The following is a 57,236-nucleotide window of genomic DNA, read 5'->3' as shown; positions in this document are numbered from 1 at the left end:
CGTGCGCCGCCACGAGTCGATAGCGCCCGCCGACGATGGCGCCGGGCACATGAATCGGTTCGGTCGGCCGATCCGCGTCGAGATGTCCAGTCGTCAAGGGCCAACCTCCTGCGCCCGTCATAACCGGCTGCGCCGCGGCCTAAACCGCCGCACATCGATGAAACCGTCACGAATCGGGGTGGTTTGAACGAAAGAGTCGGCGGCAATGGCTTATTCATGCGAAACAAAATGAGTAAAGCCGTCGCCCCGGGCCTGTTCGCAGGCGTTGCCGCATCTGCGATCGCGCTCGCGCCGGCGGCGTTCGGTAGCACAGGAAGTTTCGTCACCCAGCCTCCGCCGCCGTGCGTCAACGCCGACGGTAGCGCGTGCTTCGTCGGCCCGAACGGTGTTGCGGGTCCTGACGGCGCAGCGGGCGGCATCCCCGGTGGTCCCGGCGGTGTCGCGGGACCTGACGGTGCCAGCGGCGTGATCCCGGGCGGTCCGGGCGGTGTCGCGGGTCCCGACGGCGCGGCGGGCGCCATCCCCGGCGGTCCGGCCGGTGAGGCAGGTCCCGACGGTGCCAGCGGCGTCATCCCCGGTGGCCCTGAGGGCACTGCCGGTCCCGGTGGCGTGAGCGGTTCGATCCCGGGCGGTCCCAGCGGTTCTGCCGGCCCCGACGGGGTCCAGGGCTGCATCCCCGGTGTCGGCTGCATCGGATAACACCTGACATGCACAGAGGCCGGGTCGTCATGACCCGGCCTCTGCTAGTTCACCAGCGGCTCGGCGATCAGGCGTGCGGTGCGCTGCGCGCGCTCCCGCGAGTACGAACAGCCCTCTCGTTGAATCGCGTACACCACTCCCCCGACGATGGCCTCCGCGGCGGACTCCGCCGTCGGCTCGTCGACACCCGCGGCCAGGAGTCGGTCGCGCACCGAGGCGTGCAGCGGATCGCCGAAACCCGCCCGTAGCCGCGCGGCGGTGTCCTCGTGCTCCAGTGACGCGACCGTGAGGATGCGCAGCATCGCGTTCCCTCTGCGACTGGTCAGCGTGGTCGCCAGTTTGTCGATCCACGTCACCACATCCGCGACGAGATCCCCGGTGTCGCGGACCGGCGCCAGGATCTCGTGCGCATCCTCGAGCAGCACGTCGGCGACCAGTGCGGGCCGGCTCGGCCACCAGCGGTAGATCGTCTGCTTGCCCACGCCGGCGCGCGCGGCGACGGCCTCGATGGACAGCCCGTCGAAGCCGCGTTCGAGCAGCAGCTCACGGGTCGCGGCGACGATCGCCACGCGGGACTTCTCGCTGCGCCGCCGCGGCGGCGCGGTCCCCCCGTCGGGCATTGCGGGCTGCGTCATCGCCCCGTAGTCTGCCACAGACGAGACGAACCGTCTCGTCTCGGACACGGGGAGATGCGTGGGGAAGAAGCTCGTCATCGGGGCCAGCGGCTTTCTGGGCTCCCACGTCACGCGCCAGTTGGTGGACCGGGGCGACGACGTGCGCGTACTGCTCCGCCGAACCAGTTCGACGCGCGGCATCGACGGCCTGCCCGTCGAACGCCACTACGGGGGCGTCTTCGACGACGCCGCGGTGCGCGCGGCGGTCGCCGACTGCGACGTCGTCTACTACTGCGTGGTCGACGCGCGGGCGTGGCTGACCGATCCCACGCCGCTCTGGCGGACCAATGTCGAAGGCCTGCAACGCGTTCTCGACATCGTCACCGACGCCGACCTGCAGCGCTTCGTGTTCACCAGTTCGATCGCGACCATCGGACGCACCCGCACCGGCCTGGCCACCGAGGAGACCGCGCACAACTGGCTCGACCAGGCGGGGGACTACGTGCGAACCCGCGTCGCCGCCGAGGACCTCGTGCTGCGGTACCACCGCGAGCGCGCACTGCCCGCGGTCGCGATGTGTGTGTCGAACACCTACGGGCCGGGGGACTGGTTACCCACACCGCACGGCGGGCTGGTCCGCGCCGCCGTGCGCGGCAAGCTGCCGTTCTACATCGACGGCGCCCGGGCCGAGGTCGTCGGTGTGCGAGATGCCGCCGCCGCGCTGATCCTCGCCGCCGAGCGTGGCCGCCCGGGGGAGCGCTACATCGTCTCCGAACGGTTCATGAGCGCCCGCGAGATCTATGAGACCGCCTGTGCAGCAGTCGGCGTCACGCCCCCGCAACGCGGGATGCCGATCGGTGTGATGGCCGCGGCGGCGGTGCCGAGTGCCTGGCTGGCCCGGCTTCGCCGCCGTGACACCCAACTCACGCCGTTGACCATCCGGCTCATGCACATCATGTCGCCGATGGACCATGCCAAGGCCGAACGCGAACTCGGGTGGCGGCCCGCCCCGACCACCCAAGCCCTGGCCGAGGCCGCGGAGTTCTTCCTCGCCCACCGCCGCCAACCCGTCGAGGACCACCGCTGATGCCCATCGCGCTGACACCCGAACAGCACGCCCTGTCCGAAGCCGTCGGCGACTTCGCCGCTCGCCACGCGCCGATCGACAAGACCCGCGAAGCGTTCGACGACCTCACCGCGGGTGCGGTGCCCGCCTGGTGGGACGAACTGGTGGCCAACGGGTTTCACGCCGTCCACCTGCCGGAGCGGGTCGGGGGACAGGGCGGCGACCTCGTCGACACCGCGTGCGTCATCGAATCCGCCGCCCAGGCACTGCTGCCCGGGCCACTGCTGTCCACCGTCGCCGCGGGCGCCGTCGCGCTGCTCGCCTACACCGCACCGGCGGTGGACAGCCTCCTGCGCGACCTCGCGGGCGGTGTCACCGCCGCGGTCATCCTGCCGAATGACGGTGCGGTGCAGGCCGTCGCCGTGTCGAACGGGTGGGAGGTCACCGGGACGACGCGGATCGGGCTGGGCACGGGTGCCGCGCGCCGGATCCTGACCGCCGCGCACACCGATGACGACGGGCTGCTGTGGTTCGTCGTCGACGCCGACGACGTGGTGACCGACTCGCAGCGGGGGACCGACCTGACCACCGATGCGACATCGGTGCGGTTCGACCGCGTCACCGTCGCGCCGGAGCGCCGGCTGCCCGGGATCGACCTCGAGGCCGCACGGTGCGCGGTCGCCGCCCTCACCGCCTGCGCGGCATCCGGAATCCTGCGGTGGTGCGTCGACGCCGTCACCGAACATCTGCGCACGCGTGAACAATTCGGCAAACCGATCGGCGCCTTCCAAGCGTTGCAGCACCGCGCGGCGGAGCTGCTCATCAGCAGCGAACTGGCCACCGCGGCGGCATGGGACGCCGTGCGCTCAGCCGGGGAAAGCGCCGAACAACACACCATCGCCGCCGCGACCGCGGTGCTGATGGCCGTCACGCCGGCGCCCGACCTCGTCCTCGACACCCTGACGATGTTCGGGGCGATCGGATTCACCTGGGAGCACGATCTGCACCTCTACTGGCGGCGCGCCACGGCGCTGGCGGCGTCACTCGGCCCGGCCACCAGATGGAGTCGACGCCTCGGTGAGCTGACCCGCACCACCGCCCGTGATGTCACCGTGCGCCTCGGCGATGCGGAGCCCGACTTCCGGGCCCGGGTGCGCGCCGCCCTCGACCACGCGGCCGGCCTGCCCAATGACGGGCCCCGCCCGCAGGGCGACTACGACCAGTTCGCCACCGGGCCGCAGCGCACCGCGCTCGCGGAGGCCGGGCTGGTGGCGCCGCACTATCCCGCCCCGTGGGGGCTGGACGCCACACCGCGGCAGCAGCTCATCATCGACGAGGAGTACGCGGCGCGATCGGAACTGGTACGGCCGTCGGTCGGCATCGCGGAGTGGATCGTGCCGTCGCTGATCAGCGCCGCGCGTCCCGAGGTGCGCGACCGCCTGGTGCCGCCGACCCTGCGCGGGGAGGTGGCGTGGTGCCAGCTGTTCAGCGAACCGTCCGCCGGCTCCGACCTGGCGTCGCTGGTCACCCGGGCCACCAGGGTCGACGGCGGCTGGACGATCAACGGCCACAAGATCTGGACGTCGTCGGCGCAGCAGGCGCACTACGGAGCGCTGCTGGCTCGCACCGATCCCGACGCCCGCAAGCACCGCGGCATCGGCTACTTCATCGTCGACATGAGCGCCGAAGGCATTGAGGTGCAACCGATCCGGCAGGCCACCGGCGACGCGCACTTCAACGAGGTGTTCCTCACCGACGTGTTCGTGCCCGATGAGATGCTGCTGGGCGAACCGACCGCGGGGTGGGGGTTGGCGATCGCCACCATGGCCCAGGAGCGCGTCGCGATCGGCAACTACGTGCACAACGACAGGGCCGGCGCGCTGCGTCATCTGGCCGACACCGCCGGTCCTGAACAGGACGCGGCGTTGCACGCGCTGGGGGACATCGACGCGTACTCGGGGGCGATCAAGGCGCTCGGGGTGCGGGAGATGCTGCGGCTGCTCGACGGGCAGCACGCCGGGCCTGCGTCGAGTATCGCCAAGGTCGCGACGGCGGCGATGCTGCGGCGGACGTTCGCCGCGACGCTCCGCTTGACCGGTGACACGGCGCTGCTGGCGGACACCGACCCGCCGGTGGTGCAGCCGTACCTGCACCTGCCCGCCGAACTCGTCGGCGGCGGCACCAGAGAGATCCAGCTGAACATCATCGCGCAGATGGTGCTCGGGCTACCCCGTGGATGACAGGAAGGCGCACATGGGTTTACGCGGTGAAGCCGCCATCGTCGGCTATGTCGAACTGCCCCCGGAACGGCTGAACAAGGCCACACCGGGACCGTTCCTGCTCGAGCAGTGGGCCGAGCTGAGCGCCGCCGCGCTGGCCGACGCCGGCCTGCCGGGGGAGTCGGTGAACGGCATCGTCACCTCCCACATCGGCGAATCCGAGATCTTCGTCCCGTCGACGGTGGCGGAGTACCTCGGAGTGGACGCGAACTTCGCCGAAATTCTCGACCTCGGCGGGGCGAGTGCGGCGGGGATGGTCTGGCGGGCCGCGGCGGCGATCGAACTCGGGCTGTGCGACGTGGTGCTGTGCGCGCTGCCCGCGCGCTACCTGACCCCGACGTCGGAGAAGAAGCCGGCCCCACTCGTCGACGCGATGTTCTTCGGTTCGTCGAGCAACCAGTTCGGTTCTCCGCAGGCGGAATTCGAGATCCCCTACGGCAACCTGGGGCAGAACGGCCCGTACGGGCAGGTGGCTCAGCGGTATGCGGCGGTGTACGGCTACGACGAGCGGGCGATGGCCAAGATCGTGGTGGACCAGCGGGTCAACGCCAACCACACCGAGGGTGCGATCTGGAAGGACAAACCGCTCACCATCGACGACGTGCTGGCCAGTCCGGTGATCGCCGACCCGTTGCACATGCTCGAGATCGTGATGCCGTGTGTCGGCGGTGCGGCGGTGGTGGTGGCCAGTGCAGACATGGCGCGTAAGGCCAAGCGAAGGCCGGTGTGGATCAAGGGCTTCGGTGAGCACGTGCCGTTCAAGACCCCCACCTACGCCAAAGACCTGCTGCAGACGCCGATCACCAAGGCCGCCGACACCGCGTTCGGGATGACGGGTCTGGAGCGCACCGACATGGACATGGTGTCGATCTACGACTGCTACACGATCACCGTGCTGCTCAGCCTCGAAGACGCCGGCTTCTGCGAGAAGGGCAAGGGCATGGCGTTCGTCAGCGACCACGACCTGACCTTCCGGGGTGACTTCCCACTCAACACCGCGGGCGGACAGCTGGGCTTCGGACAGGCCGGGCTTGCGGGCGGTATGCACCACGTCTGCGACGCCACCCGGCAGATCATGGGCCGCGCCGGTGCCGCCCAGGTGGCGGACTGCAACCGGGCGTTCGTCTCCGGCAACGGCGGCATCCTGTCCGAACAGACCACCCTCATCCTGGAAGGTGACTGACCCGATGACCACCTTCGAACGCCCCATGCCGGTCAAGACCCCGACGACCGCACCCTTCTGGGATGCGTTGGCCGAACACAAGATCCGCATCCAGTACTCGCCGTCGTCGGACGAGTACGTGTTCTACCCGCGGGTGCGTGCGCCCCGCACCCTGGCCGACGACCTGGAATGGCGCGAGATCTCCGGACTCGGCACGCTGTACTCGTACACGGTCGCGCGCAGGCCCGTCGGACCACATTTCACCGACGCGGTACCCCTGCTGACCGCGATCGTGGAATGGGATGAGGGCCCGCGGTTCTCGACCGAACTGGTCAACGTGGCACCCGAGGACATCCACGTCGGGATGCGGGTGCGACCGGTGTTCTGCGACTAACCCGACCACGACGTCACGATGCTGCGGTACGAACCGGACGTCTCATGAGTGACCGGCAGGACATCGTCGACGTCCTGGTCCGCTACGCCACCGGGATCGACCGGCGCGACTGGGCGCTGTTCCGGACCGTGTTCACCGCCGACTGCCGCCTCGACTACGGCGACATCGGCACCTTCGACGGCGTCGACGCGGTCACCGAGTTCATGGATCAGACGCACGCCATGGCCGGCCACACTCTGCACCGGCTGACGAACTTCGCCGTCGACCTCGACGGGGACACCGCCCGCGCCCGCGCGTACGTCGACGCGGTGATCTTCGCGCCGGACAACGCTTCCGGTGTCAACGCCGTCGGCTTCTACGACGACGAACTGGTCCGCACACCCGACGGCTGGCGCATCGCCACCCGCCGCTTCACCACTGTGCGAATCAGTAGCGTCTAGGGCGGGCCGAACCCGCTGTCCCGCAACAGCGTCTGACCTTCGTCACCGGCGACCGCAGCCACGAAGTCCCGCGCGCGGTCCGACGATCCCTCGAGGACCGCGATCGGGTAGGTGTTCACCGCACCGGCCGCCTCGGGGAAGTCGACCGCGGTCACGCGGTCGCCGGCACCGCGCGCATCGGTGACGTACACGAGCCCGGCATCGGCCTGACCGCTGGTCACCTTGTTGAGCACATCGGTCACCGACGACTCCTCGCTCACCGGCTGTAGCTCCACATCCGCAGCGCGTTCCACGGCGGTGGTGGCGGCCCCGCACGGCACCTGCGGCGCACACACCACCACGCTCATGCCGGACGCCGTCAGATCGCGCAGCGTGCGGACGCTTTTCGGGTTGCCGGGTGCGACGGCGATAGTCAGGGTGTTGGTGGCGAATTCGACGGGGTCACCGGCGAGGAGTCCGGCCTCGGCGGCCCGGCCCATGTTGCGGGCGTCGGCCGAGGCGAAGACGTCGGCGCGCGCGCCCTGGGTGAGCTGGGTGACCAGGTCCGAGGACCCCGCGAACGAGAACTCGACCGAGGTGCCCGGATGGTCACGCTCGAACTGCTCGCCGATCTCCGTGAACGGCGCACGCAGCGACGCCGCGGCGAACACGGTGATGGTGTCGTTCGAATTCTCTTCGGTCGCACAGCCACTGAGCGTGACTGTGAGCAGGACCGCGCCGGCGATCCGCTTCATGATGGGGCGGCCGGCGTCTCGACGATGACGGTGGTCGCCTTCACAACGGCGACGGCGATGCTGCCGGGTTCCAGCCCCAGCTCCCGCACCGCGTCGGTGCTCATCAGCGACACGACGGTGAACGGCCCGCACTGCATCTCCACCTGCGCCATGACCGTGTCGGTGACGACGTTGGTCACCAGCCCGGCGAACCGATTCCGCGCCGAGCTCGCGACACCGAGCGGATCCTTCGGCGCGGAGCCGGCGTGGCGGCGGGCGAACTCGGCGAGTGCCGCGCCGTCGACGACCTTGCGCCCGGAGGCGTCGGGGGTCGCGGTGAGGCTGCCGTCGTCGATCCACCGACGGACGGTGTCGTCGCTGACACCCAGTAACTCGGCCGCTTGGCGGACCCGGATGGACGGCATGGCCACACCCTAACAACCGCGTCCTCGGCTGTGTGGCGTCCATTGCACCGCGTTTGCGGAAGTCTAAGGGCAAGAATCGGCCCCTTCGGGACACGTTCACCCGGTTCCGTGGATAATTTGCTGACCTTGATGGTGGAATCTGACGCAATGAAACGCGCGGGGGTGACGTGGTGACCGGAGATCTGCGGTGACCGAACACCCGCACGCCGACGACGATCCCCGCCTCGGCGCCCTGCTCGAATGGCGGCAGGGACTCATCGACTCCGGTGCCGTGTCCGCGCGCAGCTTCAAAGAGGCCCACCTGCGGCTCGTGCTGCGCTCCGGACGCACCGACGTCGATGAGATCCGCGCCATGCTGCCCGGCTCGGTGTCCGAACACGCCGACGACATGGCGCGCGTCCTCGCACAACTGCCCACACCGTCCGGCGATGCCGAGGAAACCCCCGGGGGCAGGCACCGTGGCGACGACACCGTCGAACCCGACGACGCGCCGTTCCGACCCGTCAACGAAAACCATTCCGAGTCAGACGAATTCGCGCCGTACACCGGTGGGATACCGGGCGCGCCGAGCCACAGCGTCTCACTGCACCGGCGCCGTGACACCGGCGCGCTCGAACTGCGCTGGCCGCCCGTCGACGCGGCCGAGGCCGTCGTGTACCGAGTGGTCAGCGGGGAGGACGCGCCGCCCCGGTCACCGGAGACCGGTGACCTGCTCGACGTGACCAACGCGACGTCGGCCACCGACGACCGGCCGCCGGTGGCCGCGGTGCGCCACTTCCAGGTGTGGGCGAACGCCGGATCAACCCATGCCGAAGCGCTGGCGGCCCAACCCGTCCTGCACGCGGGCGGCGTGCTGATCAGCCGCATCGCCGACCTCACGGTGCAGGAGGACTCCGGGCGGGTGATCGGCCGCTACACCGTGCCGCCCGGCATCGGCGCGGTCTACGTGTACCGGATCCCGGCCGGCGAAGCGCATCGCGACGGGCCGGAATACCGCATCCTGGCGGGACAGGACAACCTCGCGGGATTCGTCGACATCGACGTCGAACGCGGCCACCGCTACGTCTACCGCGTGCGGTGTGCCGCGCCCGTCGCTGGGGTGCTGCGACTGTCCGAGGCGGCCCAGGCCGACGTGAACGTATCGGCCGTGCTCGCGCCCGTCACCGACCTCGAGATCACCGGCAGCACCGCCGATGCCACCGTGCTCGACCTCGCCTGGACCACGCCGCCCGGCGGGCGCGTCGTCGTCTACCGAACCCCGACCGGGCCGAGCGCCGGCGCCGAGGCCGACGAGCTGCCTGAGGATGCGCTCGACCAGGTGGGTCTGCCACCGGAACTCCGTCTGGCGCAACCGATCACCGAGACCCGCGACGACGACGGGCGAATCCGCACCGCCATGCCCGCCGTCGCGTGGCCCGACCAGTGGAGCCGTGCGTACTTCACCCCTGTCACGCTCATCGGCGGGCGGGCGATGCTGGGCCGGACCTTCTCCACCGTGCGCACCGGGGTGATCCGCGACATCGAACTCGCCGAGTACTGCAACAAACAGGTGCTCACATTCGACTGGCCCGACGGCGCCGCAGAGGTCATCGTGTACCTCGCACCCCGGGGGCACGATCCGCGCGACGGGCTGAGCGGTCACAGCTTCGAGATCACGCTCGAGGAGTACGAGAAGTACGGCGGCCTGCAGCTGTCGAATCAGCTTCCCCTGGAAGGCTGTTCGCTACATCTCGCGCCGATCGCGTTCACCGGCGGCAGGCGCGTCATGGGTGCGATCGCCAGCATCGACTACCAGGGGCTGCTGCGGCTGCAGTACGCGGTGCGGGTGGGACGCGACAACGACGGCCGCCCGTTCAGCGCGACGCTGGCGGTGCGCTCCGAGTACGACCTGCCCGGCTCGCCGGCGTTCGTCCTGGTCAACAATCCGCACCGGATCCCGTTGAGCGTGCACGACGGTGACCTCGTCGACGTGGCGCCCCTCGACGAGCAGGGCAGGCTGGCCGCCCCGCCCGCCAAGGAACTGCGGTGGTCGCAGCTCACCACCACCGGCGGCAGCGAAGTGTGGGCGGCCAACGTCCGCAACCGGCAGGGCTGGATCCGGTTGTTCGTGAGCACCTCGTCGCCGGCCAGCCTGCGGCTGATCGCCTTGCTCGACCCGCCGGTCGAACATCTGCGGTTGACCCCGGCGGCGCCATGACCATGCGGTACGGGCAGCTGACCTACACCTCGTTCGACACCGGCGAACACACCGGTGGCTGGCAGGTGAAGGAGACCTCCGCGGATCTGACCGCCGAGGAGGTGCAGGCCCTGACCGCGGGGGTGCGCACGGTGTTCCGGCCCGCGCGGCCGCTGCCGGCGTACCCGACGGCCGAACAACTCGCACTGGGGCCGCGCCGGCTGTCGTACGGACGGCTGGACCGTCAGCGTGCGGGGTTCTGGCACACCGTGCCTGCCGGATCCGACAGCACCGGGCGTCCCGGGAACGTGTTCGCCCACGCACTTCTGGACCGCGCCGCGGGGGACCGGTCCCATCGGCCCATCCAATGGTGGCGTTCCGACGGGTGGCTGTGCCCGTACGGTCCGGTGGCGGTGGCCGGGGCGGCGCTGCCCGGCGAACCGCCCGCGCCGGGGACGTCGGTGACCAAGGACAGCGTGGTGCAGTTCGCGCTCGATCCCGGCTCGTGGCGGTTGGCGACCCTCTTCGGGTTGCTCGACGCGGTCGCCGCCGCCCTCGACGGTGGGCCCCCGGTGGTGCTCGGCGTCGAATCGGAGGATCACGCTGCGCAGTGGATCGGGTTGGTCAGCTTCCTCATGTCCCCGGGAACCGCTGCACGCCTGCACTTCTCGACCTTCGACCGGGCCGATCAGCTCGCACTCGCGCGCCAGAGCGTCCAGCACCTGACCGCGGTACCCCTGGAGGACCTCGAGGACGTGCCTGACGACGTCGTCGCGCTCAGCGAGCACGCCTCGCTGTCGCTGGGGGAGCTCGACCACGAACCGCACCGCACGGCGGCCGGCCAGACCATCACGGTCACCGCATGGTCGGCGATGGCGCAGGTCGTGCTCCTCGACACGGCGTCGGCGCGGTCCGTCCTCGACGACATCGACGACTACGCGGCCCAGGTCGCCGATGCGGGTCTGCACCCCGCCTGGCCGCTGGCGATGGCGGTGGCGCATCGCGACGAGTTCGCGGACGCGCTCACCGAGGCGCATGCGGTGATCGCCGCGCATTCACCGCGCGCGGCGGCCGATTCGGTGGTCGCGCGCACGATCGCCGACATCATGCGCGACGTGTTGGGGACCAGTACCGCCGACGCGTGGAAAGCCGTGCAGGACATGCCGTCCGGTCCGGCCGCCGAGCTGGCCACGGTGACGTATTTGAGCCGCGCGGTCGGCGACGCCGAATGGTTGGACCGGCCCGGCCTGCTCCCCGCACCGGAGCGGGAGTTCGAGCGGCACTCCCCGCCGCGCGAACTGCGCGAGGCCACTGAATCCGCCTTGGCCACCGCCCGCGCCGACGGCCCCTACCGGGTGGCGCGGGTGGCCGACCTGCTGCTGCGTTCGGGATTCGACGACGAGCGGGTGACGGCGGCGCTGCGTGTGGAGGTGGCGCCTCGACTGACCGAGCTCCTCGAGGAGCTGCGTGGAAACATCTGCGCCTCAACACGACTGACCCTCGCCGCGGTTCTGCTGCGCGACGGTGGTGAGACGCCTGAGGTGGGCGGCGAGGTGTTGGACTGGCTCGCCGACGGGTTCACCGCCCCCGCCCCGCAGGATCTGCGCGAGGCCGAGCCGTGGGATCCGGTGTGGACGCGGGCGGCGCTGCGCGGGGTCCATGCGGTGCAGCGCGGCGCCAGTGACCACGCCGACCGGTGGGCGAGCCTGTGGTGGTTGCGGATCACCGGTTCACCGCGGTTCGCCGAGGTCGCCGGCGATTCGGTGTGGCACCCCGACGAACTGCTCGCCGCAGCAGGCGATTCCGCACTGCCCGGCGGCGCCACCGTACGGACGTTGCTGGGCGCGGTGTCCTCGCAGGCACTCGACCGGTTGGCGCAGTCCGTGCTGAGCACCAACAACGACGACGTCGCGGTGGCCTGCGCGGCGGTGCGGATCTTCGACGCGCGGGCCTGGATCGAGGGCGGTTACGCCGCCACCCACCAGGCCGCGTACACACCGCTGTGGGAGAAGGCGCTGGACACCGTCGACGCTTCCGAGGTACATCACGACTTCGCCGTCCGGCTGGTGACGTTCGCCGCCGTGGCCCTCGCCGCCGGTCAGCCGTACCCGCCGTCGACGGACATCCTGGCCGCCGACAGCCAGGTGGCCAACGATGCATTCGGTCAACTGGCCGCACTGCTCGACGGTTACCTGCTGAACGCGATGTCGGTGTTGGCGGTCGCGGCCCTGCACTTCTCACGCAACGGCGATGATCCGGTGGCGGTCACGGACGGCGTCGAGGAGGTGGTCTGGCAGGCGGCGCGGCACGTCGTGGCCACGCGGCGGCCGGAAGCGTTGGACGCCAACATGATCGCCGCCACGATCGCACAGCTCACCGGTGAGCCACCCGACAGCGCCGTCCGGCGCCACCGCAGGTCGGTCCTCCGTCTGCTGGCCCTGCGACCCGATGCGCACACCGCCCCGATCGCCCGCACCCGTTGGAGCCGTTGACATGTCGAAATGCCCGCGGTGCTTCTCCGTACTGGACGGGAGCCAGTATCTGTGGACGCTGCCGCCGCAGGCCGGAGGCACCCGATACCGCGACGACCTCGCGTCGTCGTATCTCGGCGCGCCCGCCGATTCCGGACCGCTCTACACCTGGACGCGCCCGCCCGGGTACACCGGTCCGCCGCCGCCGCTGTCGGAGGCCAGCCAGGCGTTGGCCGGCCCGGCCGTGGAGATCTGCCCCGTCTGCCACTTCATGCTGCCCGACGACTGGCGCAGCGGCCACGCCGTGTGCATCGCGATGGCGGGAGCCCGCGCGACCGGTAAGAGCCTCTACATCGGGGTGCTGATCAAACAGCTCGAACTGCTCTGCGAGCACCTCGGAGTGTCGATGCAGCCCGCCACCCGCGCGACGGCGGTGGCCTACACGATGAATTACGAGACACCGCTCTACGTCCAACGCGGTCTCGTGCCACCCACGCCGACGGTGCAGACGCAGTCGTCGCATCAACGCGAACCGCTGATCTACGGGATCGGGGTGTGGCACGGCGTCCGGCGCTATCTCGTGCTGCGTGACGTGGCGGGGGAGGACCTGGAATCCGGCGACCTCAACACCCCGACGTTCCGGTTCTTCCCCAACGCCGATGCGGTGTTCTTCATGTTCGACCCGTTGCGCATCAAGGGGATTCGCGACCAACTCCACGATCTGTTGCCGGCGCAGGCCTTCAGCGGGGGCGACCCGCGGGCGGTGCTGAACAACGTGCTGCACGCGGTAGGGCCCGCGCAGCCGAAGCTGGCGGTGATCGTCTCGAAGTTCGACGCACTGCGCGTGCTGCGCGATGTCGAGGGCTCCGAGTGGAGCCTGATCATGTCGAATGCCGGTGCGGCGTACCTGCGGGATCCGTCGGACACCCCGCAGTACGACGAGGCCGACGGTCAGCTGCTGCACGAGGAGGTGCGCAGCTTGCTCACCCGGTTGCACGGCGGGGCGATCGTCGCGGCGGTGGAGAATCCGTCCACCGGACGACGGCTCGGTCATCGCTATTTCGCGGTGTCCGCTCTCGGTGCGCCGCCGAGCGGTAACCGGTTGCACTCGCGGGGGATCGCACCGTTCCGGACGGTCGACCCGGTGCGATGGGTGACGGCGCCCTACGGCGTGCTCTGAGGTACGCCATCCGACCAGGACGTCGGTGACGGCGGCGTCGATAACGGCACGGCACCGGGAGCGCCGCATGCGGCCTGAATGAGCCGGCGATTGGTTAGCATCGCAGGGCGAAGTGTTCGCGGGGGAGGTCCATGGTGCAGGTCGCGGACGAAAGCGTTCCCGCGCTGAGGATCCGGTGTGGCGAGATTCCGTACACCATCGCGCCCGACGATGCGCCGATCCTGATCGGCCGGGAGTCGCCCGCGCAGATCCGTGTCGACGATCCGCGGGTCTCGCGGGTCCACGCGCGGATCGAGGTGCGCGGCGGCCACTGGGTGGTGAGCGATGCCGCCAGCACGAACGGGATGTTCGTGGAGGGCGCGCGGGTCGACACCGTCGAGGTCCGCGACGCGGCGACGGTCCGGTTGGGGCACGCCGAGGGGATCCCGGTCACGTTGACCGTCGAGGAGGACGCCGTTGCGGACGGTGACGTCGCCCGCGTGGGCGCCGCTGTCGCCGACCGGCGTGAGGAACTCGGCTTCACCCGGCGCCGCCTGGCCGCGGACGGTGTGATCGACCAGCAGGTGCTGGCCGACTTCGAGGCCGGCGTGCAGTGGCCGTCCGACGAGGAGCTCGGCCGCCTCGAGGCGCACTTGCGCTGGCCGCCGGGAACCATCGCCGTGATCCATGCCGGCGGACCGGTTCCGGAGGACGAGAGCACCGAGATCCTCTCCGACACAGTGCAGATGGCGGTGATGGTCGACGCCGCGGAGATCGCCCTCGCCAACGTGAAGGCGCGCATCGACGCCGCCCCCAAACAGGACGACCCCGGGTACGACGAATACGTCGACGCGCTGCTGTTCGACCTGCGCGGGCTCGAGACGATGGCGCGCAACGCGGGGAAGAGCGCGCATCGACCCGACGTCGCCGTCGTGCTGCGCGACATCCGGCGCACCTACAACAACCTCGTGGTGCGGGCGGCCCGGGCACCGAACGCGCCGCTGAGCCGGCGGCTCTATGCGGCGCGGCACGCCGCCGAGCTGACCGTCGAGGAGACCGCCGACGCCGCCGGCGTGGGCCCCGACGCCGTTACCGACGCCGAAGCCGGTCGGCCCGTCAGCGCCGCCGACACGACCGCGCTCGAAGCCCTGGTGCGCCGACTCACCGCGCGCTGAAGACGGGGACTCCCGTGACGGCAACGGCGGGGGCCTGATAGGCATACACCGTGGGCAAGAACGAACGGGCCAAGATCGTGATGTCCGATGCGGAGATCAGCGAGTTCATCGACCACAGTCGGACCGCGACGCTGGCAACGCTGTTGCCCAGCGGCCGGCCGCATCTGGTCGCCATGTGGTACGCGGTGCTCGACGGGGAGATCTGGTTCGAGACCAAAGCCAAATCGCAGAAGGCGGTCAACCTACGTCGCGACCCCACACTGACGGTGATGCTCGAGGACGGCCTCACGTACAACACCCTGCGCGGGGTCTCGATCGACGGCCGCGCCGAGATCGTCGACTCGGATCCCGATCTGCTTCTGCGCGTGGGGATCAGCGTGTGGGAGCGCTACACCGGGCCCTACAGCGACGAGATGAAGCCGTTCGTCGACCAGATGATGAACAACCGGATCGCGGTGCGCGTGGTGCCCGAACGTACGCGCAGTTGGGATCACCGCAAGCTCGGGATGCCCGATATGCCGCTGAGCGGCAGCACCGCCCAGTACCTCGGGGAGCAATGACCGCGCCGCGCCCGAAGCAGCTGGATTCGCCGCTGCTGCCGAAGATCTTCAAGGCCGTCGGCAAGGCCCACGTGTGGGTGTACCGCCGCACCGGGGGTCGCATCGGCGGGAAGTGGCGCGTCGGCGCGGGTCTGCGTAAACCGGTGCCGACCATGCTGCTCGAACACCGCGGCCGCAAATCCGGCAAGTGGTTCGTCACCCCGCTGCTGTACATGCGCGACGGCGCCGACGTGGTGATCGTCGCATCACAGGGCGGGCGCCGCGAACATCCGCAGTGGTACCGCAACCTGGTGGCCCATCCTGACGTGTTCGCGCAGATCGGTCCGCAGCGCCGCGCGGTCCGCGCGGTAGTCGCCGACGAGGACCAGCGCACCCGGCTGTGGCCGCCACTCGTCGACCTCTACGCCGACTTCGAGAACTACCAGAGCTGGACCGACCGGCAGATCCCGGTGGTCATCCTGCAGCCCCGCTGAGCCCGGGCGTGAAACCCGGGTTCGCCAACGCCGTCACCGTGGCGTTGCCGATCGGGCCGAGACGATCGAACATCGTCGCCACCCCCACCGAGACGCCGTCGCAGCTGTGGTGGGTCAGCGCCGCGAGCCCCAGATGTGGACCGACCGGCAGCCGGCTCAGCGACACCGTGTAGTCCGCGTTGATGAACGGCAGACCCGTCGACCCGAAGTTGGTCAACGAACTCGCATAGTCGCCGCCGATGGCCGCCCGCACGAACGGGCTCAGCTCGATCCCCTCGACCAGCGGCGTGATCTCCTTGACCCACAACGATTTCGGACCTGACTGCTGCCAGCCGCGCAGGTCCGGCGTGGGATGCGTGGTGTCGCTGCCGCCGAACACCCACAGCAGCGTCGTGCGCCCGCCGGTCTCGACCGGATCCGGCGGCAGGGGCGGCATTTCCAGCGGAGTGGTCCACGCATCGTCGGCCGGCGCGGTGCCGCGCCGCAGCAGCAGGGCACTCGCGCGGGCCACGACGGTGTCGGCCTGCAGGAGTTCGGCTTCGACGAGCCACAGTCGCCGCCCGCGGCGCACCACCGTCGACCGCGCGGTGATCGACGCCATCCCGACCGGGCGCAGGAGGTCGACGGTGAGCCGCGCCGGTTGCATGTCCGGGTCCGCCGCGGTGTCGCGCTCGATGACGTGGCCCAGCAGACCGCCGACGTACGTCCCGCTCACCGTCTCGCCCCAGGGTCCTCGAGAGATGGCGGTGGGGCAGAGCGTGTCGCCGTCCGGGAGGAAGAACGCCGGCGCGGAAGGTCGGGAAGTGCTCACCGCGCTGACCCTAACGGTGGGCAGCAGGCCCTACGGCCGGAGGTTCAGTCCTCCACGGGGTCGACGATGTCGCTGTACTCGTCGTGCTTCTCCACGTAGTTCGCGACCAGCGCGCACGCGGGCACAATCCGCAGCCCCGCGTCGCGGGTTCGGTCGAGCGCTTCCGCGACCAGGATGGTGGCCAACCCGCGACCCTCGTACTCCTCCTCCACCTCGGTGTGGGTGAACACCCGCTGACCACCGCGGTCGGTGAACGCGGCGAAGCCGACGGTCTTGTCCTCGACGCCGATGGTGAAGCGGTCGGATTCGGCGTTGACGGTGGTGGACGCGCCGGTCTTGTCGGTGGTCACGATGTCTCCTCGATCAGTCGGGGTGGTTCTGTTCGCTCTCGGATACCCCGCCAGAGGTCTCGTTGACCGTCGCCGCGGCCACCAGTTCCGGCGGGCGCGTCATCGCGGTGCGGATGACCTCGAAATCGTGGTCGTCGATGCGGAAGACGCCGAACCGGAACTTATATCCCCAGCGCTGTTTGTTCTCGACGAAGTCGAGGTCATCGATCATGGGCCGGATCGGGGTCTCGACGCAGTCCAGGAAGTCGACGTTGCGCCGCCAGGGATTCTCGGAGACGTCGGCCTCATACGGCTCGTCGTCGACCACCTGGCCGATCGCGGTGAACGCCTGCAGTGGCGGGCCGTCGGGATGGGTGGTGCGAGGCGAGTAGAAGATGAGCCAATCCCCGCGCGCCATGCGCCGAAGCGCGTGCGGCTTACCGTGATTCGCTTGGGTGAAACGGCCGCGGACTGCACGTTCGACGTGATCGCGGCTCACCGTGGTTATCCAGTTCGTCATGGTTGGGACGCTAGGCGGGGTCGCCGACAGGAGGCGGTGGTCGTGAGCGGCGCTGTGGAGCAATGGCGCGCTGGGGATGAACGAACGACGAACGGCGAACGACAGCGTCATGCGCGGTTACGATCGCAGGCGATGAGCGAGCCCTCCGGCGGATTGACCGCCGACGCCGTACGCAACGCCACATTCACGAAGTCACCGTGGAACAGGCGCGGCTACGAACCGAAATCGGTGCACGACCTGCTGGCGCTGACGGCCCGCCGCCTCGAGGGCCGCGGGCATCTGTGCGCCGACGACGTCCGCGGGATCCGATTCCCCAAGCCGCCGCTCGGCCGTCGCGGTTACGACGAGGCCGAGGTCGACGAATACCTGGAGGCCGTAGCGGCGGCGATCGCCGCGCTCGACAGTCGGTAGAAGTGGGGACGGTGCCGCCATGGCGCCTCTCGGCGAGTGGTCGCTCGAAGCGACTGTTGGGGTGGGGCCCGGGGCTATGCCCGGCACCGTCGCATCATGTAACCGGGGTGCCGCCGGGGATATTCCGGACGGTTCAGGCCGATTCCGGGAACACCCGTCGGATGGCGCGGATCGGGTAGCCGTTGCGCTCTGCCAGCGAACGAAGCTGCTTGAGCGCGAAGGTGCGGCCCCGCCCGGCCTCCGGGATGACGATGCCGGCCCACAGCCCCTCGGCGCGGGGGAGTTCAACCGCGTCACGGGCACACATCCAGCGGCGCGGGCAGCCGCGGCAGATGGCCTTGGCCTCCTCGTCCGCGGTCGTGGTCCACCGCTCCGGATCACGCGTACAAGCGCCGACCGGGATTTCCAGGAATGTCACGTTGCTCATGGGTAACTCCTTCGAACGAGCCATGCGGGCCAGCGCCCCGCGTTGAGGGGAAATCTATAGCAACAACCGTAGCGATGCAACGGTTTGAGATGGGTGCGGGTACGTGGAGTGCGTCACTCTGCGCGACGAACGCCTCTTCACCAGGCGAACGGGCATCTCATGCCGCTGCGGTTCCGCAACGAAAACCGAAGCATTGCGCGTGCGACGGCCTTGAAAGGTATAGCTTTGATACGGAATTGCCAACGGAAACCGCACCCGAGTCATAGCGGCGGCGGTTCTCGCGGTTAGTATTACGACACCGAGCCGCCGTCGAGCCAACGAGGATGAGCGCCGTCCATGACCAACGCGGAGCCGATCGACGAGGCGACAGGGGTCCTCGATCCCGGGGTCGCCCGAGCCGGTGCGGCGGCGGCGGCGCGGCGGCGTGAACTCGACATCAGCCAACGGAGCCTGGCCGCGGACGGCATCATCAACGCCGGCGCGCTGATCGCGTTCGAGAAGGGCCGCAGCTGGCCTCGGGAACGCACGCGGGCAAAGCTCGAAGAGGTGTTGCGCTGGCCCACGGGCACCATCGCGAAGATTCGCAGGGGCGAACCCGTCACCGTCGCGAGCACACCGGTCGCACCGGTTCCGCCGCCGGCCCCTCCGGGCGACTCGTCGGTGATCGCGCAGGCCGTCGAATCCGCGGTCAACACCATCGGCGCCACTGCTGCTGCGCTGCCCGCCGTCGACCATCCCGATTTCACGCCCCGGGTGACGGCCATCCTCGCCGAGGTCCGCCAACTCGAATCCGCCGTCGCCAGCGCCGCCCGACTCAACAAGGTCACCCCGCCGCTCATCAAGGCGCTCAGCGCCGTGCGCCGACGGATGGACGAGTTGACGATGCTGGCCGCCAGCGCGCCGAATGCCACCATCGGACAACGCTTGTACGCCGCCCGGCGGCGCGCGAACCTGACGATTGACGAAACCGCCCAAGCCGCAGGGGTGTCCGATGAGGACATCGCCAATGCCGAGGCCGAACGGCCGATTTCGGCGAATGCGGCCGCCGCGATCCTCGCGTTGATCGGTGAGTTGGATTGATGCGGGCGCGATTCGGGGAGCGCGTGGTGCGGTGTGGCCTACTACGCTCACATCGGTACGCTCGGCAGGTCACCTGAGTGAGGGTCGTGACGTGATGACGAAGGATGTGGAGGTCGGGACATGATGTGGCCGCCTCCGCCGCCGTCGTCGGACCCCTGGGCGACGGGACCCGCCCCCGATCCGGACGCCGACGGTGCGCCCGTCGATCAGCCCGCCGTCGAGCCGGTGGCCGAGCCGCTGTGGGAACCACTCGCCGACCCGGTCGCCGATTCCGGTCCCGACGAATTCGCCGAGCCCATCGAGCAACCCGTCGAGCAGTCCATCGAGCAGCCGGTCGAGCCCGAGTACGCCCCCGAACCGCCGCCGGCGACCGGATGGGCGCCGGAGTCCAGCGCACCGCCGCCCGTCGTACCGCGGTCGCAGGTGGCGCCGCCGCAGCAGAAGAAGCCGAAGTGGCTGATCGCCGCCGCGATCGCGGGCGTCATCATCGTCGGCATCGCGGCGTGGCTACTCATCCCGTCCGGAGGCGACGACGACGGGGGAGCGGCGGCCACGACGACCACCCCGTCCAACACCGCCGATCCGGAAGCGGAGGCCGAACTGCGCGCCCTGTTCCCACGCGGCTACACACCCGATGCCTGCGAACTGCAGACGCCGCCGACGGGTGCGCTCGCCGAGGCGTCATGCGGTGCCAACACCGATCCGGGCGGCCCTCCGGCGGCGACCTACACGATCGCCGCCGACGACACCGCCCTGGACACCGCCTTCAACGACGTGGTCGAGGCGTCCACCATCGTGACCTGCCCCGGCAACATCCAGTCACCCGGACCCTGGCGGCGCAACGCCACCCCTCAGAAGGTCAGCGGCGTGCTCTTCTGCGGGCTGCAGGGCAGCCGGCCGGTAGTGGCGTGGACCAACACCGACGACTCCCTGATCGCCGTCGTGAAGGCCGGGGCGCAGGGGCCGACGCTCGATCAGCTCTACACCTGGTGGAGCTCGCACTCCTAGACGGAAACGAACGGCGGGGCTGCCCGCGGCTCACGCCGCAGCAGCCCCGCCGTCGTTTGGAGCGGGTGGTGCGTCAGGGCACCGGCACGGGGGTGGGCGTCGGGATCGGCGCGCCCTGGCCGTGCGGAACCGGTGCGACCGCCTGATCGCCGGTGCTCACCGGCTGGGCGGGCGCGGCGGGCGCCGGAGCGGCGGGGGCGGCAGGCGCCGGAGCCGCGGGAGCCTGAGCAGGCACTGGGGCGGCCGGGGTGCTCTGGCTACCGGCGGGCAGCGGGGTGCCCGCGCTGGTGGCGGGCAGCGGCGTACCCGTGCTGCCCGCCGGTACCGGGGTGCCGGCACTGGTCTCGGGCAGCGGGGTGCCGGTGCTGCCCTCGGCAAGCGGGGTGCCCGTGCTGCCCGCGGGAGCGGGCACGAGTTCGGCGCTGGCCGGCGCGGGTTCGCCCGGGACGGCCGGCTCGACGGCTTCGCTCGCCGCATCCGGGGTGGTGGCCTCGGCGGCCTGCGGCGCGGCAGAGGTGGAGCTGCCCGACGGGGCGGAGCTGCGCGGGCTCGACGAGGTTCCCGGGGTGCTCTTGGGCGCGGGCTGCACCCACAGCAGCAGATCCTGGCTGCCGTCGTTGTAGACGACGCCGTCCGGCTGGGCGCCGGTCACGTCGAAGTAGATCTTGCCGGTGGTCTCCTGGCCCGGGTTCAGCGTTGCCGGATTGACGCCCTGCGGTGTGGCCACCTGCCACAGCGCCCGGTAGGTCTCGCCGTTCTGGGCGCGGGCGTTGAAGTTCGACACGATCGGTGTCGCCGCCCCCTCCAGCGCCTCATCGGTGGCGGTCGCCTCCCACAGCGTGCCCTGCACGGGGTAAGGGATGGTGTCGGTGCTGGTCTTCAGGTCGGTGACGGTCCAGCCTTGCACGACGGACCCGTTGACCAGGTCGGCCTGCTGACCGATCTCGTGGACGGCCGGCCCGGCGGGCGCCGCGGCCTCGGATTCCGCACCGGCGACCGGGGCGGCGATGACCGCACCCGCTGTCGCGAAGGTTGCTGCCAGAACTGTGGTGATCTTCAACGTGGTTCACTCCCTGAGTCGTCCTACGGCCGACTCCCCCGTGTCTGGAGGCGGTCCCGCTAGCGAACCTAGCAAATGATGACGTTGCTGGGCACCCCCAGGCCGCAGGTCGGCCGCCTCAGCCGCGTTCCCGGGACCGGTCGTCGGCGGTCGGAAAGTGCTCGGCCAGCGCGGCCGCGAGTTCGAGGAAACGGCGCCGTGCGGCAGGTGACATCTCCCGCGTCCCGTTGATCACGCCGCCCGGCCGCAGGTGCCCGTCGAACGGGATCTCGATGACCCGCTGACCGTGTCCGGAGAACTGCTGCGCCAGGATCGAGCGGGTGCGTTTGTCGGCGTGGCCGTCAGAGTCGTTGAGCACCACGACAGTTCGTTGCAACAGGTTGTTCATCCCCCGGGCGGCCAACCAGTCCAGTGTCTGGCCGGCTGCCGCCGCACCGTCCACCCACGGGGAGGAGACCACGACCAGGGCGTCGAGATCGCGCAGCACCTCCTGGGTGACGGGGGAGTCCATGGTGGAGCTGCAGTCGACGATCGAGATCGAGAAGTACCGGTCCAGACGTGAGGTCGCCTCCCGGTAGATCGCCGGATCGAGCACCCGCCTACGGGCGGGGGACCCTTCGCCGGCGAGGACGAACAGTCCGGCGGCGTTGTTGCCGACGCGGCTTCGCACATCGGCGAAGGTCTCGAGGTGCTGATCAGCGGCGAGCTCCCAGTAACTTCCCTGCGCATGCGGGTCGATGCGGCTGCCCAATTTGCCGAACGCGGTATCGGCATCGACGGCGACCACGCGGTCGTTCTGCCGCAGTTCGGCGAACACGGAGCCCAGGCTGGCCGAGACCGTCGTCTTCCCGACGCCGCCCTTGCCCATCACGCCGATCTTGAGGTGTCCGCGCAGCGTCCCGCGGATCTGGTTCTCCAAGTGGATCTGACGCAGCTCCTCCGGTGACTGACCGGGGTTGATCAGACCGAAGCTGGCCTTGAACACCCACCGCCGCCAGCCGTGCGCCGGCGGGGTCTTGCGCGGGCGGACCAGCTCCTCGACCCGGATGGCCTCGGCGTACGAAGCGGGCGGCTGCGGGTGAGGCTGCGGTTGAGGCTGGGGCTGCTGCCCACCCGGTGCGTGGCCCCACCCCGGGGGTGGCGGCGCATGCTGCGCCGGGGGTCGCGGTCCGCGCGCCGGTTGCCACCCCGGCGGGGGCTGGTTCTGGGACCACCCGGTCGGTTGCGGACGGGGCGGGGCCGGACGCTGCGGCTGTGGGTCACGGAAGCTGGTGCGCAGACCCGGATCGGTGACCAGCGTCGGCTCCTCGGCCGCAGCCACTTCCGGTGGGGGATCCCCCTGCTCCTGGCCGGTCCAGCCGAGCTCTCTCCGCAGGGCATCGTCGCGGTCGGTCACTACGGTCTCCTCAAGAAGTCACGTCGGCCGAGTCCAGTATCAACGAACCCGACCCGCTTACTCGCACGCCGGGTACATCAGCAAAGTTATGGAGCGTGAACGTGCACGGTGCTGGGGGTATCGGCACCGTTGCCAGGCGTCCGCCGGGCCGCCGCATCGGGGTCGCGGCACGTCCGTCGCGGGGGGCGCACCGGTTCAGCCTGGCGGCGTCGGGTGCCGGCCCCTGAGCGTTCGCTGAGAGCTCGGTTTCGCGAGCATGCGCCGTACACGCATATTGCTGATCTTGGCGCAGGCCCGTGGTCGGCGCCGCCGCGGGACCTGGAAATTCGTGCGTGGGGGAAGGCGGGACCGCTGGTACGCTCACATCCGGCGAAGCGCTGCTGAACTCGCTGTTTCGCCGACGCTGTTGCGGGATGCGGCAAATGTCCGAACAATCCACGGCAGAACCGGTACCGGATAAAGGGTTGGGGGTCCGATCATGGTCAGCGCACCGGCCGCGGCCGGCGGCACCCACTACGACGATGTCGTCGCCGTCGAGGTCACCATCGACGGCATGCTGGTGATCGCCGACCGCATGAGCGTCAGCGATTTCCCGCCGTCGCTCGGAATCCGGCTCAACATCCCTCAGCCCGATCTCCGCAAGATCGTCTGGGAGCAGGTGGCCCGCGACCTCACCGAGCAGGGTGTACTCAACCTCTACGGCGATCCGCATCCGGAGGTCGCCGCGATGGTGGACACGCTCAGCCGCTCCGACCGGGTGCTCGAAGGGCGCTGGTGGCGCCGCGACGTCGGCGGCAAGATGGTGCGCTTCGTCGTGTGCCGCAAGGGGGATCGCCACGTCGTCGCCGCGCGCGACGACGAGATGCTGGTCATTCAGCGGGTCGCCCCGCAGGTCGGGTTGGCCGGCATGGTGACCGCGGTGCTCGGAACCGCCACCCCCGCCGACGTCGAACCGCTCACCGGAGTGGCCAGCAAGCTGGCGGCGTGCCGGACGGCGAACGAACTCCAGGCCTACGGCATACCGCTGCCCTCGGCGCGGGCCTACGCCGAGGTCATCAGCGATCCGGCGAGCTGGGTGGAGCTGACCGCGACCGAACGCCACCCGGGCGGCACCCAGACCACCACCGACGTCGCCGCGGGTGTCCTCGACTCCCAGCACGGCCGCATCGTGTCCATCCCCCGCCGGGTCAGCGGCGAGCTGTACGGCAGCTTCCTGCCCGGCACCCAGGAGAATCTGCAGCGCGCGCTCGACGGACTGGTCGAGTTCCTGCCGTCGAAAACGTGGTTCGAGCACAGCGACGCCGAAGCGGGGTACGCGGAGTGAGCGGAACCTGCCATGGCGGGTGACTTCGCACCGCAGGAACCCGAGGACGATCTGTCCGCGTTGGACTTCTACCAGCCCGTCCCCGCCGAGGCAGAAGACTCCGAACTCGTCGCTCTCGACGCCTTCACCGACCACGACCCGGCCGCAGAACCGGAGCCGCTGTTCACGGTCACCAACCCGCCCGGCACCGTCACGGTGACCACCTACCTGGACGGCCGGGTCCAGTACATCCAGTTGTCACCGCAGGTGGCGCACATGACCGAACGGGAACTCGCTGAGGAGATCATGGTGATCGCGGGTCTGGCCACACAGGACGCCAAATCGGCCCAGTACCAACGGATGCTCGACGGCATGCGCGAACAGGGCCACGACGACCCCGCGACCCGCGACTTCCTGCAGCGCGACCTTCAACTGCCCACCCCCGACGAGGCCAGGGCGCGCCGCGCCGAAGTGTTCACCACCAGGTATGCAGGTAGCCATGAGTGATCACCTGGCCAGCCTGTTCGGCAGTGCGGTCGGCATGCTGCCGAACGCCCCGGCGCGTTCGTACGAGATGTTCACCGACATCACCAATTACGACGAAACCGCCTGCGACGCATGGGTGGGACGAATCCGGTGCGGCGACATGGACCGGGTGACGCTGTTCCGCGCCTGGTATTCGCGCGGCAATTTCGGTCAGCTCGCGGGCGCCGCCGAGATCTCGATGAACAGCCTCAATGCGCGCATCCCGATCGGCGGACTGTTCGGGGAGATCACCTATCCGATCACCTCACCGCTGGCCATCACCCTCGGCTTCGCGGTCCACGAGGCCAAGGAGGGTAACTACACCGACGCCATGGAGGCGCTGGAGAACGTCCCGCCCGGCGGCGCCGATCATCTGATCGCCTGGGTGAAGGCGGTCGTCTACGGGGCGGCCGAACGCTGGACCGATGTGATCGATCAGGTGCGCAGCGCCAACACCTGGCCGGACAAGTTCCTCGCCGCCGCCGCCGGCGTCGCGCACGGGGTGGCCGCGGCCAACCTCGGACTGTTCACCGAGGCCGAACGGCGGCTGACGGAGATGAACACCTCGCCCGCCGGCCAGGCGTGCGCCCAGACCATCGCCTGGTACCTCGCGATGACCTACCGCGGCCAGGGCAACGAAGACGGCGCCCGCGCGCTGCTGGAATGGCTGCAGGCCACCCATCCGCAGCCGAAAGTCACTGCCGCGCTTCGTGATCCGTCGTACCGGCTGGTGACCACCACCGCCGAGAAGATCGCCGCGCGCACCGATCCGTGGGATCCGGCCAGCGCGGTCGCCGACACCTCCGGGCGGGAGCGCCTGCTCGCCGAGGCGCAGGCCGAACTCGACCGCCAGATCGGGTTGAGCCGGGTCAAGGAGCAGATCGAGGCGTACCGCGCGGCCACCCAGATGGCCAAGATCCGTGCGGCCCGCGGGATGAAGGTCGCGCAGACGTCGAAGCACATGATCTTCGCCGGACCGCCCGGCACCGGTAAGACCACGATCGCCCGGGTGGTGGCCAACATCCTCGCCGGCCTCGGGGTGATCGCCGAACCGAAACTGGTCGAGACCTCGCGCAAGGATTTCGTCGCCGAATACGAAGGGCAGTCGGCGGTCAAGACGGCCCGCACCATCGACCGCGCGGTCGGCGGCGTGCTGTTCATCGACGAGGCCTACACCCTGGTCCAGGAGCGCGATGGCCGCGCCGACCCGTTCGGCACCGAGGCGCTGGACACCCTGCTGGCCCGTATGGAGAACGACCGCGACCGGCTCGTGGTGATCATCGCCGGTTACAGCGCCGACATCGACCGGCTGCTGGAGACCAACGACGGTCTGCGGTCGCGCTTCGCGACGCGCATCGAATTCGACTCCTACGCACCGGAGGAGATCGTCGAGATTGCGAAAGTGATTGCCACGGCCAATGATTCGGCGGTCAACGAGGACGCCGCCAAGCTGGTGCTCGAGGCGGCGACGCTGCTGGCCCAGCGCACCCTCAACGGCAAGCCGGCGTTGGACATCGCGGGCAACGGTCGCTACGCGCGGCAGCTGGTCGAGGCCGGCGAGCAGAACCGCGACATGCGGTTGGCGCGGTCCCTGGACTTCGACAGCCTCGGTGTCGAGCAGTTGAGCGAGATCAACGGCGAAGACATGGCGTCGGCGATCGCCGCCGTCCATGCCCGCCTGAACATCAGCGGGTGAGGCGATGGCGAGTTTCCGGCTAACCACCAAGGTCCAGGTCAGTGGCTGGCGCTTCCTGTTGCGGCGCGTCGAGCACGCGATCGTGCGGCGCGACACCCGGATGTTCGACGATCCGCTGCAGTTCTACAGCCGGGCGGTGACCGCGGGCATCGTCATCGCGGTTCTGATCTGCCTGGGCGCCGCGCTGATGGCGTACTTCAAACCCCTGGGCAAGCGCGGTGGTGACCAGTTGCTCGTCGACCGCACCACCAATCAGCTCTACGTCGTCATGCCCGGCGGCGGTGAGCTGCGCCCGGTGTACAACCTCACCTCCGCGCGACTGGTCCTCGGCAACCCCGGCACCCCGTCCGCAGTGAAATCCGATGAGCTGAACCGGATGTCGAAGGGGCAGCCGATCGGGATCCCGGGCGCCCCGTACGCGACGCCGGTGTCCGGTGCGGCCGAATCGATGTGGACGCTGTGCGACACCGTCACCAAACCGGAAAGTGTCACACCGCAGGTGCGCACCTCGGTGCTGATCCGGCCGCTGGTGGTGGACTCCACCGTCGCGCCGCTGCGCCCGGACCAGGGGATGCTCGTCTCATACAAGGGTGCGAACTGGTTGGTCACCGAGGGCGGCAGGCATTCGATCGATCTGGCCGACCGCGCAGTGACCTCGGCGGTCGGCATCCCGGTGACCGCAAGGGCCACACCGATTTCCGAGGGTCTGTTCAACGCGCTGCCCAACGCGGGGCCGTGGCAGCTGCCGCAGATCCCGCGCGCCGGTGAACCCAACACCCTCGGGCTGCCCGCGAATCTGGTGATCGGGTCGGTGTTCACGACCGTCACCGACGCCGACGAACAGCAGCACTACGTGGTGCTTCCCGACGGTGTGGCGCGGGTCAACGAGCCGACCGCGGCCGCCCTGCGCGCCACGAACTCCTACGGTCTGATGCAGCCGCCGCCCGTCGAGGCCAGTGTGGTGGCCCGCATCCCCGAACAGGTCTACGTGTCGCCGCTGCCGGACAAGGCGCTCGACATCCTGCTGCGCCAGGACGATCCGACGCTGTGCTGGTCGTGGCAGCGCGTCGCGGGCGACCAGGCGCCGCGCACCACCGTCATCGCGGGCCGGCGGTTGCCGATCGCCGCGTCGGCGCTGAACACCGGCATCCAGCAAATCACCGGCGACTCCACGGTCTACATCGACGGCGGACAGTACATCCGGCTGCAGTCCCCGGATCCGCGGTACGGCGAGAGCCTCTACTACATCGATCCGCAGGGTGTGCGCTACGGCCTCCCGAACGAGGACACCGCCAAGAACCTCGGCCTCACGAGCCCGGGAACGGCGCCGTGGCAGGTGGTCAGCCTGCTCGTCGACGGCCCGGTGCTGTCCAAGGAGGCGGCTCTGATCGAACACGACACGCTGCCCGCGAACCCGAACCCGCGCAAGGTGGGCGAGGACGGTGTCGCGGCGGGCGCCCAACCGGGAGGCGGCGGATGACTGGAGGCCCGGATGACTGGAGTCGCTGAATGACGACGAAGAAGTTCACCCCGATCATCAAACGGGGCCCGCGCCTGACCCCCGGTGAGATCACCGTGACGCCCCCGGATGATCTCGGCGTCGAGATCCCGCCGTCGGGGATGCAGAAGGCACTGCCCTGGGTGATGGGCGGTTGCATGCTCGGGATGATCGCGATCATGATCTTCACCGGCGTCCGCCAGCTGTCGCCGTACATGCTGATGATGCCGCTGATGATGATCATGGCCACTGTCGGTTTCATGTCCGGCGGCGGATCCGGCGCCAAACGGGTGCCCGAGATCAACGCCGACCGCAAGGAGTACCTGCGGTACCTGGCCGGGCTGCGCACCCGCGTCACCTCGTCGGCGGCGGCGCAGGTGACGTTCTTCAACTACCACGCACCGCATCCCGAGGATCTGCTGTCGATCGTGGGCACCAACCGCCAGTGGTCCCGGCAGGCCAACAGCGAGTTCTTCGCCGCGACCCGGATCGGCCTCGGCTCCGAACCGGCCGTCGACCGGCTGCTCAAGCCGTCCGTCGGCGGTGACATCAACGGGCTGGCCGGGCCGCAGGCCGCACCCCAAGCGCACCTCGAACCCGTCAGCCACATGTGGGTGACGAAGTTCCTGCGCACCCACGGCCTCGTCCACGACTGCCCGAAACTCGTTCAGCTGCGCAGCTTCCCGACCATCGCGATCGGTGGCGACCCCGACGGGTCGGCGGCGCTGCTGGCCGCGATGATCTGCCACCTCGCGGTGTTCCATCCGCCGGACCTCCTGCAGATGCGGGTGCTCACCGACAACCCCGAGGATCCGAACTGGAACTGGCTCAAGTGGTTGCCGCACGTGCAGCACCAGAGCGACGTCGACGCCGCCGGCCCGACCCGCATGGTGTTCACCCGGCCCGACGGACTCAGTGATCTGACCGCGCGCGGACCGCACACCGCCGATTCGGCGCCCAGCGGCCCGTACGTCGTCGTCATCGATCTCACCGGGGGGCGTGCCGGGTTCCCGGCCGACGGCCGCGCCGGGGTCACGGTCCTCACCCTCGGCAACCACAACGGCTCCACCTACCGGATCCGGGTGGCCGCCAACGGCACCGCCGACGACCGGCTGCCCAACTCACCGTTCCGGTTGGTCACCAATTCCAGCGACCGGCTCACCCCCGGACAGGCCGCGCGCATCGCCCGCAAGCTTGCGGGCTGGTCGATCACCGGCGCGATCATCGACAAGAACGTGCGGGTGCAGAAGAAGGTGGCCACCGAGTGGCATCAACTCGTCGGCGCGCAGACCGTCGAGGAGGTCACCCCGGCCCGCTGGCGGATGTTCGCCGACACCGACCGGGACCGGTTGAAGATCCCGTTCGGGCACGAACTGCGCACCGGCGACATCATGTACCTCGACATCAAGGAGGGCGCCGAGTTCGGTGCGGGCCCGCACGGCATGCTGATCGGCACCACCGGCTCGGGTAAGTCGGAATTCCTTCGCACGCTGATCCTCTCGCTGGCCGCGACCCACCACCCCGATCAGGTGAACCTGCTGCTCACCGACTTCAAGGGTGGTTCGACGTTCCTCGGCATGGAGAAGCTGCCGCACACCGCGGCTGTGGTCACCAACATGGAAGAGGAAGCCGAACTCGTCAGCCGCATGGGTGAGGTGCTCACCGGTGAACTCGACCGCCGCCAGTCCATCCTGCGCCAGGCCGGTATGCAGGTCGGGGCGGCCGGTGCGCTGTCGGGTGTGGCCGAGTACGAGAAGCACCGCGAACGGGGCGCCGACCTGCCGCCGCTGCCCACGCTGTTCGTTGTCGTCGACGAGTTCGCCGAGCTGCTGCAGAACCATCCGGACTTCATCGCGCTGTTCGACCGGATCTGCCGTGTCGGCCGCTCGCTGCGGGTGCACCTGCTGCTGGCCACCCAGTCGCTGAACACGGGCGGCGTGCGCATCGACAAGCTCGAACCGAACCTGACGTACCGAATCGCGTTGCGCACCACCAGTTCCGCCGAATCCAAGGCGGTGATCGGCACGCCGGAGGCGCAGTACATCACCAACAAGGAGAGCGGCGTCGGCTTCCTGCGGGTCGGAATGGAGGATCCGGTGAAGTTCCAGAGCGTGTACACCGGTACGCCGTACGTGCCCGCGGCGGCCACCCAGGAGGACGGGGAGGCCAAACCCCGCCAGGCCAACCGCAACCGGGTGCGTATCCACAAGTTCACCGCGACACCGATCTTCGACACGGCGGTGACGTCATGACCGCCACTGAGCAGAAGGTGCTGCGCGAGGTCGTCCTCGACCAGTTGACGACGGGCGAGATCCGCGCCTACCGGATGTGGTTGCCGCCGTTGACCGATCCGACACCGGTCAACGAACTCGTCGAACGCGATCATCAGCGCAGGCCGCTGCGGTTCGGGCTGGGCATCATGGACGAACCGCGCAGGCACCGCCAGGATATCTGGGGCGTCGACGTATCCGCCGCGGGCGGCAACATCGCGATCGGAGGCGCCCCGCAGACCGGGAAATCCACGTTCCTGCAGACGCTGATCATGTCGGCGGCGGCCACCCACTCACCGCGCGACGTGCAGTTCTACTGCGTCGACCTCGGCGGTGGCGGTCTGATGTACCTCGAGGATCTGCCGCACGTCGGCGGTGTCGCCACCCGCGCCGAGCCCGACCGGGTGAACCGGGTGGTCGCCGAGGTGAAAGCCGTTCAGCGGCAACGGGAGCGCACGTTCAAGGAGCTCCGCGTCGGGTCCATCGCCGGTTACCGGCAGATGCGTGAGGACCCGAACAGCCCGGCGTCGGCCGATCCGTTCGGCGACGTGTTCTTGGTGATCGACGGGTGGCCGGCGTTCGTCGCCGAGTTCCCCGACCTGGAACCGGTGGTGCAGGACCTGGCCGGCCAGGGCCTGGCGTTCGGTGTGCACGTCATCATCTCCACCCCGCGCTGGACGGAGCTCAAGTCGCGCGTCCGCGACTACCTCGGCACCAAGATCGAGTTTCGCCTCGGCGACGTCAACGAGACGCAGATCGACCGGATCACCCGCGAGATCCCGCAGAACAGGCCGGGCCGGGCGATCTCGATGGAGAAGCACCACCTGATGATCGGAGTGCCCCGCCTCGACGGTCGGCACAGCGCCGACGACCTCGTCCCGGCGATCTCCGCAGCGGTCGCCCAGATCTCGGCCCAACACACCGTGCGGGCGCCGCAGGTCCGAGTGCTGCCGGAGAAGGTGTACCTGCACGAACTCGACCCGGCCCCGCCCGGACCCGACTCGGACTACCGCACCCGCTGGCAGATCCCGCTGGGGCTGCGGGAGTCTGATCTCAGTGTCGCGTACAACCAGATGCACATGACGCCGCACCTGTTGATCTTCGGTGCGCCCAAGTCCGGCAAAACGACCATCGCGCACGCGGTGGCCCAGGCGATCTGCAAACGCAACAGCCCCCAGCAAGTCCGGTTCATGCTGGCCGACTACCGGTCGGCGTTGCTGGACGCGGTGCCGCAGAGTCACCTGCTCGACGCGGGCGCGGTGAACCGCAACCACGCATCCTTGGAAGCGGCAATCAAGGCGCTGGCGACCAACCTGCAGAAGCGGCTGCCTCCGCCGGATCTGACCACCGCGCAGCTGCGGTCCAGGTCGTGGTGGAGCGGACCCGACGTGGTGCTGCTCGTCGACGACTGGCACATGATCGTGGCGGCCTCGGGAATGGTGCCGCCGATGGCGCCGCTGGCCCCGCTGCTGCCCGCGGCGGCCGATATCGGGCTGCACATCATCGTGACCTGCCAAATGAGCCAGGCGCACCGGGCCACGATGGACAAGTTCGTGGGCGCCGCGTACGGGGCGGGGACCCCCACGCTGTTCCTGTCCGGGGAGAAGACGGAGTTCCCGTCGAGCGAGATCAAGTTGCGTAAACGGCCGCCTGGCCAGGCGCTTCTGGTGTCGCCGGACGGTAAGGAGGTGGTCCAGGCCGCCTACGTCGATCCCCCCGAAGAAGAAGTGTTCGCACCACCCCCACAGGGCGGTTAGTATCTAGCCAGAGCTTTACAGCAACGTTGGCGGATCTGCGCCAGCAAATAAGTCGGGGGATGAGTCCGGAGACGACGCGGCACCTGTGCTCGAGCCGTTCACCATCGCTTGTCCTGATCAGGGGAACCAGTAAAGGAGACGCGCAAATGCAACCTCTCGAACACAATCCGGGCGCGGCGGGCATCGGCGGACAGGTCGTCGCAAATGGCGCACGCGGGCTGGCCGGTGGTACGGCGGCCACAGCGGCGGTGACCGCGCTGGTCCCCGCTGGGGCCGACGAGGTGTCGGCGATGGCCGCCGCCGGCTTCGCCGCCGAGGGCGCCGAGACCCTCGCCCTGAACACTTTCGCGCAGGAGGAGCTGTCCCGCGCGGGTGCGGCGGTCATGGAGATCTCGGGCATCTACGCCGCCGTCGACGCCGCCAACGCCAGCACCTTCTGAGCACTCCTGACGGAGTGACGCACCCACCATGCTGACGGGGATCCCTCTTCCACCGACCTGGATGGCACTGCCGCCCGAGGTCAACACCGGCCGTTTGATGGCCGGGGCCGGCGCGGCGCCGATGCTCCAGGCCGCTGCCGGGTGGGAGGCGCTCGCCGTGCTGCTGGAGGCCCAGGCCGACGAACTCGCCGCCAGTCTGGCGAACCTGTCGTCGGTGTGGACGGGCGGTGCGAGTGAACGTGCGGTGGCCGCGACCATGCCGATGGTCGTGTGGTTGCGCACCACGTCGGCGCAGGCGATGAAGCGGGCGCTGCAGGCCGCCAACCAGGCAAACTCGTACACCCTTGCAATGGCAACTACTCCGCCGATCCCGGAGATCGAGCAGAACCACATCACCCACGCGGTGCTCGAGGCCACGAACTTCCTCGGCGTCAACACCGTGCCGATCGGGGTGAACGAGTTCGACTACTTCGTGCGGATGTGGCAGCAGGCCGCCGGGGCGATGAGCGTGTACCAGGCCGAGACACAGATGAACATGCTGTTCGAACCGATCCCGCCGATGACGCCGATCGTCATCCCCGGTGTCGGTGAGGCCACCGGAGCGGCGGCGACGGCCCAGGCCTCGGCGCGGGCCCCGATGGGCGCACTGCGCAACGGGATGGTGTCGATGGTCAGCTCCACCGCCAAGATGGAATCGGTCGGCCTCAACGCAGGCCGGGCGATGGCACAGGGGAACATGGCCGGCCAGCGTGCCCAGGGCGCCGTCCAAAAGGGGGAGCAGGCCGCCCAGTCCCAGCCGCAGGACCAGCTGATGCAGCAGGGCGTGCAGATGGGCGTCCAGATGGCCGGCCAGGTCGGCTCCATGGTGTCGCAGGTGCCGCAGCAGTTCGGGCAGATGGTCCAGACGCCGATGCAGATGCTCACCCAGCCGCTGCAGCAGGTGTCGTCGATTTTCGGTCAACTCGGCGGCAACCTCAGCGGCGACAAGGCGCAGATCGGTCTCATCGGTGCGACACCGTTCTCGAACCACCCGCTCGCCGGCGGATCCGGTGCGAGTAGCGGTGCCGGTCTGGTGCGGGCGGCGTCGCTGCCCGGCGCGGGCGGCACCGGGGCCCGTACCCCGCTGATGGCCAACCTGATCGGGGACAAGGTCGAGGCCGCACCGGTCGCGGTCGGGGCCGGCGCGGCCGCCGGGGCGGCGGTCGGGGGACTGGCACCGGTCGGCGGGGCAGGCGGCGGCATGGGGCCGATGGGCATGGCCGGACAGAACTCCAAGAGCGGCGGCTCGAAACCAGGGCTGACCGCACCCGCGCCACTGGCGCACGACCTCGATGAGGACGAAGGCGACGACTGGTAGGTCGCCGACACACAGACTTTCCGGTCAGCAGACCGGAAGACTCGCCATTTCCCGTGGTGAGGACACAGGAAAAGAAGGATGTATCCAACAATGGCAATGAATACCGATATTGCTGTCCTCGCCAAGGAGGCCGGCAACTTCGAGCGCATCTCCGGTGAACTGCAGGGCGTCATGAAGTCGGTGGACGCCACCGCCAACAGCCTGCTGCCGCAGTGGCGCGGCCAGGCCGGCGAGGCCGCACAGGCCGCGCTGCTCCGCTACCAGGAGGCCGCCCAGGCGCAGATCCAGACGCTGAACGAGATCTCGGCCAACATCCACACCTCGGGCACCCAGTACGGCTCCACCGACGAGGACCAGGCCGGCACGCTCGCGTCCTCGATGAACATCTGACCCACTCAGACCACACACAAGGAGAAATCAATGTCGGAACAGGTATGGAACTTCGCGGGTATCGAAGGCGGCGCGGGTGAGATCAACGGCGCAGTCAGCACCACCCAGGGGCTGCTCGACGAGGGCAAGGCGTCGCTCGGCGCGCTCGCCGCGGTCTGGGGCGGTTCGGGTTCGGAGGCCTACCAGGCCGTCCAGGCCCGCTGGGACAACACCTCGGCCGAACTCAACGCGGCCCTGCAGAACCTCGCGCACACCATCAGCGAGGCCGGCTCCACCATGGCTCAGACCGAAGCCGGCGTCACCGGAATGTTCGCCTGAGACGCAGCTGCATGAAGGTGGGCGGGGCAGGCCGGCTGTCTCACGGCACCGGCCGAACTCGCCCACCTCGTGCGCTCCGGCGCTAACCCACCACCGAGAGGCTTCCCATGTCGGCCGACTATGACCGGCTCTTCCACTCCCCAGACGCCGCTCAGACGCCCGACGAGGCGACCGTGCACGTCGACCGCGACGCCCTGATGCAGGGCAACGTCGCGGCACCCGCCCCGGCGGGCGGGTCGAACCGCACCGAGAACGCGACGCCGCCGTTGCCAATCACGCCGCCGCGCACGCAGGCCGCCCCGGCGCCGCCGCCACGGCACGCCGAGATCACCACGCAGATGCCGCCGACGCAGGCCCCGCCGCAGCAGACGGCGCCGCAGCGACCGCCCAACGGCATGATGCGTACCCCACAGACCAATCTGCCCGGCGGCGCCCGCTTCGAGGCCCCGCAGCCTCAGACCACCACCGCCGCGCCGCGACCCGCCCCCGCACCGCCGCCGTCGGCGCACTTCGCCGAGGCGCCCCAGGGCGAGACCACCTGGCAGCCCGGGCAGCCGCCTGCCCAACCCGCACCGACCTCCGCGGCCGCGATGGGCAACCACCGCGCCATCGACGCACTCTCGCACGTCGGGGTGAAGTCGGCGGTCAAGATGCCGTCGCAGCGCGGCTGGCGGCACGTGCTGCACCTGCTCACCCGGATCAACCTCGGGTTGTCGCCGGACGAGCTCTACGAGATGGATCTGCACGCCAGGATCCGCCGCAATGCCCGCGACTCCTATCAGATCGGCGTTCTCGGCTTGAAGGGCGGCGTCGGCAAGACGGCCGTCACCGTCGCGCTCGGTTCGACGCTGGCCAAGGTGCGCGGCGACCGGATCCTGGCCATCGACGCCGACCCCGACGCCGGCAACCTCGCCGATCGGGCGGGCAGGCAGTCCGCGGCGACCATCGCGGATCTGTTGTCGGACAAGGAGTTGGCGCGGTACAACGACATCCGCGCCTACACCAGCATGAACGGCGCCAACCTCGAGGTGCTGTCGTCGGAGGAGTACAGCCAGGCACGCCGGGCCTTCAACGACGACGACTGGAAGGGCGCGACCGAGGTCGTGTCGCGGTACTACAACCTCGTCCTCGCCGACTGTGGTGCCGGGCTGTTCCAGCCCGCGGCCCAAGCCGTCCTGTCGACGGTGTCGGGTCTGGTGATCGTCGCCAGCGCCTCCATCGACGGCGCCCGCCAGGCCGCGGTGACCATGGACTGGATGCGCCAGAACGGCTACCAGGACCTCCTCGGCCGGTCGTGCGTGATCATCAACCACGTGGTGCCCGGCAAACCCAACATCGACGTCGATGATCTTGTTCAGCAATTCGAGCGACATGTCGCACCGGGACGTGTCATCGTGCTGCCGTGGGACAAGCACATCGCGGCGGGCACCGAGATCCAGCTCGACCTGCTCGACAAGGTCTTCCAGCGCAGGATCACCGAGCTGGCGGCCGCCTTGTCTGACGACTTCGACAGGCTCGAACGGCGTTGACGACCACCGCCGCGGCATCCGCACCCTCGAGCGTCACCCCCGGACGACCGTCGACCACGCGGGTGACGATCCTGACCGGCCGGCGCATGACGGACCTCGTACTGCCTGCGGCGGCGCCCATCGAGAGCTACATCGACGAGACCGTCGCCGTGCTCGCGGAGATCCTCGAGGACACCCCGAAAGAGGTGCTCGCGGGGTTCGACTTCACCGCGCAGGGGGTGTGGGCGTTCGCGCGCCCGGGCGCCCCGCCGTTGAAGGCCGATGAATCGCTCGACGACGCCGGTGTGGTCGACGGGTCGCTGCTGACGCTGGTGTCGGTGAGCCGGACCGAGCGCTACCGGCCGCTCGTCGAGGACGTGATCGACGCGATCGCCGTCCTCGACGAATCGCCGGAGTTCGACCGCACCGCGCTGCACCGCTTCGTCGGGGTGTCGATTCCCGTTGTCGCGGTGGCGATCACGTTGGTGAGCCTGCTGTCGTGGGAGCGCACCGGGCAGAGCGTGTGGTGGGCGCTGGCGTTGGCCCTGCTCGGGTTCGCGCTGCTCGGCGGCAGCGTGCTGGCCCAACACCGCTACGCCAACCTCAGCATGGCCGAGAGCCTGCTCGTCGCGTCGCTGCCCCCGCTCGCCGCTGGTGCGGCGCTTGCGGTGCCGCTGCCCTACGGGTTCGGATCGTTGGGCGCGCCGCAGCTGGCCGGCGCCGCCGCGGTGGTGCTGCTGCTGACCTTGGCGACCAGGGGCGGACCCCGCAGGCGTGCCGAGATCGCGGCATTTCTGGCGGTCGCGTCGACGGCGTTGACGGCGGCCGCGGTGGCGTTCGGATACGGCTGGGAGTACTGGGTGCCCGCGGGTGCGGTCGCGTTCGGTCTCATCGTGGTGACCAATGCGGCGAAGCTGACCGTCGCGGTGGCCCGCATCGCCCTGCCACCGATCCCCGCGCCCGGTGAGACCGTCACCAACGACGAACTACTCGACCCGATCACCGCGGGCGACGGCGTCGACGAGGAGTCCCCGACCTGGCAGGCCATCATCGCGTCGGTGCCCGAATCGGCCGCGCGGCTGCAGGAACGCAGTGTGCTGGCCAAGAAACTGCTGATCGGATTCCTGAGCGCCGGCGCGCTGACGCTGGCGGTCGGGGCGATCGCGGTGGTGGTGCAGGGCCACTTCTTCGTCCACAGCCTGATCGTCGCCGGTCTGGTCAGCGCGATCTGCGGATTCCGGTCGCGGCTCTACGCCGAGCGGTGGTGCGCGTGGGCGCTGCTCGCGGTCACCGTCGTGGTCCCGACGGGTGTGATGGTCCGGCTCTGCCAGTGGTATCCCGACCGAGCCTGGCTGGTGCTGGCGATCTACACCGCGATCGGGGCGGTCGCGCTGGTGATCATCGGAGCCACCGAGGGGGTGCGGCGCGTGTCGCCGGTGACCAAGCGGATCCTCGAGCTGGTCGACGGCGCCGCGATCGCGGCGGTCATCCCGCTGCTGCTGTGGATCGCCAGCGTCTACGACGTGCTGCGCAACATGCGCTTCTAGGAGGGGGACCCGGTGAGCGGTGACGTGCTCGAGGTGAATCCGCCTGCACTCGACGGTGCCGCCACGGCGTTCGAGCACGCCGCCGCCGGGATCGCCGGACTGCAGGCGGGTGCGCCGCTCGCGGAGGCGGCGGGTGCGGTCCCGGCGCTGCAGACGGCCGGAGCGTGCCGGCGGGCGGAGGCTGATGTCGAGGCGCTGACGTCAGCCGTCACCACCGCGGTGCGTGGCTACGGTGCGAACCTGCAGCGCGCCGCGGCGGACTACGAGACCGGTGACCGCGCCGGCCGGGAGGCGATCGCGAAGGTCGACCAGCCCGGCGGCTGAATCAGGGCTGCCAGCTCTCGGTCAGCTCCGCGACCTGCGCATCGATACGTTCGCGGTGCACCAAACGCCGACTTCCCGGCGCCGCCCGGACGCCACGGTCTGTCGTAACAGCCGTCGGTCACTCCAACGCGTAGTACGAAGCCGTCAGCGCGCGAGCCAGTTCCGCGAAACTCGGTGCGATGGTCGGGTCGTATCCAACGACAGCTTCGGCAGCCAGCGCCAGAACTGAAGTCGGAGTGGTGCCGTGCTCGTTGAGGAAGTTCATCGCGCGGGCGCTTACGCCTTGCGCACGTTCATCAGAGCGATGGCGCCGGAGACCTGCAATGAGGTCTTCAGTATCGACTGCCCGAAGTAACCGAAGCATGTCGAGCGCATCTTTGCCCTTCACGCGCGTGCCAGCGGCCCTGGTGTCGGCCAGTCGTTCTTCGAATTTGACGGCCTTGGCAACCAGCAGCGCGGCTGGGCCCGCAATGTTGACGCCAATCTGGCGAACGTCCGCGGGGTCTAACGCAACGAGCGCGCGGTTCGTGTGGTCGACGAGGGCAGCTTCCAGCCCCGGGGTGATTCGCGCGGCCCACTTCTCATGCCCCTCGAGATGTGCGGCACGCGCCCTCAGTCCTGTTCGTCCGGATTGCGACGGCACAACCATGATGTCGACAGCCACCTCGCCGCGACCTTTCCAGCTCCCTGGATTCGCCCCCTCGGTAAATTCCGCGCGCCTCATCGCGGCGGTAATCTCGGGTTCGGTGGCTAGAGAAGACACGTTGAGCGCAAGGTCGCCGTCGGTGGTCATAGGAGCGTCGACGAAGTCGCCGGACCCGGTGTGCAGATACACGGCCTGCGCGCCGACCACGATGATCGACGGCAGGTGTTCCCGCAGCGCGTCGAGAGCGTCGAGTAGCACTGAGCGCGCAGCGACATATTCGGGGGCGTAGTCGTACTTATTCTGTCCAGGCATTGTCGCTCCTCGCCAAGATTTCAATGAGCTGCTCGGCCTCCTGTGCGAGCCGACCCCTTGGGAGAGTCAGCAGATCAGCCAGCACTTGGGAGATCGGTGCTATCCGTAATCCGGATACGAGGCGATGACCTCCGCCAAGTAGTGTGCGATCGCGCGGTGCCGTGATCATTACGTTGCTGGAAGCGCGGTCTGCGCGCAGAAGTTCGAGGCTGTCTGCAAGGCGGGTGATGTCGTCGGTATACAGGCACAGCAAGGTTAGCGGCACGACCGAGGTAACGCCGGCGGGCAGATAACTGCGCGCCGCAATCGAACCGGTAGCAGTAAAGTCGTTCCGTCCGCGGCATTTTTCCAGCGTCCGTTCGAGACCCCGAGTCGCGATGTAATCCAGAACGACACTGTTGCTGTTGGTGAAGCTGTAGTCCGCGACCCAGCGGTCGAGGAGAGTTCGCTTGCGGATATGGGCGATTGTGCCGTCCTCGTCCCGCTCGATCGCGCCGGCGTCAACTAGTGTCGGCATCAACTTCGACACTGCGGCAGCGCTGGTCGAGGACAACTTCGCTAGCTCGCGGACTCCGACAGGTGGGTGGCCCTCAAGGAGGTACCGGATTGCGCGCGCCGCAGCGGGCCCGTTGAGGCGAGTGGTGGCCTTGGTTTGCCGGGGTCGCGGTGGCCTGGCTGCGCCCTCGAGGCGAATCAGCACCGGAGGATCCGACGCGGTGAGGCTGACCCAACCGGTCGTGTCCAGATAGCTGATGCCGAGCTCGTCGAGCTCCTTGCGGAGGGGCGGGCTCACGTAGTCGGCGACGTACATCAAGGGAGCACCTCCGCCGTGCGCGGCCGCCACCGCACGCAAATGCCTGGCGATGGCTTTCGTCGATGCGGGCACGGCAGATTTCACCTCGGCGGCGAAGTTGACGTTGGCCCCATCCGGGTTGGTCAACGTCACGTGGAAGTCAGCGTGCGGTTCCGCCTCGGGCTGCAGCCGCGTTTCGACGCGCCATGTTGGAGGCAGTCGCGATCGCAGCACTTCGACGGCGGTCTCGCGGACGGATGTTTCGTCTCGCATGGCGTTTCGCATAGTGAGAAACACCCTATTTTACGAAACGGCGCACATCAAGGCCTAGCACCGGGTGGTGACCGATGCTAGTGAGAAGACCCGGTCGGTGATATCCGGGAGTAGTACTACGAGACCGGTGACCGCGCCGGCCGGGAGGCGATCGCGAAGGTCGACCTGCCCGGCGGCTGAATCAGGGCTGCCAGCTCTCGGTCAGCTCCGCGACCTGCGCATCGATCCGTTCGCGGTCGGCGTCCATCGAGGCGGCCGCGGCCTCGGTCGCATTGTGCAGGGCCTCGTTGAGCCGGTGTTCGACGACATGCGCACCGTTGCGCAGCAGCCCGTCCTCGATGTGGATGTCCGTCAGCTGAAGGTGCCCGTCCAACGTCACCGCCACCGTCTCGGTGTCGTCGAATGCCGTGAACGTCTGATGCTGCATCTTGTGCAGTTGCTCGTCCATGATCGACTGCAACCGCTGCGCCTGGGCGAGCACCGCCGCGACCTGCGGGTGCATCTCGCCGGTCACTTCTCGTCCTTGCGTTCCGGCGCCTTGGACCGGTAACCGATGATCGATTCGGTGAACGGGCGGTCCTCGACGTAGAGCTCCTCGTCGGGCGACAGACCGGGCGTGCGCTTCCTCTGGCCGACCTGGCCGCCGAGGCCGGCGCCCGCGCCGCCCATCGGCATACCGCCCATACCGCCCATCGGACCCGCCGCGCCCGCGGGACCCGCACCGGCCACCGCGCCGCCGCGTGCGCCCGCGGGACCGGGTGCGACGGAATCCGCACCGACCGCGGGTTGGAGCGGCGACGGCGGAACGCCGCCACCACCGCCACCACCGCCGGCACCGCCGCCGGCACCCCCACCGCCCGAGGCGGCCGCGGGCTTCAGCGCGGGATCGTCGATCGGCGGCAGCCCATCGGGACCGCCGCCGGGCAGTCCGCCCGGCAACCCGGCGGGCAGCCCACCACCGGGAGCACCGCCACCCGACGGTGCACCGCCCCCGCCGCCACTGGGAGCGCCACCGCCACCGGACGGCGAACCGCCACCGGACGAGGCGGCCGCGGGCTGCGGCGTGGCCCGTCCGCCGGGGCTCTCCTCCCGCAGCGGTGAGGCACCGGGTTGGCCGCCACCGGGCTGACCACCGCCGGCGCCGCCGCCCTGACCGGCACCGGTACCGGCCGGGTCCTGCCCGGATTTCGGGGCCTTCCGTGGATCGCCGTTTTCCGATACCGAGCCCATCTTCGGCGCACCGGTCGGGACGTCGGGCGAATTGATCGGTGCGGAATACGCCTTGACGGCGTACGCACCCAGCACCTGCTCGCTTTTCGCTTGCAGCGCAGCGTATTCGGCGATCGCCGCCTTGCCCTCCGCCGCGTCCATGGCGTGCTGGATACGGTCACGCACCGCCTGCACTTCCGCGACGGTGGGATGCTCGGCCACCGCCGCGCGGTGGGCCTCGGCGACTTCTCCGGCCTGCTCGGACAGCTTGCGGCAGGTCTCGGCCATCTTGTGGAGCCAATCCTGGTGAGATTTCAGCGAGTTGCCCGCCGCCTCGGCGGCGGCGCCTTCCCAGCCGGGCGGCATCGTGAGCGAATCGGCGCGGGCGTCCAGGCTGGCGGCATAGTCGCTCCAGGCGGTCTCGAACGAGTCGAGCGAGGTCGCCTGATCGGGCTGCTGGATCTGTGTGGCGGCGTCGTATACGTCGAGGAAAGTCGGCTCTGGGGAGTCGGGGCGGGCCGGCAGATCGGCCGGAATCGGTACCGGGGGTGAGAGATCCGGTGAGATCGGGATCGGTGGGATGGACGGGTTCACTCCGGATTCGAGAGCGGCTCGGGCTGCGTCGTCGACTTCTCCATAGACCCGCGCCGCCTCCATGAACGACTGTGAGAGCCGGGTGGCCTCGGCCTCGCCGGACTTCAGGTGGGCGGTCACCTCCGCTGCGGAGGCATTGAGCTGCGCGATGGCAAGACCGGCGAGCCGGAGACCGCAGGGCGGGATGGGGTTGCTCGGTGCGGCGGACCATTCCGCGTTGATCTTGCTGGCGGTCACACGCACGTCCGACGGTTCGACCCGTACTTCGTCCCCCGACATGTTCTCCTCCTCAGCTCACTGCTCGAGAGCCAATTGGTAGCGACTTTCCTCCCGCGGGTTGATCAACCTGATGGGCAGTTGCCGGTGCCGCGGGGTGTCGATGAAGTTGTGGCGCAGGATGACTCGGCCCACGCCGGGATGTGGGCTCAGGTAGGTGGTGGCGTTCGGCCACGTCAGTTTGGCCTCACCGCCGATCCGCCCGTTGACGAACCCGGCGAATTCGGTGAACTGCGGGCCCAGGGTCACCACGGCGCCCGCGGCCGCCGAGCGGACCACGAACTGCGTGAACAACCGTGCGTCGCCGAGGTTGATGCTGACGTCGACATCGTCGAACGGCATGTACACCGGGTGGCGTTCGGCGGTCTCGCCGATGAGGATGCCCGCCGACCCGACCGGCAGTTCGTAATGCTTGTCGGTGACCGGGCTGATGCCCTGCAGTGCGGCGCGCTGACCGCCGAACAGGCACGAAAAACCCCGCGGTGTCGACGGATTCGCCAGCGTCGTCAGCAGCACGGTCGTCGTCGGGGCGGCGCCCGGACGAATCCGCATCCGGGTGATCGTGTGGTCCGCGCGCGCCGACCACCACACGTCCGGTCCGCCGGGGGCGCTGTAGGCGGCGGTGAACGTGCTGCGGCCCTTGATCGCCGACCACGTCTCCCGTTCGAAGCTCACCTCGGTGGCGCTGTCGAAATCGTCGAAACTGCGGCTCGGCCGGGCGTCGATCCCGTTGCTGGCCAACTGATCCGCCAACCGCGTCGTCGACGCGACGAGGTACCGGGCGAGGCCCGCCACCCCACTGTCACGGCGGTGCGCCGAGCGGCGCGTCGACTCCGGATCCGCGCGCAGCACGATCCACGTCCGCCTGCTGGCCGGCGCCGGATACGGGCCGACGACCTGTTCGTAGAGCGCCACCAGGCTGGCCGGTGCGGTCTTGCCGACCCGGTAGCCCGCGGCCACCACGTCCGCCTCGAGTTCGGGGCAGTGCGCGGCGATCAGCCTCTCCACCAGGGCGGTGTCGAGGACGTCGTCGGTGAACGACTGGCCGTTGACCACCACGGTCGGGGTGAACGGCCGGGGGACCAGCTCGATCGCCGACATCAGGTGATCGCCCTGCCATCGCACCGCGACGTGGTCGCCGGGCATGACCGTGGCGCCGACGGCGGGTTCCGACGGCGCCGGCGGGGTGCTGCGGTGCCTGCGCCGCCAGGAGAACAGCGCCGCGATCCAGCCCGTCAACCGGCGGCCACGCACGGTCACCACCGCGATCAGCGCGATGACCACCGACACCGTGACGCCGACCCAGAGCAGGCCCAGCGGGACGAAGATCGCGAAGCAGGCCGGGATCAGCACCGCCGCCCACATGAGGTGGCCGGTCGTCATCCGCAGACCGAACTGCGCGGCGAGGGACTTCATCGGCGCCTCAACGCCCGGCGCGCCAGAGCGCCGAGGCCGAGCGCGAGCGCCAGCCCCGCCCCGATCACGACGACCAGCGTGATGGGGCCGCGGTCCGGTGGTGGCACGTACACCGGCGGGGGCAATTGCTTGACGCGGTACGGGATCTCGGCGGGGCCTTCGGGCACATCCCACGTCAGCGCCGCGACCGGATCGATCACGCCCGCGCCGACGTAGTTGTCGACGCCGCCGCCGGGATGGCGTGCGGTGGCGGTGATCCGGTTCATGATCTGCGCGGGGGTCAGGTCGGGGAAGCGCTGTCTGAGCAGCGCGGCCAGGCCGGAGACGTATGCCGCCGAGAACGACGTGCCACCGATCGGGATGGGTCCGTCCTGACCCTGCAGTGCGTTGACAGGTTGGCCGTCGTAGCCGAGCGCGGTGATGTTCGCTCCCGGCGCCGCCGCGCCCACCCACGGGCCGGACATCGAGAAGTTGCTGGGCTGACCGTTGTCGTTGATGCTGCCGACAGTCAGCACCAGCGGCGAGTACCAGGCCGGGCTGACGATGGTCTGCACTTCCTGCCACCCGCGCGGATCGCTCGGCACCGCGGGATCCGGCGGCGGGTTTTGCGAACAGTCCTGCCCGGTGTTGCCCGCGGCCACGATCACCACGGCGTTCTTGGCGTTGACGGCGTAGTTGATCGCCGCACCCAGGCCGGTCTCGTCGATGGGGCGGGTGATCTTGTAGCAGGCGGCCTCGCTGATGTTGATCACCTGCGCGCCGAGGTTGGCCGCGTGGACGACGGCGCGGGCCAGGCTGCGCAGCGAGCCCGCGGTCTGGGTGGTGTTGGGGTCGTTGGGGTCCTGGCGGGCGCCCACCGGTTGGAACGCCTCCGAGGTCTGCCGCAGCGACAGGATGCGGGCGTTGGGGGCGACGCCGATGAACCCGTCGGTGGGCGAGCCGCGGCCGGCGATGATGGACGCGGTCAGCGTGCCGTGCGAATCGCAGTCCGACATGCCGTTGCCCGCCTGGTCGACGAAGTCACCGCCCGGTTCGGCGGGCACCCGCGGGGAACCGTTCACCCCGGTGTCGATCACGGCGACGGTCACGCCCGCGCCGGTGGCGAACTTCTGGGCCTCGGCCAACTGGAGGTAGTCGTTCGGCCACGGCTTGTCGGCAAAGTTCGAGTTCGGCAGCACGGTCGGGGCCGAGCACACCCGGCGCTGCTCCGTCGGCGAATCGGGCCCCGTCTGGTCCGGCGGCAGCGCGGCGGGGTCGATGCCGGGGGGTTCGACGGCCCCCACCGGCGGTGCGCTGACCAGCGCCAACAACAACGCCGCGAGGATCACGCCCACCCTCTGCACTGTGCTCGGCACCCCCCTGATCGACCCGCTGTGAGATTCGCGCCTCAGTGTAGACAGCAAACCCAGGGCCGCCCTGGGGGCGGCCCGTCTCATCATGCCGTGCGGTCCGGTCGAATGCACGGAGCAAGCTTAAGGGCAGCTGACGGGGGGTAGCTGCGGAATTTGCCCACAGCACTTTCGAGGTCCGATCAGGCGTCGAGGTCCTGTTCGACGAGTCCGGCGATGGTGTCCATCACCGCCGCATCCTCGGACTCGACGGTGACCTCGGTGCCGTTTCCCGCACCCAGCGTCATGATCATCAGCGCCGATCCAGCGTCCACGGGTTCGCCTCCGGGCATCGCGAGCGTGACGGGCACACCTGCGCTGACCACGGCCTCGGCGATGATCGCGGCGGGGCGGGCGTGCAGGCCGATGGCCGAGCCGACGGTGACGGTACGTGCGGGCATTGCGGATTCCTTCTCTAGGGTTGGCGCATCGTTCATTCGGGCGCGTGGGTGGGGTCGTCAGGCGTTGGCGAGTGCGGGCGTCCGGTCCGCGGCGGCTCTGGGTTTGGCGAATTGTTTGGCGGCGACCACCGCGAAGGCGCCGGCGGCGGTGCCGACGGCCAGCGCGACGAGGAACCAGAGCAGGTGTCCGATCGCGAAGAACACGAAGATGCCGCCGTGCGGAGCCTTGAGCGTGACGTCGAAGGCCATGATCAGAGCGCCGGTCACCGCGCCGCCGAACATCATCGACGGGATGACGCGCAGCGGGTCGGCCGCTGCGAACGGAATCGCACCTTCGGAGATGAACGACGCACCGAGAAGCCAAGCGGCACGGCCGTTCTCGCGCTCTGGTTCGGTGAACAGCCCCGGCCGCACGGTGGAGGCCAGCGCCATCGCCAGCGGGGGCACCATGCCCGCAGCCATCACCGCGGCCATGATCCGCAGCGAGGCCGGATCGGCGACGTTGAGTCCGGCGGTCGCGAACGCGTACGCCGCCTTGTTGACCGGCCCGCCGAGGTCGAAGCACATCATCAGGCCGAGGATGACGCCGAGGATGACGACCGAACTACCGGACAGCCCGCCCAGCCAGTTCGTCAGACCCGACGTGAGCGCCGCCAGCGGGCGGCCCAGCAGCAAGAACATCAACAGGCCGACGGCCAGCGAAGCGAACAGCGGGATGATCACCACCGGCATCAGGCCGCGGGCCCACCTTGGCACGTCGATCTTGTTGATCCACAGTGCGGCGAAACCGGCGATCAGGCCGCCGACGATGCCGCCGATGAACCCGGCGCCGACGAAAACCGCGACCGCACCCGCGGTGAAGCCCGGTGCGATGCCGGGCCGGTCGGCGATCGCGAACGCGATGTAGCCGGCAAGTGCCGGGACGAGGAACGAGAACGCCAACCCGCCGAGCGTGAACAGCACCGCACCGAGGTACTGCATGAGCCCGCCGGACGGCAGGTCGGTCAGCGAGTTCGTCGTGGCGATGATCTTGCCGAGCGAATCCGTCTCGCCATCTGGAGTGTTCGCGATGTCGTAGCCCGCGAACAGGAAGCCGAGCGCGATCAGCAGACCGCCTGCCGCGACGAACGGAATCATGTAGCTCACACCGGTGAGCAGGATCTGGCGGGTCCTGGTACCCCACCCCACGCCGGAGGATGCCGACGCGGCGGCCGTCGACGGCGCGTCGGCGCTGCCCTCCACGCGCGCGGCCCCCGGATCATCCACGGCGGCAAGCGCTTCGGCGATCATCCTGTCGGGTTCGTTGATTGCACGTTTGACGCCGGAGGCGATGACGGGCTTGCCGGCGAAGCGCTGCCGGTCTTTCACCCCGACGTCGGTGGCGAAGATGACGGCGTCGGCCTCCGCGATCGTCTCCGCCGACAGCGGGGTGCTGCCCGAGGAGCCCTGCGTCTCCACGTGCAGGACGGCTCCGGCGTTCTCGGCCGCCGCGACGAGTGAGTCCGCGGCCATGTACGTGTGGGCGATTCCGGTGGGGCAGGCGGTGATCGCGACCAGCGTCTTCGGTCTGGCCGGCTCTTCCTTCGCGGCCTCGGGCGCAACCGGTGCCTCGGCGGGCTTCGGCGCCGCGGCCTGCGGGTTGACCACACCATCGACCAGCGCGACGACCTCGTCGGCCGACGACGCCGCCCGCAGCGACGCGACGAAGTCCTTGCGGACCAACGCGCGGGCAAGGCTGGAGAGCAGTTTCATGTGCTCGGACCCACCGGCCTCCGGCGCGGCGATCAGGAAGGCCAGGTCGGCCGGTCCGTCCGGGGCGCCGAAGTCGACACCGGGCTTCAGCCGGGCGAAGCCGATGGTGGCGGTGTCGACGTAGGGCGATCGGCAGTGGGGGATCGCGATCCCGCCGGGAAGGCCGGTGGCGGACTGCTGTTCGCGGGCCATCGCGGCGGAGACCAGGCCGTCGGTGTCGCTGGTGCGCCCGGCGTGGGACAGCCGGTCGACGAGTCGGCCGATGACGGCTTCCTTGTCTCCGCCGGCGTCGACGTCGAGTAGCACGAGATCGTTCGTGATGATCGGCGATGCGGTGGAACTGGACATCACTGGCTCTTTCGGTCGGTGTTACGAGCTGGCGGGGGTCGGGGCGACGGTGCGGACGGTGACACCGTCGAGATCGAGCTGGGCGGGCGCAGGCAGTGCGGAGCCGGGTAGGGCCGCGGCGGCGCTACCGTAGGCGACGGCCATGCGCAGCCGGTGGGGCGGCTCTGCGCCGTTCACGGCCGCGCGTACGTAGCCGGCCAGTGACGAGTCGCCCGCACCGACGGTACTGCGCGGGATGACGGGCGGGGGCGTCGCCATCCACGCACCGCTCCGGTCGACGAGGACGGCGCCGGCGGGGCCGAGCGTAGCGAGCACCGCACCGACCCCGCTGTCGACGAGCCGCCGGGCGGCGGCCACGACCGGCTCTGGATCACCCTGCGCTGCAGCGTTTTCCATCAACTGGGCGGACGCGCCGACGAGGCCGGCCAGTTCCTCGGCGTTCGGTTTGATGACGTCGGGCGCCGCTTCATCGAAAGCAGCGGCCAATGCAGCGAGCGGGCGTTCGGAGGTGTCGACGGCGACGCGACAGCGCAGCGGGGCCAACTGTGCGACCACCTCGGCGTACCAGTCGTCGGGCAGACCGGGTGGCAGTGAGCCCGACAGCACCACCCACGTCGCGGTCTCGGCGGCGTCGACGATGCTGCGGATCAGCGCGTTTCGGGCGGCGGCGTCCAGCGTTGCCCCGCGCTCGTTGAGTTTCGTGGTGGTGCCGTCGGCTTCGGTGATCGCGAGGTTGGTCCGGACCGGTTCGGCGATGGGCACACAGCGGAAGGGGACAGCGGCCGCGCGCAGTGCGGTGACCATCGGGTCGTCGTCCGCGGCGGGCAGCAGAGCGACCGCGTCCACGTCCGCGAGGGTCAGCGCGCGGGCGACGTTGACGCCCTTACCGCCGGGTTCGCTGGTCACCGACGAGACACGGTGCACGCCACCGCGACTCAGCGGACCGGGCAGTGCGACCGTGCGGTCGATGCTGGGATTGGGGGTGACGGTGACGATCATGCGATCACGACCTCGACGCCGCGCTCGACGAACTCGTCGCGGGAGTCGTCGTGGATCTCACCATCCGTGATCAAGGTGTCGACGCTGTCGATCGGCGCGAAGCTCACGAACTCCTCGCGGCCGACCTTCGACGAGTCGGCCGCCACCACCACGTAGCCGGCGGCCTGCACCATCGCACGCTTGACGGCGGCCTCCTCGCTGTCAGGGGTGGACAGGCCGTGGCGCACGCTGATGCCGTTGGTGCCGATGAACGCGACGTCGACGCGCAGGGTTTCGAGGACCCGCAGGGCCTGCTCCCCGACGGCGGCCTGGGTCAGGCCGCGCACCCGGCCGCCGAGCAATTGCAGCGTCACGGTTGACATGCCGGCCAGCCGGGCCGCGATCGGCACGGAGTTCGTGACCACGACGAGATCACGGTCGGTGGGCAGCCGGCCGGCGATCCGTGCGGTGGTCGTGCCGGCGTCGAGCAGTACGCTGGCCCCGCTGACAGGAAGGTAGTCCAGAGCCGCGGCAGCGATGGCGTCCTTGTAGCCCGCTCGGGTTGCTTCTCTTTCCCCGACGCCCGCCTCGACGAGGTGCAGCGCCCGCGCGGGCACCGCACCGCCGTGGACCCGACGCAGTAGGCCGGCCCGGTCGAGCGCCGCCAGGTCACGCCGTACGGTCTCGGTGGTCACGTCGTAGGTCTCGGCGAGCTCGGCCACCGAAGCGCGACCTTTCTGCATCACCAGTGAGGCGATGGCCTGCTGCCGTTCTTCGGCGTACATGTGGCTCCGATTGTGTGGGAAACAGTGGGGCGTGTGTTGGTTACGTTTGGTTTTACTACCGTTCGTGTTGACTTGTCAATGGATTCTAGTAATCTGGCTCACATGAGTGCTTCATCCGCCACCACGTCACAATCACCGGCGGGCACTGTGCTGCGCGGTGTCCCGGTGGTGCCGGGGGTCCAGTACGCCCCGGTGATCCGGCCGGGCCGGCCGCCGGTCGTCGATGACACCGCCGTCGACATCTCCGAGCCCGACCGGTCGGCCGAGGCGGCCCGGTTCAGCGCCGCCGCGACCGCCGTAGCCACCCGCCTCCGGGACCGCGCCGCACACGCGACCGGTGCGGCCTCCGAGGTGCTCGCCGCCACCGCGACGCTGGCCCAAGACCGGGCGTGGTTGGGTGCCGCGGAGAAACGCATCGCCGGCGGCGCCCCGGCTGTCCGCGCGGTCCATGGGGCCGTCGCCCAGTTCGTCGACCTGTTCACGAAGATGGGCGGGCTGATGGCCGAGCGAGTCACCGACCTGCAGGACATCCGCGACCGCGTGGTGGCCGAACTGTCCGGGCTGCCCGAACCCGGAATCCCGCTGCCGATGGTGCCGTCGATCCTGTGCGCCGAGGACCTCGCACCCGCCGACACCGCGGGCCTCGACCCGACGCTGATCGTCGCGCTGGCGACCACGCTGGGCGGCCCGACCAGCCACACCGCGATCATCGCCCGTCAGCTCGGCATTCCGTGCGTGGTCGCCGTCGACGGGCTCGACGCGGTGCCAGCCGGCGCGCTGGTGCTGGTCGACGGGACGGCAGGCACGGTGACCGTCGACCCCGACGAGGTGGCCGCGGCCGAGGCCGTCGCCGCGGCGCGGCACGAGGCGGAGCGGGCCGCGCACTGGGCGGGGCCGGGCTTGACCGCCGACGGCCATGCGGTGGCGATTCTGGCCAACGTGCAGGACGGCGCCGCGGCACGGACGGCCCGCGACACCCCGGCCGAAGGCGTGGGTCTGTTCCGGACCGAACTGTGTTTCCTCAACCGCGACACCGAGCCGACCGTCGAGGAGCAGGCCGCGATCTACGCCGAGGTGCTCGACGCCTTCGCCGGTCACAAGGTCGTGGTGCGCACGCTCGACGCCGGCTCCGACAAACCGCTCAAGTTCGCCGGACACCCCGACGAGGCCAACCCTGCGCTCGGCGTCCGGGGTATCCGTATCGCGCACGGCAACCCGGGCATCCTCGAACGCCAGCTCGCCGGTATCGCGGCCGCGGCGACGCGGACGGGCAATCAACCGTGGGTGATGGCGCCGATGATCGCGACCGCCGAGGAGGCGAAGGAGTTCGCCGCCGCCGCGCGCCGCCACGGGCTGACTCCCGGGGTGATGATCGAGGTGCCCGCCGCCGCCCTGCTCGCCGACCGCATCCTCGAGCACGTCGACTTCCTGTCGATCGGCACCAACGACCTCGCGCAGTACACGATGGCCGCTGACCGGATGTCCGCCGATCTGGCACTGCTCACCGACCCGTGGCAGCCGGCCGTGCTCGCGCTCGTCGCGATGACCGTCCGAGCGGGCGCCGCGGCGGGCAAGCCCGTCGGCGTGTGCGGTGAGGCCGCGGCCGACCCGGTGCTCGCCTGCGTCCTGGCCGGTCTCGGTGTGACGTCACTGTCCGCCGCGTCGGCTGCGGTTCCGGGGGTGGGCGCCAAACTGGCTCGGGTGACCCTGCAGCAGTGTCGCGACGCCGCCGATGCGGTGCTGGCCGCAGCGACCGCCGCCGAGGCGCGCGCCGCGGCCGCGTCCGTCCTGACCTGACGCGCCAGATCAGGGTTGCGACACGCGTTCGCCGTGTATCCGAGGCACAACCCTGACCTCGGCTCCGGAATGAATCGGACCGTAGTCCGGTTGAGGAAGACATGCCTGCCATCACCGCTGACACCCTGACCCTGCCCCGCGTGACGACGCCCGCGCCGTCCGACACCGAACGCCCCGTCCGCTCGATCACCACCGGACCCCGCGGTTACGAAGGCGAGGGCTTCCCCGTCGTCCGCGCCTTCGCCGGTGTGAGCGCCGCCGACCTCGACCCGTTCATCCACATGGACCAGATGGGCGAGGTGGAGTACGAACCGGGCGAACCCCGCGGCACCGACTGGCACCCCCACCGCGGGTTCGAGACCGTCACCTACATGATCGACGGCCGCTTCGCCCACCAGGACTCCCACGGCGGCGGCGGCCTGATCACCGACGGCGCCACCCAGTGGATGACCGCCGGTGCAGGCATCCTGCACATCGAGACCCCGCCCGCCGAACTCGTCGAGAGCGGCGGGGTGTTCCACGGTATCCAGCTGTGGGTCAACCTGCCCCGCAAGGACAAGTTCGCCACCCCGCGCTACCAGGCCATCGAGGGCGGCGAGGTCACGATGTTGGCCTCCGAGGACGGCGGCGCACTCGTCCGGATCATCGCCGGCGATATCGACGGCGCGCACGGTCCGGGATCGACGCACACGCCGATCACGATGGCGCACGCCACCGTGCAACCCGGTGCGCGACTGAACATCCCGTGGAACCGGGACTTCAACGCGCTGGTGTACGTGCTGTCCGGACGCGGCGCGGTCGGGCCCGTCGGCCATCCGATCCACCAGGGTGAGCTCGCGGTCCTCGGCCCCGGCGACCGCCTGAGTGTGGCCGCGGAAGCCACCCAGGACTCGCACCGCCCTGCGCTCGAGGTGCTGATCCTCGGCGGCAGGCCGATCCGCGAGCCGGTCTTCCACTACGGGCCGTTCGTGATGAACTCCAAATCCGAGCTCATCCAGGCCGTCGAGGACTACGAGGCCGGCAAGTTCGGCACCATCCCGCCGGGCGCGCTGATGCCGCACACGTCGGGACGCTGATTCTTCAGCGCACCGCCAGGAGGGGTTCGGGCCGCGGGTAGAGCAGTTCGAGCTCACCGAGGTGGGCCGCGACCGTGACCAGCGGTAGCGCGGCCGAGACGGCCAGGTCGTCGTCGCCGGCCTCGGCGCGCAGCGCCAGCGCGAAGTCGTCGCTGATCGGTGGGGTGCGCGTGTCGGGCGCCGGTCCGAGCAGCCGACGGCAGACCGTGTCGGCGTGGGCCTCGAGCACCGCGCGGGTGCGCTGGTAGACCTCCAGCGGAGGCGGCACCACGTCGACGATCAGCTCGGCGGCCGCCCGCAACCGCACCGCCCGGTTCGCGGCCCGCACCACGGGGGCGCGCACGTCGGTCTTGCCGCCGTTCTCCGAAAGATATTGGCGCACAGAGTCGTCGAGTGTTCGTGAGGCCTGCAGCGCGGCGTGACTCAACGCGGTCACCCGGTCGGCGGCCTGTTCGAAGGATCCGCGCGTGACGCGCAGCACCGCCGCCCGCAGCAACGCCGCACCTGCATCGCAGGCCTCGCGCACCGCGGCCTCGACCGTCGCCGACGCCCCGCGGGGCCACAGCAGCAGCGACACCACCGCCCCGACCGACGCGCCGAGTACGACGTCCTCGACCCGGACCAGCCCCACCGACCAGCCCGTCGGCTGGATGACGTTGAAGATGATCAGCACCATCATCGTGAACGCGGCCTGCCCCGCGATGAACGACGCGATCTCCGGGACGTAGGCCGAACCGAACGCCACCACCGGCAGCAGCAGCCACATGACCGCGGGCTGCACCCCGACCACCTCGATGACCGCCACCCCCAAGAGGAACCCGAGCGCGGTGCCCGCCACCGCGCGCAGCACCCGGGTGCCCGTGGTCAGGGCGCTGCTGCGCAGCACCGACATCGCGCCGAGCACCACCCAGAACCCGTGGTCGACGGGGAACACGTGGGTCACGGTCACCGCCAGCGCCAGGCCGAGGCCCGTGCGCAGGCTGTTGCGCAGCACGACCGCACGGGTGGCGACGAAGCCCTTGGTGATCGCGGCGACGGCGGTGGTCTCGGGCATCACCCAGTCCGCGGCGCCGGTCTCGGGCAGCCCCCGTCCGAGCACCCGCGCCCACACCGGGCGGGCGTCGGCCAGCGCTGCGTTGCGGATGATCCGGCCCGTCACCCCGGTCGCCGCGGAGAACGTGCGACGGCCCAGCAGGGTGCGGGCGACCTCGACCGCGGTGGCGTCGTCGGGCACCGCGAGGATCTGCTCGATGTCCTCGCGGTAGCGGCCGTTGGCGATCGACCGCAGTTCGGCCAGCGCGGCGTCGAGGTCGGCGTTGCGGGCGGCCCGCGCCTGCCGGTCGGCCATCTGCAGCACCGCGGCCGAATCCCGCAGCACCCGCACGATCGGCGGTTTCATGTCGCCGAGCAGCGCGCCCGTGTGGTCGGTGACGCGGTCGGACAGCCAGCCCAGATCGTCGACCACCCGCACCAGCGCCCGGCTCCCGGCGGTCAGCGCGACAGGCCGGAAATCGGCGTTGACGAAGTTCTCCCACAGCGCGTTCATCGCCCGCTGCACGTCGCGCGTCGACGCGTTCCCGTCGAGGCAATCGGCCAGCTCCCGGCACACCGTCGCGGCGTGGCGGCGCAGATCGTCGTGGTGGCGTGGCGGGAACAGGAACAGCGCGGCGGGCACACAGCACGCCAGCGCGATGAACCAGCCGGTGAGCCGCTCGTCGATGGGGCCCGGTGCGGTGCAGGCGGGCAGCACGAACGTCATCAGCGTGGCCCGCTGTCCGGCGGCGACGACCTCGCTGAGCACCCCCGAGAACGTCACCACCACCCCGAGCACGAACATCAACAGCACGCCGAGCCACGGATACGGGGCGGTCAGCGTGCCGAGCGTGATCAGCACCGCGCCGTTGAAGCCGAGCCCGGCGTACGCCAGCGCCCGGGAGGCGCGGTTACCGGGGAAGTCGGCGAGGATCAGCAGTGCCACCGAACCGAAGATCGTGAACATCGGCGCCTGGGTGCCGCCCGCCAGCGTGAAGCTCGCGGCCGCGGCCAGCGGCAGCACGATCGCCGCCCGCGCCGCCCGGCGCAGCGCGTCGCGCTCGGGGTCGCGGCGCGCGATCCGGTCGGCCGCCCGGCGCCACACCACTCAGGTGGGGTCGGTCAGCGCGCTGAAGCGGCCGGAGTCCAGCGTGTGCAGGATCTCGGCGGCGATCCACTTCAGCCCGCTCTCGTCCGGCGGTAGGACGGCCTGTTCGTATCCCACCAGGATGTAGACGCACCACCGCGCGAAGACCTCGGCCTGGCGTTCGTCGCCCAGGACCTCCAGGGACGACTCGCGCATGATGTCGAACCGCTGGCGATCCACGGCGGCCTGTACGGTGTGTACGTCCTGGTCCATCGAGCTCCACACCCGGATGGCGGCCTCGGCGCTGTGCGGCAGCGCCAGCGCCTCCTCGATCAGGATCTCGACGCGGCGGTGTGGATCGTCCACGGCCCGGACGGCGTCGACGATCCGGGTGACGGCCTGCTGGTGCCAGTAGGCCACGAGCTCTCGGGTGTAGGTCGACCAGTTCGCGAAGTAGTGGTAGAACGAGCCGGTCGTCACCCCCAACCGGTGACAGACCTCGGCGAGTTTGAGACCGCCGTAGCCCTGGTCAGACAGCACGGCGAGCCCCGTCTCGAAGTAGCCCTCCCGAGTGACCACAGCCCCCATGGGACGCCACAGTAGTTCTTCGGCCCCGTTTTCGGAGTCATGCCGCATGACGACGTGGCGAGTGGATTTGCTGAAAATTCGCTGGGAAGAGCGCGGCGCACACCATGTGCGAGGACCCAACGTTAGTTATGGCACAATTTGACTGTGCCGCATACTGCCAGCCGGGGGCCGGGACGTCCGCCCGCAGCGAAGGCCGCAGAGACACGCGAGCGCATTCTGCGTGCTGCGAGAGAGGTCTTCAGCGAACTCGGCTACGACGCTGCGACTTTCCAGGCGATCGCCATTCGCGCCGATCTGACCCGACCGGCGATCAACCACTATTTCGCGAGTAAGCGCGTCCTGTACCGCGAGGTCGTCGAACAGACGAATGCCTGGGTGATTAGCGCGGGAATGGAGCGTGCGCACGGTCAGAGCACGCTCGTCGGGCGGTTGTCCGCATTCTTCTCGGCCGCCATGCATGCCGACTCCCAGGACCGGTCGGCGGCGGCGTTCCTGGTCACCTCGGTCCTCGAGTCCCAGCGCCATCCCGACCTGCGCAGCGACGAACACGACGCGCTGCGGATGTCGCGCTCGTTCGTGTCGTGGGCGGTCAACGACGCGATCGAACGCGGCGAGCTCAGCACCGACACCGACATCCCGTCGATCGTCGAGATGCTCGTCGCGGTCATGTGGGGGATGGGCTTCTACGCGGGTTATGTGGGCGGACGCCAGGAGCTCGAGGTCATCGTCGAGAAGTTCGAACAGCTGATGGCCAACAAACTCTGGCAGCTCAGCGACTGACGGTGAGATCCGACACAATCAAATAGCTTGCCTAAGCTTCATCGGTAAACTCGGTGGTCAACCCCTCCTCACCGAGCGCCGCACGCGTGCGGCGAAAGGATGCCGATGAGTTCACTGCGCACCGACGACGACACGTGGGACATCGCGACGAGCGTCGGGTCCACCGCGGTGATGGTGGCCGCCTCACGCGCCGCCGAGACCGAACGCGATGACGCGCTGATCTGCGATCCCTACGCCCGCCTGCTCGTCTCCGGCGCGGGCACCGGCATCTGGGAATCGGTCCTCGACGCGGGCTTCGTCGAGAAGGTCGCCGAGGTCGACGACGAGGCCGCCGCGATCTTCGCGCACATGAACAGCTACCAGGCGGTGCGCACGCACTTCTTCGATGCGTTCTTCACCGCCGCCGCCGATGCCGGTATCCGGCAGATCGTCATCCTCGCCTCCGGGCTGGACTCCCGCGCCTACCGCCTGACCTGGCCGGCGGGCACCACGGTCTACGAGATCGATCAGCCCAAGGTGCTCGAGTACAAGTCCGAGACCCTCACCCGGCACGGCGTCGAACCCGCCGCCACCCGCCGCGAGGTGCCGATGGACCTGCGCTACGACTGGCCCGCCGCCCTGCGCGATGCCGGCTTCGACCCCGCCGAGCCCACGGCGTGGCTGGCCGAGGGCCTGCTGATGTACCTGCCCGCCGACGCCCAGGATCGGCTGTTCGCGCAGATCACCGAACTGTCCGCGCCCGGAAGCCGCGTCGCCGCGGAGACCGCGGGCGTGCAGGCCGAGGACCGGCGGGAGCAGATGCGCGAGCGGTTCGAGCGCATCGCCGAGAAGTTCGACATGGCCGCGAGCCTCGACATCGCCCAGCTCATCTACGAGGACCCCGACCGCGCCGACGTCGCCGACTGGCTCGACGCGCACGGCTGGAAGGCGACCGCGGTCAACTCGCAGCAGGAGATGCGCAGGCTGGACCGGTGGGCGCTGCCGGCCGACCTGACGGACGACCGGGCGTTCTCGAAGTTCGTGACCGCCGAGAAGCTGTCGTGAGGATGCAGGACGCCGGCGCGTTGAGCGTCGCCACCCGCGTCGGGCCCGAGGTGCTCAGCGCCGCGGCCGTCGCGAGCGCCACCGGCTGCGACGATCCGCTGACCGCGGTCCTGCTGGCACGGCCGAAGGTCATCGAGGTGCTGGAACGCTCCGCCGGGCTGATCGACCAGGTGCCTGTCCTGGCCGCGGCCCACCACCAGATCGCCGACTACCAAGCCGTGCGCAGCCGGTTCTTCGACGCCTACCTCGCCGATGCCGCCGGCGCGGGCATCCGTCAGTGTGTGATCCTGGCGGCCGGGCTCGACACGCGTGCCTTCCGGCTGCCGTGGCCCGCGGACATGACGGTCTTCGAGATCGACCAGCCGACCGTGCTGCGGTACAAGGAGAACGCGCTGACCGCGCACGGCGCCCGGCCCGCCGCCAAGTGGCATCCGGTCGGCGTCGAGGCCGACGTGCCGTGGCCCCGCCGCCTGTGGGACGCGGGTTTCAACCACAACGAGCCGACGGCGTGGCTCGCGGAGGGTCTGCTGCCGCTGCCGGATGCCGCCCAGGACGCGTTGATCAGCGAGATCGACAAGCTCAGCGCCGCGGGCAGCACGCTGGCGTTCGACGACGTGCTCGGGATGGCCCCCGGCCGCTCCGACGCCCCGGGCTGGCTGACGTCGCGGGGCTGGTGGACCGACGTCGTCGAGGCCCGCCACCTGCCCGAGCTCACAGGCCGCCGCGACCTCGACGCGCAGACCTACACCGAGCATGCGCTGCTGGTGACCGCGGAGAAAGTGGCCTAGGCCGCACCGAGCCCCTGTGGGTGAGCCAACCGGTTGGTTAGGATCGGGTCATTCTCGGTCAGGAAGGACCAGCCATGACCACCCAGGCCACC

The 57,236-nt window shown here is 69.8% G+C and carries 56 protein-coding genes (2 of these 56 cut by a window edge); 34 read left to right on the top strand and 22 right to left on the bottom strand.

The annotated features are described in order from the left end of the window. A protein-coding gene (locus AU194_RS08430) for a protein kinase family protein (protein ID WP_197417552.1) crosses the window boundary here: on the bottom strand, positions 1–97 show its beginning. Its footprint begins 1,406 nt before the window's first position; the window shows 97 of its 1,503 coding nt (coding positions 1–97); its start codon is at positions 95–97; the stop codon falls past the left edge of the window. A gap of 119 nt (positions 98–216) precedes the next feature. Between AU194_RS08430 and AU194_RS32155 the strand changes: the two genes are divergently transcribed. Further along, positions 217–699: a hypothetical protein gene (locus AU194_RS32155; protein WP_197417551.1), complete on the top strand. Its 483-nt coding sequence runs from the start codon at positions 217–219 to the stop codon at positions 697–699. Between the two features lie 44 nt (positions 700–743). Here AU194_RS32155 and AU194_RS08420 read toward each other — a convergent pair whose 3' ends face one another. Beyond that, on the bottom strand, positions 744–1,319 hold the full coding sequence (locus tag AU194_RS08420) for a TetR/AcrR family transcriptional regulator (RefSeq protein ID WP_059088777.1): 576 nt from the start codon (positions 1,317–1,319) through the stop codon (positions 744–746). A gap of 73 nt (positions 1,320–1,392) precedes the next feature. On the opposite strand from AU194_RS08420, the gene AU194_RS08415 reads away from it, so the two are divergent. From AU194_RS08415 to AU194_RS08395, 5 genes are read left to right on the top strand one after another with little or no spacing between them, the layout of a single operon-like run. Further along, positions 1,393–2,400, top strand: coding sequence for an NAD-dependent epimerase/dehydratase family protein (locus AU194_RS08415; RefSeq protein WP_059088776.1), 1,008 nt, complete (start codon positions 1,393–1,395; stop codon positions 2,398–2,400). Further along, complete coding sequence (locus AU194_RS08410; RefSeq protein ID WP_059088775.1) at positions 2,400–4,619, top strand: acyl-CoA dehydrogenase; 2,220 nt, start codon at positions 2,400–2,402, stop codon at positions 4,617–4,619. The genes AU194_RS08415 and AU194_RS08410 overlap by 1 nt, the downstream gene beginning before the upstream one ends. 13 nt (positions 4,620–4,632) lie before the next feature. After that, entirely contained in the window at positions 4,633–5,841 is a 1,209-nt protein-coding gene (locus tag AU194_RS08405) for a thiolase family protein (protein ID WP_059088774.1), read from the top strand. A gap of 4 nt (positions 5,842–5,845) precedes the next feature. Continuing rightward, the gene (locus AU194_RS08400) at positions 5,846–6,214 is read left to right on the top strand and encodes a Zn-ribbon domain-containing OB-fold protein (protein ID WP_059088773.1); all 369 of its coding nucleotides are present in this window, start codon (positions 5,846–5,848) and stop codon (positions 6,212–6,214) included. Between the two features lie 44 nt (positions 6,215–6,258). Beyond that, on the top strand, positions 6,259–6,654 hold the full coding sequence (locus AU194_RS08395) for a nuclear transport factor 2 family protein (protein WP_059088772.1): 396 nt from the start codon (positions 6,259–6,261) through the stop codon (positions 6,652–6,654). On the opposite strand, the gene modA is transcribed toward AU194_RS08395, so the two are convergent. Together modA and AU194_RS08385 are read right to left on the bottom strand one after the other, a co-directional pair. Then, positions 6,651–7,388, bottom strand: a complete 738-nt coding sequence (gene modA, locus AU194_RS08390) for a molybdate ABC transporter substrate-binding protein (protein WP_059088771.1) — start codon at positions 7,386–7,388, stop codon at positions 6,651–6,653. The genes AU194_RS08395 and modA overlap by 4 nt on opposite strands. Beyond that, complete coding sequence (locus tag AU194_RS08385; RefSeq protein ID WP_059088770.1) at positions 7,385–7,792, bottom strand: molybdopterin-binding protein; 408 nt, start codon at positions 7,790–7,792, stop codon at positions 7,385–7,387. The genes modA and AU194_RS08385 overlap by 4 nt, the downstream gene beginning before the upstream one ends. A 187-nt stretch (positions 7,793–7,979) precedes the next feature. On the opposite strand from AU194_RS08385, the gene AU194_RS08380 reads away from it, so the two are divergent. The 6 genes from AU194_RS08380 (at position 7,980) to AU194_RS08355 (ending at position 15,806) form a co-directional block, all read left to right on the top strand. After that, a complete protein-coding gene (locus tag AU194_RS08380; protein ID WP_059088769.1) occupies positions 7,980–9,989 on the top strand; it encodes a hypothetical protein in 2,010 nt (669 codons plus the stop codon). Then, positions 9,986–12,460: a hypothetical protein gene (locus tag AU194_RS08375; RefSeq protein WP_059088768.1), complete on the top strand. Its 2,475-nt coding sequence runs from the start codon at positions 9,986–9,988 to the stop codon at positions 12,458–12,460. The genes AU194_RS08380 and AU194_RS08375 overlap by 4 nt, the downstream gene beginning before the upstream one ends. A 1-nt stretch (position 12,461) precedes the next feature. Beyond that, positions 12,462–13,619, top strand: coding sequence for a hypothetical protein (locus tag AU194_RS08370; protein WP_059088767.1), 1,158 nt, complete (start codon positions 12,462–12,464; stop codon positions 13,617–13,619). Between the two features lie 131 nt (positions 13,620–13,750). Then, positions 13,751–14,773: an FHA domain-containing protein gene (locus AU194_RS08365; RefSeq protein WP_059088766.1), complete on the top strand. Its 1,023-nt coding sequence runs from the start codon at positions 13,751–13,753 to the stop codon at positions 14,771–14,773. Between the two features lie 50 nt (positions 14,774–14,823). Next, entirely contained in the window at positions 14,824–15,333 is a 510-nt protein-coding gene (locus tag AU194_RS08360) for a pyridoxamine 5'-phosphate oxidase family protein (RefSeq protein WP_059088765.1), read from the top strand. Continuing rightward, on the top strand, positions 15,330–15,806 hold the full coding sequence (locus tag AU194_RS08355; RefSeq protein WP_059088764.1) for a nitroreductase family deazaflavin-dependent oxidoreductase: 477 nt from the start codon (positions 15,330–15,332) through the stop codon (positions 15,804–15,806). Before AU194_RS08360 ends, AU194_RS08355 begins: the two co-directional genes overlap by 4 nt. Here the strand turns inward: AU194_RS08355 and AU194_RS08350 are convergent. From AU194_RS08350 to AU194_RS08340, 3 genes are read right to left on the bottom strand one after another with little or no spacing between them, the layout of a single operon-like run. After that, positions 15,787–16,617: an acyl-CoA thioesterase domain-containing protein gene (locus AU194_RS08350; RefSeq protein WP_059088763.1), complete on the bottom strand. Its 831-nt coding sequence runs from the start codon at positions 16,615–16,617 to the stop codon at positions 15,787–15,789. The genes AU194_RS08355 and AU194_RS08350 overlap by 20 nt on opposite strands. A 44-nt stretch (positions 16,618–16,661) precedes the next feature. Further along, positions 16,662–16,967 (bottom strand): GNAT family N-acetyltransferase, encoded by a 306-nt coding sequence (locus tag AU194_RS08345; RefSeq protein ID WP_059088762.1) that lies wholly within the window; start codon positions 16,965–16,967, stop codon positions 16,662–16,664. Positions 16,968–16,980: 13 nt separating this feature from the next. Further along, on the bottom strand, positions 16,981–17,466 hold the full coding sequence (locus AU194_RS08340) for an EVE domain-containing protein (RefSeq protein WP_059088761.1): 486 nt from the start codon (positions 17,464–17,466) through the stop codon (positions 16,981–16,983). Between the two features lie 132 nt (positions 17,467–17,598). On the opposite strand from AU194_RS08340, the gene AU194_RS08335 reads away from it, so the two are divergent. Beyond that, positions 17,599–17,877 (top strand): DivIVA domain-containing protein, encoded by a 279-nt coding sequence (locus tag AU194_RS08335; RefSeq protein WP_059088760.1) that lies wholly within the window; start codon positions 17,599–17,601, stop codon positions 17,875–17,877. 133 nt (positions 17,878–18,010) lie between these two features. Here the strand turns inward: AU194_RS08335 and AU194_RS08330 are convergent, their stop codons facing one another. After that, complete coding sequence (locus AU194_RS08330) at positions 18,011–18,304, bottom strand: WhiB family transcriptional regulator (RefSeq protein WP_059088759.1); 294 nt, start codon at positions 18,302–18,304, stop codon at positions 18,011–18,013. A 336-nt stretch (positions 18,305–18,640) separates the two neighbouring features. Here AU194_RS08330 and AU194_RS08325 point away from each other — a divergent pair, with 336 nt between their 5' ends. Together AU194_RS08325 and AU194_RS08320 are read left to right on the top strand one after the other, a co-directional pair. Beyond that, positions 18,641–19,384 (top strand): helix-turn-helix transcriptional regulator, encoded by a 744-nt coding sequence (locus AU194_RS08325; protein ID WP_059088758.1) that lies wholly within the window; start codon positions 18,641–18,643, stop codon positions 19,382–19,384. A gap of 120 nt (positions 19,385–19,504) precedes the next feature. Then, positions 19,505–20,392 (top strand): hypothetical protein, encoded by an 888-nt coding sequence (locus AU194_RS08320; protein ID WP_059088757.1) that lies wholly within the window; start codon positions 19,505–19,507, stop codon positions 20,390–20,392. A 73-nt stretch (positions 20,393–20,465) separates the two neighbouring features. On the opposite strand, the gene AU194_RS08315 is transcribed toward AU194_RS08320, so the two are convergent. Beyond that, positions 20,466–21,452, bottom strand: a complete 987-nt coding sequence (locus AU194_RS08315) for an MPT63 family protein (RefSeq protein ID WP_059088756.1) — start codon at positions 21,450–21,452, stop codon at positions 20,466–20,468. 118 nt (positions 21,453–21,570) lie between these two features. After that, positions 21,571–22,848, bottom strand: a complete 1,278-nt coding sequence (locus AU194_RS08310) for a MinD/ParA family protein (protein ID WP_197417550.1) — start codon at positions 22,846–22,848, stop codon at positions 21,571–21,573. 478 nt (positions 22,849–23,326) lie between these two features. Between AU194_RS08310 and AU194_RS08305 the strand changes: the two genes are divergently transcribed. The 13 genes from AU194_RS08305 to AU194_RS08245 all read left to right on the top strand — a co-directional run bounded on the left by AU194_RS08305 (position 23,327) and on the right by AU194_RS08245 (position 37,781). Next, entirely contained in the window at positions 23,327–24,172 is an 846-nt protein-coding gene (locus AU194_RS08305) for an ESX secretion-associated protein EspG (RefSeq protein ID WP_059088755.1), read from the top strand. A gap of 12 nt (positions 24,173–24,184) precedes the next feature. Continuing rightward, complete coding sequence (locus AU194_RS08300) at positions 24,185–24,658, top strand: hypothetical protein (RefSeq protein WP_059088754.1); 474 nt, start codon at positions 24,185–24,187, stop codon at positions 24,656–24,658. Then, positions 24,651–26,372: a type VII secretion AAA-ATPase EccA gene (gene eccA / locus AU194_RS08295; RefSeq protein WP_059088753.1), complete on the top strand. Its 1,722-nt coding sequence runs from the start codon at positions 24,651–24,653 to the stop codon at positions 26,370–26,372. The genes AU194_RS08300 and eccA overlap by 8 nt, the downstream gene beginning before the upstream one ends. Positions 26,373–26,376: 4 nt before the next feature. Then, the gene (gene eccB / locus AU194_RS08290; protein ID WP_059088752.1) at positions 26,377–27,852 is read left to right on the top strand and encodes a type VII secretion protein EccB; all 1,476 of its coding nucleotides are present in this window, start codon (positions 26,377–26,379) and stop codon (positions 27,850–27,852) included. A 29-nt stretch (positions 27,853–27,881) separates the two neighbouring features. Further along, positions 27,882–30,122: a type VII secretion protein EccCa gene (gene eccCa / locus AU194_RS08285; RefSeq protein WP_059088751.1), complete on the top strand. Its 2,241-nt coding sequence runs from the start codon at positions 27,882–27,884 to the stop codon at positions 30,120–30,122. Next, entirely contained in the window at positions 30,119–31,897 is a 1,779-nt protein-coding gene (gene eccCb / locus AU194_RS08280) for a type VII secretion protein EccCb (RefSeq protein ID WP_059088750.1), read from the top strand. The genes eccCa and eccCb overlap by 4 nt, the downstream gene beginning before the upstream one ends. A gap of 146 nt (positions 31,898–32,043) precedes the next feature. After that, positions 32,044–32,337, top strand: coding sequence for a PE domain-containing protein (locus AU194_RS08275; protein WP_059088749.1), 294 nt, complete (start codon positions 32,044–32,046; stop codon positions 32,335–32,337). Positions 32,338–32,398: 61 nt separating this feature from the next. After that, positions 32,399–33,694 (top strand): PPE family protein, encoded by a 1,296-nt coding sequence (locus AU194_RS08270; protein WP_304438542.1) that lies wholly within the window; start codon positions 32,399–32,401, stop codon positions 33,692–33,694. A 90-nt stretch (positions 33,695–33,784) separates the two neighbouring features. Beyond that, a complete protein-coding gene (locus AU194_RS08265; protein ID WP_059088747.1) occupies positions 33,785–34,084 on the top strand; it encodes a WXG100 family type VII secretion target in 300 nt (99 codons plus the stop codon). 30 nt (positions 34,085–34,114) lie between these two features. After that, positions 34,115–34,402, top strand: a complete 288-nt coding sequence (locus AU194_RS08260; RefSeq protein WP_059088746.1) for a WXG100 family type VII secretion target — start codon at positions 34,115–34,117, stop codon at positions 34,400–34,402. 107 nt (positions 34,403–34,509) lie between these two features. Beyond that, positions 34,510–35,931: a MinD/ParA family protein gene (locus tag AU194_RS08255; protein WP_059088745.1), complete on the top strand. Its 1,422-nt coding sequence runs from the start codon at positions 34,510–34,512 to the stop codon at positions 35,929–35,931. Continuing rightward, positions 35,928–37,457: a type VII secretion integral membrane protein EccD gene (gene eccD / locus AU194_RS08250; protein ID WP_059088744.1), complete on the top strand. Its 1,530-nt coding sequence runs from the start codon at positions 35,928–35,930 to the stop codon at positions 37,455–37,457. Before AU194_RS08255 ends, eccD begins: the two co-directional genes overlap by 4 nt. Positions 37,458–37,469: 12 nt before the next feature. After that, the gene (locus AU194_RS08245; protein WP_059088743.1) at positions 37,470–37,781 is read left to right on the top strand and encodes a type VII secretion target; all 312 of its coding nucleotides are present in this window, start codon (positions 37,470–37,472) and stop codon (positions 37,779–37,781) included. A 118-nt stretch (positions 37,782–37,899) separates the two neighbouring features. Here the strand turns inward: AU194_RS08245 and AU194_RS08240 are convergent, their stop codons facing one another. The 10 genes from AU194_RS08240 to AU194_RS08195 all read right to left on the bottom strand — a co-directional run bounded on the left by AU194_RS08240 (position 37,900) and on the right by AU194_RS08195 (position 48,952). Further along, positions 37,900–38,739 (bottom strand): hypothetical protein, encoded by an 840-nt coding sequence (locus tag AU194_RS08240; protein WP_059088742.1) that lies wholly within the window; start codon positions 38,737–38,739, stop codon positions 37,900–37,902. Beyond that, on the bottom strand, positions 38,723–39,805 hold the full coding sequence (locus AU194_RS08235; protein ID WP_157575951.1) for a helix-turn-helix domain-containing protein: 1,083 nt from the start codon (positions 39,803–39,805) through the stop codon (positions 38,723–38,725). The genes AU194_RS08240 and AU194_RS08235 overlap by 17 nt, the downstream gene beginning before the upstream one ends. A 181-nt stretch (positions 39,806–39,986) precedes the next feature. Further along, positions 39,987–40,307, bottom strand: a complete 321-nt coding sequence (locus tag AU194_RS08230; protein WP_059088788.1) for a YbaB/EbfC family nucleoid-associated protein — start codon at positions 40,305–40,307, stop codon at positions 39,987–39,989. Positions 40,308–40,315: 8 nt separating this feature from the next. Then, positions 40,316–41,887, bottom strand: a complete 1,572-nt coding sequence (locus tag AU194_RS08225) for a PPE domain-containing protein (protein WP_059088741.1) — start codon at positions 41,885–41,887, stop codon at positions 40,316–40,318. 15 nt (positions 41,888–41,902) lie between these two features. After that, entirely contained in the window at positions 41,903–43,300 is a 1,398-nt protein-coding gene (gene eccE, locus AU194_RS08220; protein ID WP_059088740.1) for a type VII secretion protein EccE, read from the bottom strand. Beyond that, positions 43,297–44,643, bottom strand: a complete 1,347-nt coding sequence (gene mycP / locus AU194_RS08215; RefSeq protein WP_059088739.1) for a type VII secretion-associated serine protease mycosin — start codon at positions 44,641–44,643, stop codon at positions 43,297–43,299. The genes eccE and mycP overlap by 4 nt, the downstream gene beginning before the upstream one ends. A 188-nt stretch (positions 44,644–44,831) precedes the next feature. Next, positions 44,832–45,089 carry an HPr family phosphocarrier protein gene (locus AU194_RS08210; protein WP_059088738.1) on the bottom strand — a complete coding sequence of 86 codons (258 nt, stop codon included), beginning with the start codon at positions 45,087–45,089 and terminating at the stop codon, positions 44,832–44,834. 57 nt (positions 45,090–45,146) lie between these two features. Next, the gene (locus AU194_RS08205) at positions 45,147–47,189 is read right to left on the bottom strand and encodes a fructose-specific PTS transporter subunit EIIC (RefSeq protein ID WP_059088737.1); all 2,043 of its coding nucleotides are present in this window, start codon (positions 47,187–47,189) and stop codon (positions 45,147–45,149) included. A 21-nt stretch (positions 47,190–47,210) separates the two neighbouring features. Continuing rightward, positions 47,211–48,188 (bottom strand): 1-phosphofructokinase family hexose kinase, encoded by a 978-nt coding sequence (locus AU194_RS08200; RefSeq protein ID WP_059088736.1) that lies wholly within the window; start codon positions 48,186–48,188, stop codon positions 47,211–47,213. Next, positions 48,185–48,952, bottom strand: coding sequence for a DeoR/GlpR family DNA-binding transcription regulator (locus tag AU194_RS08195; protein WP_059088735.1), 768 nt, complete (start codon positions 48,950–48,952; stop codon positions 48,185–48,187). The genes AU194_RS08200 and AU194_RS08195 overlap by 4 nt, the downstream gene beginning before the upstream one ends. Positions 48,953–49,054: 102 nt before the next feature. Between AU194_RS08195 and AU194_RS08190 the strand changes: the two genes are divergently transcribed. Both AU194_RS08190 and AU194_RS08185 read left to right on the top strand, forming a co-directional pair. Next, positions 49,055–50,749 (top strand): phosphoenolpyruvate--protein phosphotransferase, encoded by a 1,695-nt coding sequence (locus AU194_RS08190; RefSeq protein ID WP_197417549.1) that lies wholly within the window; start codon positions 49,055–49,057, stop codon positions 50,747–50,749. A gap of 101 nt (positions 50,750–50,850) precedes the next feature. Then, a complete protein-coding gene (locus tag AU194_RS08185) occupies positions 50,851–51,825 on the top strand; it encodes a pirin family protein (RefSeq protein ID WP_059088733.1) in 975 nt (324 codons plus the stop codon). 4 nt (positions 51,826–51,829) lie between these two features. Here the strand turns inward: AU194_RS08185 and AU194_RS08180 are convergent, their stop codons facing one another. Together AU194_RS08180 and AU194_RS08175 are read right to left on the bottom strand one after the other, a co-directional pair. Beyond that, a complete protein-coding gene (locus AU194_RS08180) occupies positions 51,830–53,965 on the bottom strand; it encodes an FUSC family protein (protein WP_059088732.1) in 2,136 nt (711 codons plus the stop codon). Further along, the gene (locus tag AU194_RS08175; RefSeq protein ID WP_059088731.1) at positions 53,966–54,532 is read right to left on the bottom strand and encodes a TetR/AcrR family transcriptional regulator; all 567 of its coding nucleotides are present in this window, start codon (positions 54,530–54,532) and stop codon (positions 53,966–53,968) included. A gap of 144 nt (positions 54,533–54,676) precedes the next feature. On the opposite strand from AU194_RS08175, the gene AU194_RS08170 reads away from it, so the two are divergent. From AU194_RS08170 to AU194_RS08155, 4 genes are all read left to right on the top strand, one after another. After that, entirely contained in the window at positions 54,677–55,312 is a 636-nt protein-coding gene (locus tag AU194_RS08170; RefSeq protein ID WP_059088730.1) for a TetR/AcrR family transcriptional regulator, read from the top strand. A gap of 105 nt (positions 55,313–55,417) precedes the next feature. Further along, on the top strand, positions 55,418–56,356 hold the full coding sequence (locus tag AU194_RS08165) for an SAM-dependent methyltransferase (protein WP_059088787.1): 939 nt from the start codon (positions 55,418–55,420) through the stop codon (positions 56,354–56,356). Beyond that, entirely contained in the window at positions 56,353–57,144 is a 792-nt protein-coding gene (locus AU194_RS08160; protein ID WP_059088729.1) for an SAM-dependent methyltransferase, read from the top strand. The genes AU194_RS08165 and AU194_RS08160 overlap by 4 nt, the downstream gene beginning before the upstream one ends. 74 nt (positions 57,145–57,218) lie before the next feature. After that, positions 57,219–57,236, top strand: partial view of an aldehyde dehydrogenase family protein gene (locus tag AU194_RS08155; protein WP_059088728.1) — the 5' portion only. It continues 1,383 nt past the right edge of the window; 18 of the gene's 1,401 nt are visible here — the first part of the coding sequence; it begins with the start codon at positions 57,219–57,221; the stop codon falls past the right edge of the window.

The sequence above is a fragment of the Mycobacterium sp. GA-2829 genome, assembly GCF_001499965.1.
Taxonomy (GTDB): domain Bacteria; phylum Actinomycetota; class Actinomycetes; order Mycobacteriales; family Mycobacteriaceae; genus Mycobacterium.
Note: the sequence above shows the minus strand (reverse complement) of the source record. Positions and strands in the feature narration are given on the sequence as shown.

Bases quoted from the DNA above. Each gene is read 5' to 3' on its own strand.
- AU194_RS08395 (WP_059088772.1), top strand. From the start codon at position 6,259: ATGAGTGACCGGCAGGACATCGTCGACGTCCTGGTCCGCTACGCCACC.
- AU194_RS08270 (WP_304438542.1), top strand. From the start codon at position 32,399: ATGGCACTGCCGCCCGAGGTCAACACCGGCCGTTTGATGGCCGGGGCC.
- AU194_RS08300 (WP_059088754.1), top strand. From the start codon at position 24,185: ATGGCGGGTGACTTCGCACCGCAGGAACCCGAGGACGATCTGTCCGCG.
- eccA (WP_059088753.1), top strand. From the start codon at position 24,651: ATGAGTGATCACCTGGCCAGCCTGTTCGGCAGTGCGGTCGGCATGCTG.
- AU194_RS08205 (WP_059088737.1), bottom strand. From the start codon at position 47,189: ATGTCCAGTTCCACCGCATCGCCGATCATCACGAACGATCTCGTGCTA.
- AU194_RS08410 (WP_059088775.1), top strand. From the start codon at position 2,400: ATGCCCATCGCGCTGACACCCGAACAGCACGCCCTGTCCGAAGCCGTC.
- AU194_RS08260 (WP_059088746.1), top strand. From the start codon at position 34,115: ATGTCGGAACAGGTATGGAACTTCGCGGGTATCGAAGGCGGCGCGGGT.
- AU194_RS08240 (WP_059088742.1), bottom strand. From the start codon at position 38,739: ATGCCTGGACAGAATAAGTACGACTACGCCCCCGAATATGTCGCTGCG.
- AU194_RS08210 (WP_059088738.1), bottom strand. From the start codon at position 45,089: ATGCCCGCACGTACCGTCACCGTCGGCTCGGCCATCGGCCTGCACGCC.
- AU194_RS08185 (WP_059088733.1), top strand. From the start codon at position 50,851: ATGCCTGCCATCACCGCTGACACCCTGACCCTGCCCCGCGTGACGACG.
- AU194_RS08355 (WP_059088764.1), top strand. From the start codon at position 15,330: ATGACCGCGCCGCGCCCGAAGCAGCTGGATTCGCCGCTGCTGCCGAAG.
- AU194_RS32155 (WP_197417551.1), top strand. From the start codon at position 217: ATGCGAAACAAAATGAGTAAAGCCGTCGCCCCGGGCCTGTTCGCAGGC.
- AU194_RS08230 (WP_059088788.1), bottom strand. From the start codon at position 40,307: ATGCACCCGCAGGTCGCGGCGGTGCTCGCCCAGGCGCAGCGGTTGCAG.
- AU194_RS08165 (WP_059088787.1), top strand. From the start codon at position 55,418: ATGAGTTCACTGCGCACCGACGACGACACGTGGGACATCGCGACGAGC.
- AU194_RS08405 (WP_059088774.1), top strand. From the start codon at position 4,633: ATGGGTTTACGCGGTGAAGCCGCCATCGTCGGCTATGTCGAACTGCCC.
- AU194_RS08175 (WP_059088731.1), bottom strand. From the start codon at position 54,532: ATGGGGGCTGTGGTCACTCGGGAGGGCTACTTCGAGACGGGGCTCGCC.
- AU194_RS08235 (WP_157575951.1), bottom strand. From the start codon at position 39,805: ATGCGAGACGAAACATCCGTCCGCGAGACCGCCGTCGAAGTGCTGCGA.
- AU194_RS08375 (WP_059088768.1), top strand. From the start codon at position 9,986: ATGACCATGCGGTACGGGCAGCTGACCTACACCTCGTTCGACACCGGC.
- AU194_RS08340 (WP_059088761.1), bottom strand. From the start codon at position 17,466: ATGACGAACTGGATAACCACGGTGAGCCGCGATCACGTCGAACGTGCA.
- AU194_RS08370 (WP_059088767.1), top strand. From the start codon at position 12,462: ATGTCGAAATGCCCGCGGTGCTTCTCCGTACTGGACGGGAGCCAGTAT.
- AU194_RS08365 (WP_059088766.1), top strand. From the start codon at position 13,751: ATGGTGCAGGTCGCGGACGAAAGCGTTCCCGCGCTGAGGATCCGGTGT.
- AU194_RS08275 (WP_059088749.1), top strand. From the start codon at position 32,044: ATGCAACCTCTCGAACACAATCCGGGCGCGGCGGGCATCGGCGGACAG.
- AU194_RS08255 (WP_059088745.1), top strand. From the start codon at position 34,510: ATGTCGGCCGACTATGACCGGCTCTTCCACTCCCCAGACGCCGCTCAG.
- AU194_RS08330 (WP_059088759.1), bottom strand. From the start codon at position 18,304: ATGAGCAACGTGACATTCCTGGAAATCCCGGTCGGCGCTTGTACGCGT.
- AU194_RS08400 (WP_059088773.1), top strand. From the start codon at position 5,846: ATGACCACCTTCGAACGCCCCATGCCGGTCAAGACCCCGACGACCGCA.
- AU194_RS08420 (WP_059088777.1), bottom strand. From the start codon at position 1,319: ATGCCCGACGGGGGGACCGCGCCGCCGCGGCGGCGCAGCGAGAAGTCC.
- AU194_RS08190 (WP_197417549.1), top strand. From the start codon at position 49,055: ATGAGTGCTTCATCCGCCACCACGTCACAATCACCGGCGGGCACTGTG.
- AU194_RS08195 (WP_059088735.1), bottom strand. From the start codon at position 48,952: ATGTACGCCGAAGAACGGCAGCAGGCCATCGCCTCACTGGTGATGCAG.
- AU194_RS08385 (WP_059088770.1), bottom strand. From the start codon at position 7,792: ATGCCGTCCATCCGGGTCCGCCAAGCGGCCGAGTTACTGGGTGTCAGC.
- eccCb (WP_059088750.1), top strand. From the start codon at position 30,119: ATGACCGCCACTGAGCAGAAGGTGCTGCGCGAGGTCGTCCTCGACCAG.
- AU194_RS08265 (WP_059088747.1), top strand. From the start codon at position 33,785: ATGGCAATGAATACCGATATTGCTGTCCTCGCCAAGGAGGCCGGCAAC.
- AU194_RS08320 (WP_059088757.1), top strand. From the start codon at position 19,505: ATGATGTGGCCGCCTCCGCCGCCGTCGTCGGACCCCTGGGCGACGGGA.
- AU194_RS08200 (WP_059088736.1), bottom strand. From the start codon at position 48,188: ATGATCGTCACCGTCACCCCCAATCCCAGCATCGACCGCACGGTCGCA.
- AU194_RS08325 (WP_059088758.1), top strand. From the start codon at position 18,641: ATGACCAACGCGGAGCCGATCGACGAGGCGACAGGGGTCCTCGATCCC.
- AU194_RS08225 (WP_059088741.1), bottom strand. From the start codon at position 41,887: ATGTCGGGGGACGAAGTACGGGTCGAACCGTCGGACGTGCGTGTGACC.
- AU194_RS08305 (WP_059088755.1), top strand. From the start codon at position 23,327: ATGGTCAGCGCACCGGCCGCGGCCGGCGGCACCCACTACGACGATGTC.
- eccB (WP_059088752.1), top strand. From the start codon at position 26,377: ATGGCGAGTTTCCGGCTAACCACCAAGGTCCAGGTCAGTGGCTGGCGC.
- eccE (WP_059088740.1), bottom strand. From the start codon at position 43,300: ATGAAGTCCCTCGCCGCGCAGTTCGGTCTGCGGATGACGACCGGCCAC.
- AU194_RS08335 (WP_059088760.1), top strand. From the start codon at position 17,599: ATGAGCGAGCCCTCCGGCGGATTGACCGCCGACGCCGTACGCAACGCC.
- eccCa (WP_059088751.1), top strand. From the start codon at position 27,882: ATGACGACGAAGAAGTTCACCCCGATCATCAAACGGGGCCCGCGCCTG.
- modA (WP_059088771.1), bottom strand. From the start codon at position 7,388: ATGAAGCGGATCGCCGGCGCGGTCCTGCTCACAGTCACGCTCAGTGGC.